52 protein-coding genes and 3 tRNA genes (2 of these 55 running past the window's edge) are annotated in these 56634 nt (G+C 70.0%); 20 read left to right on the plus strand and 35 right to left on the minus strand.

Annotation, left to right across the window (positions count from 1 at the left end):
* The 6 genes from ACFVS9_RS10240 to pdhA all read right to left on the minus strand — a co-directional run.
* Positions 1-750, minus strand: partial view of a potassium channel family protein gene (locus ACFVS9_RS10240; RefSeq protein WP_383112718.1) — the 5' portion only. 393 nt of this gene lie to the left of the window's left edge; the window shows 750 of its 1143 coding nt (coding positions 1-750); the start codon lies at positions 748-750; its stop codon lies off the left edge, out of view.
* Entirely contained in the window at positions 708-2297 is a 1590-nt protein-coding gene (locus ACFVS9_RS10245; RefSeq protein ID WP_389931486.1) for a molybdopterin-binding protein, read from the minus strand. Before ACFVS9_RS10245 ends, ACFVS9_RS10240 begins: the two co-directional genes overlap by 43 nt.
* Before the next feature lie 161 nt (positions 2298-2458).
* Entirely contained in the window at positions 2459-3334 is an 876-nt protein-coding gene (locus tag ACFVS9_RS10250; RefSeq protein WP_383112720.1) for an NTP transferase domain-containing protein, read from the minus strand.
* A gap of 983 nt (positions 3335-4317) precedes the next feature.
* Positions 4318-5889, minus strand: coding sequence for a dihydrolipoamide acetyltransferase family protein (locus ACFVS9_RS10255; RefSeq protein WP_389931335.1), 1572 nt, complete (start codon positions 5887-5889; stop codon positions 4318-4320).
* Complete coding sequence (locus ACFVS9_RS10260; protein WP_383112722.1) at positions 5889-6920, minus strand: alpha-ketoacid dehydrogenase subunit beta; 1032 nt, start codon at positions 6918-6920, stop codon at positions 5889-5891. The genes ACFVS9_RS10255 and ACFVS9_RS10260 overlap by 1 nt, the downstream gene beginning before the upstream one ends.
* Positions 6917-8080 carry a pyruvate dehydrogenase (acetyl-transferring) E1 component subunit alpha gene (gene pdhA, locus ACFVS9_RS10265; RefSeq protein ID WP_383112723.1) on the minus strand — a complete coding sequence of 388 codons (1164 nt, stop codon included), beginning with the start codon at positions 8078-8080 and terminating at the stop codon, positions 6917-6919. Before pdhA ends, ACFVS9_RS10260 begins: the two co-directional genes overlap by 4 nt.
* A gap of 208 nt (positions 8081-8288) precedes the next feature.
* Between pdhA and ACFVS9_RS10270 the strand changes: the two genes are divergently transcribed.
* The gene (locus ACFVS9_RS10270) at positions 8289-8810 is read left to right on the plus strand and encodes an Lrp/AsnC family transcriptional regulator (protein ID WP_389931337.1); all 522 of its coding nucleotides are present in this window, start codon (positions 8289-8291) and stop codon (positions 8808-8810) included.
* Between the two features lie 33 nt (positions 8811-8843).
* Here ACFVS9_RS10270 and ACFVS9_RS10275 read toward each other — a convergent pair whose 3' ends face one another.
* Positions 8844-9434: a TetR/AcrR family transcriptional regulator gene (locus tag ACFVS9_RS10275; RefSeq protein WP_383112725.1), complete on the minus strand. Its 591-nt coding sequence runs from the start codon at positions 9432-9434 to the stop codon at positions 8844-8846.
* Between the two features lie 123 nt (positions 9435-9557).
* Between ACFVS9_RS10275 and paaN the strand changes: the two genes are divergently transcribed.
* Positions 9558-11258, plus strand: a complete 1701-nt coding sequence (gene paaN / locus ACFVS9_RS10280) for a phenylacetic acid degradation protein PaaN (RefSeq protein WP_383112726.1) — start codon at positions 9558-9560, stop codon at positions 11256-11258.
* A 57-nt stretch (positions 11259-11315) separates the two neighbouring features.
* Here paaN and ACFVS9_RS10285 read toward each other — a convergent pair whose 3' ends face one another.
* The 3 genes from ACFVS9_RS10285 to ACFVS9_RS10295 are packed head-to-tail and all read right to left on the minus strand — an operon-like array spanning position 11316 to position 14172.
* The gene (locus tag ACFVS9_RS10285; RefSeq protein WP_383112727.1) at positions 11316-12026 is read right to left on the minus strand and encodes a TrmH family RNA methyltransferase; all 711 of its coding nucleotides are present in this window, start codon (positions 12024-12026) and stop codon (positions 11316-11318) included.
* Positions 12023-13294: an HTTM domain-containing protein gene (locus ACFVS9_RS10290; protein WP_389931340.1), complete on the minus strand. Its 1272-nt coding sequence runs from the start codon at positions 13292-13294 to the stop codon at positions 12023-12025. Before ACFVS9_RS10290 ends, ACFVS9_RS10285 begins: the two co-directional genes overlap by 4 nt.
* The gene (locus ACFVS9_RS10295; RefSeq protein ID WP_389931341.1) at positions 13291-14172 is read right to left on the minus strand and encodes a DUF5819 family protein; all 882 of its coding nucleotides are present in this window, start codon (positions 14170-14172) and stop codon (positions 13291-13293) included. Before ACFVS9_RS10295 ends, ACFVS9_RS10290 begins: the two co-directional genes overlap by 4 nt.
* 115 nt (positions 14173-14287) lie before the next feature.
* Here ACFVS9_RS10295 and paaA point away from each other — a divergent pair, with 115 nt between their 5' ends.
* The 5 genes from paaA to ACFVS9_RS10320 are packed head-to-tail and all read left to right on the plus strand — an operon-like array spanning position 14288 to position 17854.
* Positions 14288-15307, plus strand: coding sequence for a 1,2-phenylacetyl-CoA epoxidase subunit PaaA (gene paaA / locus ACFVS9_RS10300; protein ID WP_389931342.1), 1020 nt, complete (start codon positions 14288-14290; stop codon positions 15305-15307).
* Positions 15304-15594, plus strand: a complete 291-nt coding sequence (gene paaB / locus ACFVS9_RS10305) for a 1,2-phenylacetyl-CoA epoxidase subunit PaaB (protein WP_030790406.1) — start codon at positions 15304-15306, stop codon at positions 15592-15594. Before paaA ends, paaB begins: the two co-directional genes overlap by 4 nt.
* Complete coding sequence (paaC, locus tag ACFVS9_RS10310) at positions 15591-16292, plus strand: 1,2-phenylacetyl-CoA epoxidase subunit PaaC (protein WP_383112731.1); 702 nt, start codon at positions 15591-15593, stop codon at positions 16290-16292. Before paaB ends, paaC begins: the two co-directional genes overlap by 4 nt.
* Complete coding sequence (paaD, locus tag ACFVS9_RS10315; RefSeq protein WP_389931344.1) at positions 16289-16792, plus strand: 1,2-phenylacetyl-CoA epoxidase subunit PaaD; 504 nt, start codon at positions 16289-16291, stop codon at positions 16790-16792. The genes paaC and paaD overlap by 4 nt, the downstream gene beginning before the upstream one ends.
* A complete protein-coding gene (locus tag ACFVS9_RS10320; protein ID WP_389931346.1) occupies positions 16793-17854 on the plus strand; it encodes a 2Fe-2S iron-sulfur cluster-binding protein in 1062 nt (353 codons plus the stop codon).
* Between the two features lie 420 nt (positions 17855-18274).
* Here the strand turns inward: ACFVS9_RS10320 and ACFVS9_RS10325 are convergent, their stop codons facing one another.
* The 4 genes from ACFVS9_RS10325 to ACFVS9_RS10340 all read right to left on the minus strand — a co-directional run bounded on the left by ACFVS9_RS10325 (position 18275) and on the right by ACFVS9_RS10340 (position 22578).
* Positions 18275-18619, minus strand: a complete 345-nt coding sequence (locus ACFVS9_RS10325; RefSeq protein WP_383112734.1) for a rhodanese-like domain-containing protein — start codon at positions 18617-18619, stop codon at positions 18275-18277.
* 45 nt (positions 18620-18664) lie between these two features.
* Entirely contained in the window at positions 18665-19666 is a 1002-nt protein-coding gene (locus ACFVS9_RS10330; RefSeq protein ID WP_389931347.1) for a J domain-containing protein, read from the minus strand.
* A 59-nt stretch (positions 19667-19725) separates the two neighbouring features.
* Positions 19726-21201 carry a DUF2252 domain-containing protein gene (locus ACFVS9_RS10335; protein WP_389931349.1) on the minus strand — a complete coding sequence of 492 codons (1476 nt, stop codon included), beginning with the start codon at positions 21199-21201 and terminating at the stop codon, positions 19726-19728.
* A 282-nt stretch (positions 21202-21483) separates the two neighbouring features.
* Positions 21484-22578 (minus strand): hypothetical protein, encoded by a 1095-nt coding sequence (locus ACFVS9_RS10340; protein WP_389931350.1) that lies wholly within the window; start codon positions 22576-22578, stop codon positions 21484-21486.
* A gap of 80 nt (positions 22579-22658) precedes the next feature.
* Here ACFVS9_RS10340 and ACFVS9_RS10345 point away from each other — a divergent pair, with 80 nt between their 5' ends.
* Positions 22659-23111, plus strand: coding sequence for a MarR family winged helix-turn-helix transcriptional regulator (locus ACFVS9_RS10345; RefSeq protein ID WP_383112738.1), 453 nt, complete (start codon positions 22659-22661; stop codon positions 23109-23111).
* A gap of 175 nt (positions 23112-23286) precedes the next feature.
* Here the strand turns inward: ACFVS9_RS10345 and ACFVS9_RS10350 are convergent, their stop codons facing one another.
* Positions 23287-23631, minus strand: a complete 345-nt coding sequence (locus ACFVS9_RS10350; RefSeq protein WP_383112739.1) for a winged helix-turn-helix transcriptional regulator — start codon at positions 23629-23631, stop codon at positions 23287-23289.
* Between the two features lie 165 nt (positions 23632-23796).
* Here ACFVS9_RS10350 and ACFVS9_RS10355 point away from each other — a divergent pair, with 165 nt between their 5' ends.
* Entirely contained in the window at positions 23797-24408 is a 612-nt protein-coding gene (locus ACFVS9_RS10355; RefSeq protein ID WP_389931352.1) for an FMN-dependent NADH-azoreductase, read from the plus strand.
* Between the two features lie 434 nt (positions 24409-24842).
* Here the strand turns inward: ACFVS9_RS10355 and ACFVS9_RS10360 are convergent.
* A tRNA-Leu gene (locus tag ACFVS9_RS10360) sits at positions 24843-24925 on the minus strand.
* Between the two features lie 314 nt (positions 24926-25239).
* On the opposite strand from ACFVS9_RS10360, the gene ACFVS9_RS10365 reads away from it, so the two are divergent.
* From ACFVS9_RS10365 to pknB, 6 genes are all read left to right on the plus strand, one after another.
* Positions 25240-26100 carry an FhaA domain-containing protein gene (locus ACFVS9_RS10365; RefSeq protein ID WP_383112741.1) on the plus strand — a complete coding sequence of 287 codons (861 nt, stop codon included), beginning with the start codon at positions 25240-25242 and terminating at the stop codon, positions 26098-26100.
* Positions 26101-26110: 10 nt separating this feature from the next.
* Positions 26111-26626, plus strand: a complete 516-nt coding sequence (locus tag ACFVS9_RS10370) for an FHA domain-containing protein (RefSeq protein ID WP_383112742.1) — start codon at positions 26111-26113, stop codon at positions 26624-26626.
* Between the two features lie 129 nt (positions 26627-26755).
* Positions 26756-28243 carry a Stp1/IreP family PP2C-type Ser/Thr phosphatase gene (locus ACFVS9_RS10375; RefSeq protein WP_383112743.1) on the plus strand — a complete coding sequence of 496 codons (1488 nt, stop codon included), beginning with the start codon at positions 26756-26758 and terminating at the stop codon, positions 28241-28243.
* Positions 28244-28264: 21 nt separating this feature from the next.
* The gene (locus ACFVS9_RS10380; RefSeq protein ID WP_383112744.1) at positions 28265-29665 is read left to right on the plus strand and encodes an FtsW/RodA/SpoVE family cell cycle protein; all 1401 of its coding nucleotides are present in this window, start codon (positions 28265-28267) and stop codon (positions 29663-29665) included.
* Positions 29662-31116 carry a peptidoglycan D,D-transpeptidase FtsI family protein gene (locus tag ACFVS9_RS10385; RefSeq protein ID WP_389931354.1) on the plus strand — a complete coding sequence of 485 codons (1455 nt, stop codon included), beginning with the start codon at positions 29662-29664 and terminating at the stop codon, positions 31114-31116. The genes ACFVS9_RS10380 and ACFVS9_RS10385 overlap by 4 nt, the downstream gene beginning before the upstream one ends.
* A 171-nt stretch (positions 31117-31287) precedes the next feature.
* Complete coding sequence (pknB, locus tag ACFVS9_RS10390; protein WP_383112746.1) at positions 31288-33279, plus strand: Stk1 family PASTA domain-containing Ser/Thr kinase; 1992 nt, start codon at positions 31288-31290, stop codon at positions 33277-33279.
* An 85-nt stretch (positions 33280-33364) separates the two neighbouring features.
* Here pknB and ACFVS9_RS10395 read toward each other — a convergent pair whose 3' ends face one another.
* The 5 genes from ACFVS9_RS10395 to ACFVS9_RS10415 all read right to left on the minus strand — a co-directional run bounded on the left by ACFVS9_RS10395 (position 33365) and on the right by ACFVS9_RS10415 (position 37168).
* Entirely contained in the window at positions 33365-34093 is a 729-nt protein-coding gene (locus ACFVS9_RS10395) for a class E sortase (RefSeq protein WP_389931356.1), read from the minus strand.
* A 26-nt stretch (positions 34094-34119) separates the two neighbouring features.
* On the minus strand, positions 34120-35487 hold the full coding sequence (locus tag ACFVS9_RS10400) for a class E sortase (protein ID WP_389931357.1): 1368 nt from the start codon (positions 35485-35487) through the stop codon (positions 34120-34122).
* Positions 35484-36122 (minus strand): aminodeoxychorismate/anthranilate synthase component II, encoded by a 639-nt coding sequence (locus ACFVS9_RS10405; RefSeq protein WP_383112749.1) that lies wholly within the window; start codon positions 36120-36122, stop codon positions 35484-35486. The genes ACFVS9_RS10400 and ACFVS9_RS10405 overlap by 4 nt, the downstream gene beginning before the upstream one ends.
* The gene (locus ACFVS9_RS10410) at positions 36119-36301 is read right to left on the minus strand and encodes a hypothetical protein (RefSeq protein ID WP_383112750.1); all 183 of its coding nucleotides are present in this window, start codon (positions 36299-36301) and stop codon (positions 36119-36121) included. The genes ACFVS9_RS10405 and ACFVS9_RS10410 overlap by 4 nt, the downstream gene beginning before the upstream one ends.
* A 141-nt stretch (positions 36302-36442) precedes the next feature.
* Positions 36443-37168, minus strand: coding sequence for a DUF881 domain-containing protein (locus tag ACFVS9_RS10415; RefSeq protein ID WP_389931359.1), 726 nt, complete (start codon positions 37166-37168; stop codon positions 36443-36445).
* A 178-nt stretch (positions 37169-37346) separates the two neighbouring features.
* On the opposite strand from ACFVS9_RS10415, the gene crgA reads away from it, so the two are divergent.
* Positions 37347-37601 (plus strand): cell division protein CrgA, encoded by a 255-nt coding sequence (crgA, locus tag ACFVS9_RS10420; RefSeq protein WP_031090433.1) that lies wholly within the window; start codon positions 37347-37349, stop codon positions 37599-37601.
* Positions 37602-37845: 244 nt separating this feature from the next.
* Here crgA and ACFVS9_RS10425 read toward each other — a convergent pair whose 3' ends face one another.
* Both ACFVS9_RS10425 and ACFVS9_RS10430 read right to left on the minus strand, forming a co-directional pair.
* A complete protein-coding gene (locus tag ACFVS9_RS10425) occupies positions 37846-38760 on the minus strand; it encodes a rhomboid family intramembrane serine protease (protein ID WP_383112752.1) in 915 nt (304 codons plus the stop codon).
* A gap of 139 nt (positions 38761-38899) precedes the next feature.
* Positions 38900-39427, minus strand: coding sequence for a peptidylprolyl isomerase (locus ACFVS9_RS10430; RefSeq protein WP_383112753.1), 528 nt, complete (start codon positions 39425-39427; stop codon positions 38900-38902).
* 347 nt (positions 39428-39774) lie between these two features.
* Here ACFVS9_RS10430 and ACFVS9_RS10435 point away from each other — a divergent pair, with 347 nt between their 5' ends.
* Complete coding sequence (locus ACFVS9_RS10435; RefSeq protein WP_389931361.1) at positions 39775-40500, plus strand: DUF5324 family protein; 726 nt, start codon at positions 39775-39777, stop codon at positions 40498-40500.
* Between the two features lie 242 nt (positions 40501-40742).
* Here ACFVS9_RS10435 and ACFVS9_RS10440 read toward each other — a convergent pair.
* Positions 40743-40815: transfer RNA gene (locus ACFVS9_RS10440), tRNA-Ala, on the minus strand.
* A 170-nt stretch (positions 40816-40985) separates the two neighbouring features.
* On the opposite strand from ACFVS9_RS10440, the gene ACFVS9_RS10445 reads away from it, so the two are divergent.
* Both ACFVS9_RS10445 and ACFVS9_RS10450 read left to right on the plus strand, forming a co-directional pair.
* Complete coding sequence (locus tag ACFVS9_RS10445) at positions 40986-41534, plus strand: helix-turn-helix domain-containing protein (protein WP_389931362.1); 549 nt, start codon at positions 40986-40988, stop codon at positions 41532-41534.
* Positions 41535-41638: 104 nt separating this feature from the next.
* Positions 41639-43006, plus strand: a complete 1368-nt coding sequence (locus tag ACFVS9_RS10450) for a serine/threonine protein kinase (protein ID WP_389931364.1) — start codon at positions 41639-41641, stop codon at positions 43004-43006.
* Positions 43007-43021: 15 nt separating this feature from the next.
* On the opposite strand, the gene ACFVS9_RS10455 is transcribed toward ACFVS9_RS10450, so the two are convergent.
* The 3 genes from ACFVS9_RS10455 to ACFVS9_RS10465 all read right to left on the minus strand — a co-directional run bounded on the left by ACFVS9_RS10455 (position 43022) and on the right by ACFVS9_RS10465 (position 46606).
* Positions 43022-44359: a hypothetical protein gene (locus ACFVS9_RS10455; RefSeq protein WP_389931365.1), complete on the minus strand. Its 1338-nt coding sequence runs from the start codon at positions 44357-44359 to the stop codon at positions 43022-43024.
* On the minus strand, positions 44356-46251 hold the full coding sequence (locus tag ACFVS9_RS10460) for a VWA domain-containing protein (RefSeq protein WP_389931366.1): 1896 nt from the start codon (positions 46249-46251) through the stop codon (positions 44356-44358). Before ACFVS9_RS10460 ends, ACFVS9_RS10455 begins: the two co-directional genes overlap by 4 nt.
* A 220-nt stretch (positions 46252-46471) precedes the next feature.
* Positions 46472-46606 (minus strand): DLW-39 family protein, encoded by a 135-nt coding sequence (locus tag ACFVS9_RS10465; protein WP_003958712.1) that lies wholly within the window; start codon positions 46604-46606, stop codon positions 46472-46474.
* A gap of 282 nt (positions 46607-46888) precedes the next feature.
* On the opposite strand from ACFVS9_RS10465, the gene ACFVS9_RS10470 reads away from it, so the two are divergent.
* On the plus strand, positions 46889-47248 hold the full coding sequence (locus ACFVS9_RS10470) for a DUF6344 domain-containing protein (RefSeq protein ID WP_389931368.1): 360 nt from the start codon (positions 46889-46891) through the stop codon (positions 47246-47248).
* 224 nt (positions 47249-47472) lie between these two features.
* Here ACFVS9_RS10470 and ACFVS9_RS10475 read toward each other — a convergent pair whose 3' ends face one another.
* From ACFVS9_RS10475 to gnd, 8 genes are all read right to left on the minus strand, one after another.
* Positions 47473-48453 (minus strand): hypothetical protein, encoded by a 981-nt coding sequence (locus tag ACFVS9_RS10475; RefSeq protein WP_389931369.1) that lies wholly within the window; start codon positions 48451-48453, stop codon positions 47473-47475.
* Between the two features lie 248 nt (positions 48454-48701).
* A tRNA-Ile gene (locus ACFVS9_RS10480) sits at positions 48702-48775 on the minus strand.
* Positions 48776-48846: 71 nt separating this feature from the next.
* Complete coding sequence (locus tag ACFVS9_RS10485) at positions 48847-49431, minus strand: DUF3566 domain-containing protein (protein ID WP_383112761.1); 585 nt, start codon at positions 49429-49431, stop codon at positions 48847-48849.
* A 93-nt stretch (positions 49432-49524) separates the two neighbouring features.
* Complete coding sequence (gyrA, locus tag ACFVS9_RS10490; protein WP_383112762.1) at positions 49525-52152, minus strand: DNA gyrase subunit A; 2628 nt, start codon at positions 52150-52152, stop codon at positions 49525-49527.
* A gap of 46 nt (positions 52153-52198) precedes the next feature.
* Entirely contained in the window at positions 52199-54268 is a 2070-nt protein-coding gene (gyrB, locus tag ACFVS9_RS10495; protein WP_383112763.1) for a DNA topoisomerase (ATP-hydrolyzing) subunit B, read from the minus strand.
* Positions 54269-54669: 401 nt separating this feature from the next.
* Positions 54670-55230 (minus strand): DUF721 domain-containing protein, encoded by a 561-nt coding sequence (locus tag ACFVS9_RS10500; RefSeq protein ID WP_389931371.1) that lies wholly within the window; start codon positions 55228-55230, stop codon positions 54670-54672.
* Positions 55227-56357 (minus strand): DNA replication/repair protein RecF, encoded by a 1131-nt coding sequence (recF, locus tag ACFVS9_RS10505; protein WP_383112765.1) that lies wholly within the window; start codon positions 56355-56357, stop codon positions 55227-55229. Before recF ends, ACFVS9_RS10500 begins: the two co-directional genes overlap by 4 nt.
* Positions 56358-56444: 87 nt before the next feature.
* Positions 56445-56634, minus strand: partial view of a phosphogluconate dehydrogenase (NAD(+)-dependent, decarboxylating) gene (gnd, locus tag ACFVS9_RS10510; RefSeq protein ID WP_383112766.1) — the end only. 689 nt of this gene lie beyond the right edge of the window; only the last 190 of its 879 coding nucleotides appear in the window; its start codon lies off the right edge, out of view; its stop codon occupies positions 56445-56447.

The following is a 56634-nucleotide window of genomic DNA, read 5'->3' on the forward strand; positions in this document are numbered from 1 at the left end:
CGCGCCCCGGTTGAGCTGGCGGGCGGTCAGGGCGACCAGTACGGCGGTGTCGTCTCGCTGGGTGGCGATGATGATCTGGCGGGCCTTCTGGACCTCGGCCCGCAACAGCACATCACTGCGCGTCGCATCGCCCAGTACGCCCACGAAGCCTTCGGCGTTGGCCGCTTCGATCACCTTGCCGGCCGGGTCGACGACGACGATCTGTTCCTTCTTCAGACCGGTCGCACAGAGCGTCTGGATCGCCGAACGGCCCTTCGTGCCGAACCCGACGACCACGGTGTGTTCACGCAAGTTGCTTCTCCAACGGTTCAGCCGGAAGTCCTCCCGGGTCCGCTCCGTCAGGACCTCGAGGGTGGTGCCGACCAGGATGATCAGGAAGAGCACGCGCAGCGGCGTCACCAGCACCACGTTGACGAGCCGGGCGGGGTCGCTGTACGGCACGATGTCGCCGTACCCGGTCGTCGACAGGGTCACCGTCGCGTAGTAGACGGCATCGAGAAAGTCGACCTTGTTGTCGGCGTTGTCGTGGTAGCCGCCCCGGTCGGCCCAGACGATGAAGACCGTGATCGCCAGCACCGTGAGAGCCATCGCCAGCCGCTTGGCGACCTGCCGCAGCGGCCGGTCGACAACGCGCCGAGGCAGCAGCACCCGGGTCGGGACGACATGTTCGTCTGCGCGCCTGGCCATCGCGTCGTGGCCGGGAAGTTTCACGTGAAACACCCTTCCGTCCACGGCGACGCCGAGGCCCACGGTAGATCGAGGATCTCCACCTCGGTGCCGGACCGTACCCCGCCGGGCGGCACCACGGCCAGCCCGTCCGCAGCGGCGATCCCGCGAAGCATGGCGGGGCCGTCGTAATGGAGAGGAACGACGCTGTCGTCGCGGTGGACCACAGGGATCAACCGGGTGTCCCGCGGGTGCCCGCGCACTTCTTCCCGCACGGGCGCACGGTACGGATCCTGGTCGGCCCGTCCGGCGATCCCCCGGAGCAGGGGCTCGGCCAGGGTCAGCAGTCCGGACACCGCGGCGAGAGGGTTACCGGGCAGGCCCACCAGGCAAGGACGGCCCTCGGGCAGTCGCGCCAGGAGCATCGGATGGCCGGGACGTACGGACACCCCGTCGACGAGCAGATCAGCTCCGATCTCGGCCAGGACCGGATGGACGTGATCCACGGGGCCCGCTGCCGTCCCACCGGTGGTGAGGACCAGATCGGCATCGGAGGAGAGGAGCGCCTGCCGGAGAGCACCGGCGTCGTCTCCGAGGCGCCGTGGCTCGCAGACCTCCGCACCCAGAGCACGCAGCCAGGGGGCCAGCATGGGACCGAGCGCGTCCCGGATCATCCCCTCGCGTGGAAGCCCCGCCATGAGGAGCTCGTCACCGAGCACGAGAACGTCCACGCGGGGCCGGGGTACGGCGATGAGTGCGTCGTACCCAGCGGCAGCAGCCAGTCCGAGAACCGGCGGGGTGACCACGGTTCCCATGGGCAGGAGCTCGTCCCCGGACCGGCATTCCTGGCCTCGGGGCCGTACATCCTGGCCGGGAACGACCTCACGGGTGGCGTGCAGAAGCCCTCTGGCCTCGTCGCAGTGCGCGTGCTCGCTGCGGATCACGGCGGTGGCGTCCGCCGGAAGGCGTGCGCCGGTCGCGATCCTCATGGCCTGTCCGTCGGGGAGCGGCCCTGCGGATCGGCGCCCGGCGAGCAGTCCTTCCCCCTCTCGCACAGCCCAGGGCCCCGGCCCCGCGACGACCCAGCCGTCCATGGCCGAGGTGTCGAACGACGGCAGATCGGTGAGCGCGACGACCGACTCGGCCAGTGCATGGCCGAGGGCCTTGTCCAGGGGAAGCCGGTGAGCGGCCAGCGGAGCCGTCCGGCCGAGCCGCTCGGCCAGTGCACGCGCGGCGGCCCAGCTGGTGGCACCGGCTCGGTGAGCTTGCGGAGAGGGCGTGGAGCTGTCGTGCGACGAGGCGCCGTGAGCGTGGGAGGAGGCCGGGACACAACCCGGAGCCGGGACCGAACCCGAGGCGCTGGGGATTGAGGCGCTGGGCGGCGGTGCGCCGGGGGATGAGGCGTTGAGGGTTGAGGCGCCGGGGGGCGGTGCGCCAGGGGTGGAAGCTCCGGCAGCAGGTACACCGGAAACAGGTGCTCCGGTAGCAGGTGCACCAGGGGTATGAGAGCCCGGAGCAGCGGAACCCGGAGCGGGGAAACACGAGGAGGGGCAGTCCGAGGACGAGGTGGGGGAACCTGAGGACGGGGTCGGGGGACCTGAAGAGGGACCGGTGTGCGTGCCCGGTTCCACCGTCGCCGACGAGGAGGTCGGAGCCGTCGCGCCGGAGCGGCCCGGTGTGGACTGCGCCGCTCTCGGCCGACGCCCGACGAGGGCCAGTGCCTGCTCGACAGCCCGCTCTTCTTCGGCTGCCCGCTCTTCCTCGGCCGCCCGCGCCCTGCCTCCGTGCGCGGTCATGGCGTGCCGGGCCCGCCGCCCGCCTCCGATTCCTCCGCCCATCGGAGCGCGAGGGCGGCGGCCTTGCGGGAGGCGTCGGCAACCGCTTGAGCCGCAGCCTCCGGCCCCTTTCCGCTACTTGCCATCGCAGCCGCGTACCCCACGAGGAACGTGGTCAGCGGTGCGGCGGGCCGGGCGACACCGTGCGCGGCGTCACGGGCGAGGTCGAGCAGGTCGCCGGTGTCGACGTCGAGTTCGATGCCCAGTTCGTTCTTGACTGCGGTGATCCATTCGTCCAGCACGGTCCCATGCTCCCTGATCCTCGCCCTGGCGGCGGCAATGTCCTCCCAGGTGTCGCAGTCGAACGATGCCAGAGGGCCTGCCTGGACCCTGGCCAGATCCAGTTCGGCCGTCAGCAACCGCAGCGGAAGGCCGGAGAGGCTGCCGTGCTCGGTGGCGAGAAGGGCGAGTTCACGGCGCAGGGGCTCGGCCCGGTAGACCGCGACCAAGGGCTGATCCCGGCCGTCCTGGTCGGTGCACAGCGCTCCCTCGTGGGTTCCTGTCCCCGCAGCCGCCAGCAACGAACGGATGGTCGCGTCCTCCAGGAACGGCAGATCCGCGGAGAGCGCCAGGACGTACTCCGCACCCGTATGCCGTACGCCGGCACCCAGCGCGGCCAACGGCCCCCCGCCCTCGGGCACTTCACGTGTCCAGGTGACGGGACGCGATGTGGGCCTGCGCCCGCCCACCACCACGGTGGAACCAGCACCGGCACATACGGCCAGCACCCGGTCGAGCAGCGCACGGCCGCCCACCTGGAGCCCTGGTTTGTCGGCTCCCCCGAGGCGCTTCGCGGCACCCCCGGCGAGAACGATGACGTCATACGCGGTCATGCCCCCGAGTATGCGGGCCACCCGCCCGTGACGGTCCCTCCGGGGGCCGAACTCACACGGAGGCCGCCCCTGGGCCGCCCACTCCGCAAACCCCGACTCCCACGACTCCGGCTCCCCCGGTTCCGTATCCGGGACGCGATATCGGGGGCCCGGGAGCGTTCCGTATCCGTGACGCGATATCGGGGCCCCGGGAGCCTGGGGCCCGGTATCGGGCGCCCAACATCCGGGGCCAAGGCTCCGGATGCTCCCTCTTCAGCACATCGCGCTCGGTGGCCGGTCTCCGGGCCGGTCTCCGGGCCGGTCTCCGGGCCGGTCTCCGAAGCGGGTTTCAGACCAGGGTTTCAGCCCGGGCTCCAGCCCGGAGTTCCAGACCAGGGCTCTGGACCTGGGGTTCCAGACTGGGGCTCTGGGCTGAGGCTCGTCACCGCCTCGGCTCTCCGGAACTGGCGATCCGCGGCCGGTTCCACACGGCTGGAGCTCCGAGGCCGATTCTCGGTGGCCGGAGTACCGAGACCAGACCCCAGCCTCTTCGCCCCTCTGGACCTCCCGGCCGGGCTGTCCCTCGCTCCGTCTCTCCGCCTATCCGCAGCCGGAGATCCTGATTACCCCGGGTTCTCCAGGGCTGGCCGCCTGAGGCCGGTTTCTGTACAACCAGAGTTCCAAAGCCAGGCCGCAGCCACTTCAGCTCCCCGAGCCTCGCAGCCCGCACTTCAGCTCCCCGAGCCTCCCGGCCCGGCTACCTTGCTCTCCGCCCCTCCAGGCTGCGGCCCTTCTCCTCCCCGCCTGCTCAACCATCCGCCCCCGGCTCCCCTGCCCCAGGCCCGCGGGACCTCAGGCCCCCGAACCCCCAAGCCCTCGAACCCCCCGGGTCTCAGGACCTCAGACGCCCCGAACCCGGGCCTCCGGAGTCCCGGACTGCCTGACTCCCGGATCACCGGACCACCAGACCACCGTGCTCCCGGCTCCCGGCTCCCGGCTCCCGGCTAGAGCGTGCGCAGCAGCACCGCCGGCTGTTCCACGCAGTCGGCGACGTAGCGGAGGAACCCACCCGCCGTACCGCCGTCGCATACCCGGTGATCGAAGGTGAGCGAAAGCTGGACGACCTGGCGGACCGCCAGCTCACCGTTGTGCACCCAGGGCTTCGGCACGATCCGGCCGACACCGAGCATGGCTGCCTCAGGGTGGTTGATGATGGGCGTCGAGCCGTCGACTCCGAACACCCCGTAGTTGTTCAGCGTGAAGGTTCCCCCGGTGAGTTGTGCCGGGGTCAGCTTCCCGTCGCGGGCAGCCTCGGCCAGCCGGGCGATCTCCGCGCCGATCGACTCGGCGTTCCGCGTGTGGGCGTCGCGGACGACAGGAACGACCAGGCCTCGCTCCGTCTGGGCGGCGAAGCCGAGATGGACACCGGACAGCCGCACGATCTCCCGTGCGTCGACGTCCACTGTCGCGTTGAGCTCAGGGAACCGAGTCAGCGCCGCCGTGCAGATGCGGGCCAACAGCGCCAGAACCGAGACCTTCGGCCCTGCGGCAGGACCGCCGGCGGCGTTCATCACAGCTCGCGCCGCCATCAGTTCGGTGGCGTCGGCATCGACCCAGCACGTGGCGTCGGGAATCTCCCGCCGACTGCGGGACAACTTGTCGGCGACCGCACCCCTGACCCCGCGCAGCGCGGTCCGCTCGACCGACGTGTCCGGCTCCGACCGGTCCACCGGTGCCGCAGGTGCCGCGACTGCGGGCTTCTCCTCCCTCGCCCTGATCGCCGACTCCACATCGGTACGCAGGATCAGCCCGTCCCGTCCCGTACCGACGACCTGCCGGAGATCGAGACCGTGCTGTCGCGCCAGCTTCCGAACCAGAGGCGAGATGACCGCGACGGGTCCCTCGGAACCGGTCCCGCCGAGGGACGGGTCCAGAACCGTGGCCGAAGCTGCTTCGGTTCCCGCAGCCGTCGCCGTGCCCTGGGCCAGGGCCTGGGGCCGGCCCGTCGCACGGTCCTGGCCCGCCGTACGGGGCTTCACCGTGGACGGGACGCCGTCCGGGGCCTGGGACCTCCCCGAGCCCTCAGCCGCTTCCGGTGCCCCCCTGTTCGCCGAGTCCGTGGACGACCCGGTCGAGCCGTACACCGCGCCGTTCACGGAGCCGTTCGCCGGGGCGGAGGACACGGCCGAAACAGGAACGGGCCTGAGCCTGCGCCTTCGTGCGGCCGGCGCGCCCGTCCCGTAGCCGACCAGCACGTTGCCGGACCCGCTGTCCTCGGCATCGCTGCCCGAGGACGCGCCCTCAGCCTCGTGCCCCGTCACCGGCTCCACCGATCCGACGGCCACGGTCAGCAGCGGTGCGCCGACCGGGAGCTCCGCGCCCTCCTCACCGAATCGCGCCGTCACCACGCCTCCGTAGGGGCAGGGCACCTCGACCATGGCTTTCGCCGTCTCGACCTCGACGACCGGCTGATCGATGGTGACGACGTCGCCGACCTCCACCAGCCACCGCACGATCTCGGCCTCGGTCAGCCCCTCGCCCAGGTCCGGCAGCTTGAATTCCAGTACCCGCGCCATCAGCTCTCGGCCTCCCACTGAAGACGGGCGACCGCGTCGAGCACCCGGTCCACGCCCGGCAGATGGTGCCGCTCCTGCATCGGCGGCGGGTAGGGGATGTCGAAGCCGGCGACGCGCAGCACCGGCGCCTCCAGATGGTGGAAGCACCGCTCGGTCACCCGCGCCGCGATCTCGCCACCCGGACCACCGAAACCGGACGACTCGTGGACGACCACCGCCCGGCCCGTGCGGCGCACCGAGGCGGCGACGGTCTCGTCGTCGAAGGGGACCAGCGAGCGCAGGTCGACCACTTCGAGGTCCCAGCCCTCCGCCGTGGCGGCCTCGGCCGCCTCCAGGCACACAGGGAGAGACGGTCCGTAGGTGATCAGAGTCGCGCTGCGGCCGGTACGCCTGACCACGGCGCGGCCGATCGGCTCGACCGCGGCCGGTGCGTCCGGTGACCACTCCGCCTTGGACCAGTAGAGCCTCTTCGGTTCGAGGAAGACCACCGGGTCGTCGGAGGCGATCGACTCCCTCAACAGCCCGTAGGCGTCGTCGACGGTGGCCGGCATGACGACATGCAGACCGGGTGTCGCCATGTAGTACGCCTCCGAGGAGTCGCTGTGGTGCTCGACCCCTCCGATCCCGCCGCCGTAGGGAACCCGCACCGTGATCGGCAGTGGCATGGCGCCCGCGGTCCGGTTCCGCATCTTGGCGACGTGGCTGACCAGCTGCTCGAACGCCGGATAGGCGAAGGCGTCGAACTGCATCTCCACCACGGGTCGCAGTCCGTACATCGCCATGCCCACGGCCGCGCCGAGGATTCCCGCCTCGGCCAGTGGTGTGTCCGTGCAGCGGTCGTCGCCGAACTCCTTGGCCAGGCCGTCCGTGACGCGGAAGACACCGCCGAGCGTGCCGACGTCCTCACCGAGGACGTGCACCGTCGGGTCCTCCGCCATCGAGTCGCGCAGCGCCCTTCCGAGGGCCTGCGCCATGGTGGCAGGCTTGGCCGTGCCGGTACGAACCCCGGCCGTCGCGGCAGCGGTGCTCATCGCCTCTCCTCCGTGCCGCTCTCGTCCTGCGGGCCGTGCTCGGCGTCCAGTTCGCTCCGCAACCGGGCCGCCTGCTCCTGCAACTGGCCGGTCGGTTCCTCGTAGACGTGGGAGAACAGGTCCATCGGGTCGAGCTCCGGATCGGCGTTCATCTGCTCCCGGAGCGCTTCCGCCATCCGCTCCGCCGCCTCACGCACCGTCCTGACGCCGTCGTCGTCCAGCAGCCCGCGGCCGGTCAGCTCCCGTTCGAGAAGCACGATGGGGTCATGTGCGCGCCACGTCTCCACCTCACTGTCGACGCGGTAACGGGTGGCGTCGTCGGCGTTCGTATGGGCGTCCATGCGATACGTGACCGCCTCGACCAGCGTCGGTCCCTCACCCCGCCGGGCCCGTGCCACCGCCTCGCCCAGCACCTGGTGCATCGCGACCGCGTCGTTGCCGTCGACCAGGCGCCCGGGCATCCCATACCCCACGGCCTTGTGGGCGAGGGACGGTGCCGCGGTCTGCTTGGCCAGGGGGACGGAGATCGCGAAGCCGTTGTTCTGCACGAGGAACACCACCGGGGCCCGCCAGACGGCCGCGAAATTCAGCGCCTCGTGGAAATCGCCCTCACTCGTCCCGCCGTCACCCACCATCGCGAGTGCCACCACGTCGTCACCCTTGAGGCGCGCCGCGTGGGCCAGGCCGACCGCGTGCGGCAACTGGGTGGCCAGCGGAGTGCAGAGAGGGGCGATGCGGTGCTCGCGTGGGTCGTAACCGGTGTGACGGTCCCCCCGCAAGAGTGTCAGCGCCTCGACCGGGTCCAGGCCCCGCGCCACCGCTGCCAGGGTGTCGCGGTAGCTGGGAAAGAGCCAGTCCCGGTCCTCCAGCACGAGGGCCGCCGCGATCTCACAGGCCTCCTGACCGGTGCTCGACGGGTAGACCGCGAGTCTGCCCTGCTTGGTCAGCGCGGTGGCCTGCGCGTTGTACCGCCGGCCGCGCACCAGCTCGGCGTAGAGCCTCAGCAGCAGCTCGGGATCGGCACCGGCCGCCGCGTCCGTCCCGAGCACGCGGTACGGCTCGGGGTCCGGGAGCAGCGGCGCGGGATCCGTGAGCGGCTTCCAGGCCGGGGGCGGCGTGGGCCGGTAGGCGGCTGCGCCGGGCAGCTCCTGGACCGTCATGACAAGCACCTCCTGGCATCGATACGTCGAGGGTGTCGAAATCTGCGGAAATATCGCGGAGTGGGCAAGGCCACGGTGTGGTGCGCCTCACCTACCGATTGTTCGGTCGCGGGCGCAATTTGGCTACAGGCACCTCCAGCCTGTGGACAAACGGTTCTCCACAGCCTGGGATAGGGGCAGGTCGTCCACAACAGGGAGGCGCGAGCAGATGGCAGCTGAACAAATGGCCGACATGGGCCAGGACCCGGGCCGCACCCCGCCCGCACGGCCTCTGGACTCCACCGACCGCGCGATCCTGCGCATCCTCCGGACGGACGGGCGCGCCTCCGTGCGAGCCGTCGCCGAACGCGTCCACGTCTCACGGGCCAATGCGTACGCCCGGATCAACCGGCTCGTCGATGACGGCGTGATCCGTGGTTTCAGCGCCCGCGTGAACCACGAACGGGCAGGCCAGGCCGCCTCCGCCTACATCACGCTCAAGATCGTCCAGAATTCGTGGCGCACCGTGCGCGAACAGCTCCAGGCCCTTCCGGGCGCCACCCACATCGCGCTGGTCAGCGGTGACTTCGACGTCCTGCTCCTGGTGCACACCCCGGACAACCAGGCGCTGCGCGAGCTGGTCCTGACCAGGATCCAGGCCATACCCGAGGTGCTGTCCACCCGCACCCTGCTGGTCTTCGAGGAGACCGACCTGGATCCGCGCCCGGACCGACCGGCCGAGCTCGCGTAGCTCCGGCCGGTCCCGCCGCCCCGGGCGCCGGAATCAGCCGGCCCGCATCCCGTCGAAGGCCAGCCGGACGACCGTGTCGGCGAGCTGCTCCGCCTCCGGAGAACCACCCGGCTGCGGTCGGTACCACTCGACCAGCGAGTTCACCATGCCGAAGAGCAGCCGGGTAGCCAGGCGTATGTCCACGTCCGCACGCAGGTCTCCGTCCGCCACCGCGGCCCTGAGCAGCTCGGACACCCGCTGGTCGAACTCACGCCGCCGTTCCAGGGCCCAGCGCTCCGTCTGCGTGTTGCCACGCACGCGCAGCAGCAGCGTGACGTACGGAAGCTCCTCCATCAGCACCTCGACCGTGCGGCGGGTGACGTACTCGACCCGGGCGATCGGGCGCCCCTGTACCGCGCCCGGCTCGTCGAGGATGCCGAAGAGCCCGTCGAGTGCCCGGCTCACCGCCCGCCTCAGAAGCTCTTCCTTGCCTGCCACGTGGTGGTAGATGGACGACTTGGAGATCCCCGCCGCCTTGGAGAGGTGCTCCATGGACGTGCCGTCGTATCCGCGCTCGTTGAAGACACCGACGGCAACGGTCAGGAGTGTCTCCGGGGTGTACGTGTCCCGCTTGGCCGTGGTCATGACCGCGATCCTCCCCCATGAGTTGTCCACAGGTTGCCCGGGGCCCCTTGTCCCGACCGATCGTTCGGTTACTCTAACTCCGTCAGCATATCCCTGCCCGGCTCGACGAGGAGTTGGTCCGTCATGGCCGCCGAGCTTTCCCCTGAGAAGCTGTCCGAGATCCACCGCCCGACGCTCGACCAGGCCCTCGAAGCGATCCGCACGCGCGCCTACTGGTCCCCGCACCCCGAGCACCCCAAGGCCTACGGCCAGGAAGGACTTCCCGGCAGTCTCGGCGCGGCCGAGGGCAAGGCCGCGTTCGACGCGGTGCTCGACACCCGGCTGGACCTGGGCCAGCCCGGGACCGACGGCTGGACCGGCGGAGAGGTCTCGCCGTACGGCCCGGCGCTCGGCGTCGAGTATCCGCACGCCGACCCCGACGTCCTGCTCCCCGCCATGCGGGCCGCCATGGGCTCCTGGCGTGCGGCGGGGCCCGAGACCAGGGCTCTGGTCTGCCTCGAGATCCTCTCCCGGATCAGTGCGCGCACGCACGAGCTGGCCCACGCCGTGATGCACACCAGCGGACAGGCGTTCGTGATGGCCTTCCAGGCCGGCGGTCCGCACGCCCAGGACCGTGGCCTGGAGGCCGTGGCCTACGCGTACGAGGAACAGACACGTACGCCGCGCAGCGCCGACTGGTCGAAGCCGCAGGGGAAGCGCGATCCGCTCCAGCTGCACAAGTCGTACACGGCGGCCGGGCGCGGTGTCTCGCTGCTGATCGGCTGCAACACCTTCCCCACGTGGAACGGCTACCCGGGCCTCTTCGCCTCACTGGCGACCGGCAATCCCGTTCTGGTCAAGCCACATCCGCGCGCGGTCCTGCCGCTGGCGCTGACCGTTCAGCTCGCGCGCGAGGTGCTGCTGCAGGCCGGCTTCGATCCGAACCTCGTGGCCCTGGCGGCGGAGCGGCCCGGCGAGGGCGTCGCCAAGACCCTCGCGGTGCGTCCCGAGGTGAAGATCATCGACTACACCGGTTCCACCGCCTTCGGTGACTGGCTGGAGACCAACGCCCGCCAGGCCCAGGTCTACACGGAGAAGGCGGGCGTCAACACGATCGTCCTCGACTCCACCGACGACTACCGGGGCATGCTCTCCAACCTCGCGTTCTCGCTCTCCCTCTACAGCGGCCAGATGTGCACCACCCCGCAGAATCTGCTCATCCCGCGCGACGGCATCACGACGGACGCGGGGGCGAAGTCCTTCGAGGACGTGGTGGCCGACATCGCCGGTGCGGTGAACGGACTCCTCGGCGACGACGCCCGGGCCAACGGACTGCTCGGTGCCCTGGTGAACCCGGACGTCGAAGCCCGGCTGGAAGGGGCCTCGTCCCTGGGCGACGTAGCGCTCGCCTCGCGTGCGGTGGCCAACCCCGACTTCCCCGACGCCGTGGTCCGGACGCCGGTTCTCGTGAAACTCGACAGCGCCCGGCCCGACGAAGCAGCGGTCTGCCTCTCGGAGTGCTTCGGCCCGGTCTCGTTCGCGGTCGCCGTCGACTCGACCGCTGACGCGTTGGACCTGCTGCGCCGCACGATCCGTGAGAAGGGCGCCATGACCGTCGGCGCGTACACCACCTCGCCCGAGGTGGAGAGTGCGGTGGAGGAGGTCTGCTTCGACGAATCGGCCCAGCTCTCGCTGAACCTCACCGGCGGCGTGTACGTCAACCAGACGGCGGCCTTCTCCGACTTCCACGGCTCGGGCGGAAACCCGGCGGCCAACGCGGCTCTCTGCGACGGGGCGTTCGTGTCCAACCGCTTCCGTGTGGTGGAGGTCCGCCGGCAGGCCTGAGCACGGCCCGCCGACGGCCCGTCGGGGCTCCGGTGGAGCGGGATCCCGCTCCACCGGTCACCCGCCCCGCGGGTCCGGGATGTCCGCGTACTGCTGTACCCAGGCGTGCATGGCGATGGCGGCCGCCGCACCCGCGTTGATCGACCGCGTCGAGCCGAACTGCGCGATCGAGCACACCATCGACGCGTGCTCACGCGCTTCCTCCGTCAGCCCGGGTCCCTCCTGCCCGAAGAGCAGCACGCACCTGCGCGGCAGCTCGGTCCGCTCCAGCGGCACGGCTCCGGGAAGGTTGTCGATCCCGATGATCGGCAGCCCCTCGGCCTCCGCCCAGGCCGTCAGATCCGCCGTGTCAGGGTGGTGCCGCACATGCTGGTAGCGGTCCGTGACCATGGCACCCCGGCGGTTCCAGCGCCGCCGCCCCACGATGTGGATCTCCTTCGCGAGGAAGGCGTTGGCGGTGCGCACCACCGACCCGATGTTGAAGTCGTGGCCCCAGTTCTCCACCGCCACGTGGAAGTCGTGCCGCCGGGTGTCGAGATCGGCGACGATCGCTTCGCGCGTCCAGTAGCGGTAGGCGTCGCCCACGTTGCGCCGGTCACCCTGGGCGAGGAGTTCGGGATCGTACCGCTCGTCCTCGGGCCACGGCAGCGGATGCGGCCCGACTCCGATCACGGCGCCGTACCCGTCGTCGTACTGGACGGGCTCCGCCGACGGGTCGGACGCCGATGCCGCCCCGGGCTCTTCTGCACTGCCGTTCTCGCTGGTCACCCGACGAGCGTATGGCCACCGCCGTCGCCGCTGCGCGTGGCCTCCTCCTCGCCCCGCTCCACCCGCCGCTGCCCGGGAAGCCGTACCCTGCCCGCCTTGCGGGAGAACAGGCGCTGTCCGCCGGCCGACACCGTGCGCCCCAGCCACACCAGGAAGACGGTGGGCAGGAAGACGGCGTCCGCAGCGATCATGGCCATGGAGAAGAAGGGCAGCCCGAGCAGCACGGCGATACCGACGTGCTCTCCGATCATCAGGACCAGCAGGACGTTCTTGACCCGCCGGTTGAACAGGGTGAACGGGAAGGCGACCTGGACGATCACGGTGGCGTAGGTCAACAGCATGACCGCCAGGGCGCTGGACGCGACCAGGCCGGAGAGCCCGGGCCAGGGGGTGAAGTAGTCGAGCTTGAGCGGGTAGTAGATCGCGGTGCCGTCCTGCCAGCGTGAGCCCTGGATCTTGTACCAGCCGGCGGTGGCGTAGATCAGACAGACCTCGGCCATGATCACGAGGAGTGCGGCGTTGTGGGCGAGGTTGGCCAGGACGTCGAAGAGGGCACGTAGTTCATGGTCCGGCGCCCGCCGGTTCAGGGCCCACCACGCGGCGTTACCCAGCCACAGCACCCACAGGAGGGCAGGCAGCCACCAGGTACCGCCGAGTCCACCCGCCAAGGTGGCGGGCAGGAGGACGCAGCCGAGCACCACCCACAGGACGACACCCGGGAGATCACGGGCCGGCAGGCCCGTCTCCCCGTAACAAGCCGCGTCCCGCGAAGCGCGGCGCGCGTCCAGGGACCAGACCCGCGCGCAGCGGGTCAGCATGAGATAGGCCGCCATCAGGTGGATGACGTTGTCGCCGCCGTCGCCCATGAAGATGCTGCGGTTCTGCAGGGACAGCACCCCGGCCATGAACAGGACGGAGGTGGCGCGCGTCCGCCAGCCGGCCATCAGCAGCGCGGAGGACACCAGGGCGAGCGCGTACACGACCTCGAACCAGAGCGTGCTGTCGGACCACATCAGCACGGTGAAGGCGTCGTTGTTGGTGATGAGCCGGCGCGCCATGCCCCAGCTCCACGGGCCGTCGGGGCCGTACAGCTCATGGCGGTGGGGCAGCTCACGCAGCAGGAACAGCAGGAAGGTGGCGGAGACACCGATCCGGACGACGGCGCTCTGATAGGCGCCGAGGGGCGAAGCCGTGATGCGTTGGACGGCGCGGGCGAGCGCCTGACCGGCGGTCCCGCCGGCCGCCCGGAGCGGAGCGGGAGCGCTCATCCCTCCGCCTTCCCGGCCTGCGAGGACCCATCCTCCGGATCCGGCCCGGGGAGGTCGGACGGGTTGACCGTCCACCACGGCAGCTCCCTGTACTCGGGCTCGGTTCTGATCTTCTCGTCGCTCCACGGCGGGGCCGCGACAGAACTCGCCGCGGACCGGACCTGGATGCGCTCCACCTTGCCGCCGTAACCGAGCTCGGCCAGACGCAGCATGACGATGCGGCGTACGTAGAGCTCGGACAGTTCGCCACGCAGACCGGTGGGGCGGTTCTCGCTGTCGTGGGACCCGGTGTAGAAGTCCCAGGCCCGCCGAAGCTCGTTCTGGTCGACGTGGCTGGGGAGCAGGTTGCCGCGTATCGCCTCGCCGTCGTCGCGCGAGAGATTCATCCAGCCGGTGATCCTGGCGCCGTCGGCGCCGTCGTCGGCCACATCGGCCCTCACGTGCACCGAGATGTTCTGCTGGAGAGGATTGGGGGCGAACAGCTTCCAGTTCTGCTCGAACTCGGGATACACCCAGTCGTCGACCACTTCGCCGTGCTGCTTCGTCAGCGTGTTGGACGGCGCGACGTGCAGAAAGATCACGGCTATGTGTGCGCAGGCCAGCAGCCCCATGACGGACAGCGCGAGCGCCGCTGCGATCTGGTAGGGCAACGAGAGCGCGGCCATACCGCCGACGGCACGGCGCCCCACCGACCCGGTGACGGCAGCGGCGGCCGGCGAGTGGTCCGTGGAACCCGGGTCCGGAGGACCGTCAGCAACGGCCTCCCGCGTTTCCGCAGGTGCGGGCTCCGCGTCCTGGTCCGTGTACGGGCGGTTCGTCACACCGGGCCAGGGGACCTTCTTCCCGTCTCCGGTGCGCCCACCGTGGTCCGCATCCATCCCGCCCCGATCACCGTCGATCACCACTCAGTTATCCACAGGGTTGACACCCTACGGGCCTGCGACTCACCATTGAAGCCAAGGAACCGAACGATCGGTCGGTAGGGAGCCCGGGATGGCGGCAGTGACTGCGGACCAGAGGACGCAGGGGGCGGCTGGCGTGGAGGACGCGGAGCGTCAGGCCGCGTTCGACGCGACGGTGGCGGCCGACGAAAGGATCGAACCGCGGGACTGGATGCCCGAGGCGTACCGGGCGTCCCTGGTCCGCCAGATGGCCCAGCACGCCCATTCCGAGATCATCGGCATGCAGCCCGAAGCCAACTGGATCTCACGCGCACCCTCGCTGCGCCGCAAGGCGATCCTGATGGCGAAGGTCCAGGACGAGGCCGGGCACGGGCTCTACCTCTACAGCGCGGCGGAGACCCTGGGGACCAGCCGCGAGGAACTGCTCGACAAGCTGCACGCAGGCCGGCAGCGCTACTCCTCGATCTTCAATTACCCCACGCTGACCTGGGCGGACGTCGGCGCCATCGGCTGGCTGGTCGACGGAGCCGCCATCACCAACCAGGTGCCGCTCTGCCGCTGCTCCTACGGCCCGTACGCCCGCGCGATGGTCCGGATCTGCAAGGAGGAGTCCTTCCACCAGCGCCAGGGCTACGAGCTGCTGCTCGCACTCAGCCAGGGGACCCCCGCACAGCACGAGATGGCGCAGGACGCGGTCAACCGCTGGTGGTGGCCTTCCCTGATGATGTTCGGCCCGCCCGACGACTCGTCGTCCCACTCGGCGCAGTCGATGGCCTGGAAGATCAAACGGCACTCCAACGACGAGCTGCGCAGGCGCTTCGTCGACATCTGCGTCCCGCAGGCACAGGCGCTGGGGCTCACCCTCCCCGACCCCGACATCCGGTGGAACGAGGAGTTGGGACGCCACGACTACGGAGCGGTCGACTGGACGGAGTTCCAGGAGGTCCTCAAGGGCAACGGCCCCTGCAACGAACAACGACTCACCCAGCGGCGCACGGCCCACGAAGCGGGCGCCTGGGTCCGCGACGCGGCCGCGGCATACGCAGACAAGCACGCGGCACGGCCCGGCACAGCCGGTGCGGCCGCCCAGCCCGTGGAGGCGACCGCATGAGCAGCTCGACCGACTGGCCCCTGTGGGAGGTGTTCGTGCGGTCCCGGCGCGGCCTGTCCCACACCCACGCGGGCAGCCTGCACGCACCGGACGCCGAGATGGCCCTGCGCAACGCCCGCGACCTGTACACACGCCGCTCGGAAGGCGTCTCCCTCTGGGTGGTCCCCTCGACGGCCATCACCGCCTCCTCACCGGACGAGAAGGATTCCTTCTTCGAGCCCGCCGGGGACAAGCCCTACCGTCATCCCACGTTCTACGACATCCCGGAAGGGGTGAAGCACCTGTGACCGCGGCCCTCGCCCTCGGCGACGACGCGCTGGTGCTGTCGCACCGGCTGGGGGAGTGGGCGGGGCACGCCCCCGTGCTGGAGGAGGAGGTGGCACTGGCCAACATCGCGCTGGACCTGCTGGGACAGGCCAGGATGCTGCTCTCCTTCGTCGGTGACGAGGACGAGCTCGCCTACCTCCGCGAGGAGCGTGCCTTCCGCAATGTCCAGCTGGTGGAACAGCCCAACGGCGACTTCGCCCACACCATCGCCCGCCAGCTCTACTTCTCCGTCTACCAGCACCTCCTGTACGAGGCACTGGCCGCCGGTGAGAGCGAGTTCGCGGATCTCGCGGCCAAGGCCGTCAAGGAGGTCGCCTACCACCGGGACCACGCGGAGCAATGGGTCCTGCGACTGGGCGACGGCACCGCGGAGAGCCACGAGCGCATGCAGGTGGCGCTGGACGCCCTGTGGCGTTTCACGGGCGAGCTGTTCGAGCCCGTGGAAGGGGTCGCCGTCGACCGGCACACCCTGCGCGACGGCTGGCTGGCCGCCGTCACCTCCGTGGTGGAGCGTGCCACCCTGACCCTCCCCTCGGGTCCGCAGTCCGGAGCCTGGGCGGCCGGAGCGGGCCGGCAGGGCCTGCACACGGAGCCGTTCGGGCGGATGCTCGCCGAGATGCAGCACCTGCACCGCAGTCATCCGGGGGCATCGTGGTGACCACCGGGACAGAGACACCGCTGGAGGCGGAGCTCCACAGGCTGGCGGGCTCCGTGCCCGATCCCGAGCTTCCGGTGCTCACCCTCGACGAGCTCGGAGTGCTCCGCGGTGTGCGGGTGGACGGAGCGGACAAGGTCACCGTGCGGCTCACCCCGACGTACACCGGCTGCCCTGCCATCGAGGCCATGTCCGCCGACATCGAGCGCGTACTGCACGACCACGGCGTCGCGGAGGTGTCCGTGGTGACCGTCCTCGCCCCGGCCTGGTCGACGGACGACATCAGCGACGCGGGGCGCCGCAAGCTGGCGGAGTTCGGCATAGCACCCCCACGTCCGGGCGGCGGCCCGGGCGGGCCGGTGCCGTTGACCCTCTCGGTGCGCTGTCCGCACTGCGGTTCCACGGACACGGAACTGCTGAGCCGGTTCTCCTCCACCGCGTGCAAGGCACTGCGCCGTTGCGTGGCGTGCCGCGAACCGTTCGACCACTTCAAGGAGTTGTAGATGTTCCATCCGCTCCGGGTCAGCGCGATCGAACGGATCACGGACGACGCGGTGGCCGTCACCCTCGCCGTGCCGTCGGAACTGCGCGAGACCTTCCGCCACACACCCGGTCAGCATCTGAACGTGCGCTACCTGGTCGACGGCGAGGAGATCCGACGCTCGTACTCGATCTGCGCACCTGCCACCGAGCAGCCGGGACCTCCTCTGCTGCGCGTGGGGATCCGCATGGTCGACGGGGGAGCGTTCTCGACGTACGCCCTCAAGGAACTCGCGGTCGGGGATCCGGTGGAGGCGATGGCTCCGACCGGGCGTTTCGTCCTCGACCCGCGGCCGGGCCACTTCGCCGCGATCGTCGGGGGGAGCGGCATCACACCGGTGCTGTCGATGGCGGCGACACTGCTGGCGCGGGAGCCTCTGGCGCGCTTCTGTCTGATCCGCAGCGACAGGACGGCCGCGTCGACGATGTTCCTCGACGAGGTGGCGGATCTCAAGGACCGCTATCCGGACCGCTTCCAGCTGGTGACGGCGCTGTCCCGCGAGGAGCAGGCCGCAGGTCTTCCTTCGGGCAGGCTGGACCGTGAGCGGCTCACCGGTCTACTGCCGGCGCTGCTCACGGTGCCCGACGTGGACGGCTGGTTCCTGTGCGGGCCGCTGGGCCTGGTCCGTGGGGCGGAGGGTGCCCTGCGGGCGCTCGGCGCCGACCGGTCACGCATCCACCAGGAGATCTTCCACGTCGCCGACGAGGCGCCTTCTCTGTCCACGGCCGCCAGGGTGGCCTCGCCGTCGGAGAGCAGGCTCACGGCGACCCTCGACGGGCGGTCGGGCAGCTGGCCGGTCGAGAACGGCGAGTCGCTTCTGGACACGGTGTTGCGCAGCCGCTCCGACGCTCCGTATGCCTGCAAGGGAGGAGTCTGCGGGACCTGCAGGGCCTTCCTGGTCTCGGGCGAAGTGCGGATGGACCGCAATTTCGCGCTGGAGCCCGAGGAGACCGGTGCGGGCTTCGTGCTGGCCTGCCAGTCCCACCCCGTCACCCCGGAAGTCGAAATCGACTTCGACCGCTGACACCCCGCTTCCCGCACGCCGGGCGGCCGGCCACGGGCACCGGCACCCTTGCCCGCGCGTTCGGCCGACGGCTCACCGACGGCTCACCGACGGCTCACCGACGGCTCACCGACGGTCCAAGCAGCCCGCACCCTGCCCGCCCGACCCCGTGGCGGCCCGTACCGACGGAGCACGACCGCCTGCGGGGCGAGTGGACCGCTGGCCCACGGGACATCGGCTCCTGAGCCCAGGAGGGATGGCGCCCCCGGCCCCTGATCCGCAGGACCGTTGTCCACGGAACCATCGGGCCGGGGCTCCAGGCCCTGGTACGTCCACGGACCCCATCGGGACCTCACATCAGCGGGCCGTTTCGGGAACCACCGAAGGGGCGGTGTATCGGCGCCGTCTTCGGAATCTGGCGGGGTCTCGTACGGAGAAGCCTCAGAGAACGAAAGCCGAGCTGCCGGTGTCCGTGACCATCGGGCGTCCGGCACCGTCCCAGGCCAGCATGCCGCCATCGACGTTCACCGCGTCGATGCCCTGCTGCACCAGGTACTGGGTCACCTGGGCGGACCGGCCTCCGACGCGGCACATCACGTGCACCCGGCGACCGTCCTCGGCCGCTTCGGTCAGCTCGCCGAAGCGGCCCACGAAGTCACTCATGGGGATGTGCAGCGCGCCCTCGACATGCCCGGCCGCCCACTCGTCGTCCTCCCGGACGTCCAGCACGAAGCCGTCCGACGGAACCGCCACGACGTCCACCGAGGGCAGCGGAGCGAAATTCATGGGTATGCCTTCTTTCGTACGTACGCGCCACGGTCATTCGGAACGCTACTGCACGAGCCCCGCCAGCTCGTTCTCACGCTGGGACACTTCCGCGAGGAGCTTCTCACCGATGTCGTCCAGCAGTACGTCCGGATCATCGGGCGCCATCCGCAGCATCGAACCGATCGCGCTCTCCTCCAGCTCCTTGGCCAGAACCGTGAGCAGCTCCTTACGACGGCTCAGCCACTCCAGCCTCGCGTAGAGCTCCTCGCTCTCACTCAGCCGCAGCTCAGGCGTCACCGGGCCCGCCGCCCACTCGGCGGCCAGCTCCTTCAGCAACGCCACGTCGCCGCGTCCGTAGGCCGCGTTGACGCGGGCGATGAACTCGTCCCGCCGTGTCCGCTCCTTCTCGTCGGGCGCCAGATCCGGGTGGGCCTGGCGCGCCAGCTCGCGGTACAGCTTGCGCGCCTCCTCACCCGGCCTGACCCGCTTCGGCGGCCGGACGGGCTGCTCGGTGAGCATGGCCGAGGCCTCGGGCGAGAGACCGTCCGAGTCCATCCAGTCGTGGAAGAGCTCCTCGACGCCGGGCATCGGCATGACAATCGCGCGGGCCTCCTGGGCCTTGCGCACGTCCTCCGGGTCCCCGGTCTTCGCGGCCCGGGCCTCGGCGATCTGCGCGTCCAGCTCGTCCAGACGCGCGTACATCGGGCCGAGCTTCTGATGATGCAGCCGGGAGAAGTTCTCCACCTCGACCCGGAAGGTCTCCACAGCGATCTCGAACTCGATCAACGCCTGTTCGGCCACCCGGACGGCCTTGGCGAGCCGCTCCTCGGGCCGGGGGGCGGCGCTCTCACCGGCGGCAGCGTCACCACCCCTATCGGCGTCGGCATCAGCGGCGCCGGCAGCGGCGCCGTCTGCGGGGCCCGCCTGCGATGCGTCGTCCGGCTCCACTCGCAGGTCGTCGCCCAGCGACGCGTCCTGCGCGTACGGCGGCTCGCCCCGCTGGTGCTGGTTCGGCCGGTCTTCATCGTTCCGGGTGGTCGGCACCCCGGCGGCTTCGTGGGTCACCCGTCCAGCGTATGGCCACGGCCCACGCCGCGAAGCCACCTACCGGCCGCGCGAACCGCTCAGACGCCGAGCTCGGCCGCTATTCGGCCCGCTCGTACGCCCCGGACGAGCTCGGCGTGATCCGCTTCCGTCCGGTCCGCGTACGCCACGGCGAAATCGGCCACCGCCGCGTCCAGCTCGGTGTTCTTCCCGCAGTAACCGGCGAGCAGCCGGGGATCGGCACTGTGCGCGTGGGCCCGGGCCAGCAGCGCTCCGGTCATCCGCCCGTAGTCGTCCACCTGGTCGGCCGCGAGCGCCGCCGGATCGACGCTGCCCTTGCGATTCCTGAACTGACGTACCTGATAGGGCCTGCCGTCGACCTCGGCCCAGCCGAGCAGTATGTCGCTGACGACCTGCATCCGCTTCTGTCCGAGCACCACCCTGCGTCCCTCGTGCACCACGTCGGGTACCTCGAAGCCGGCCTGCGGGAGGTAGGGGGAGAGCGCCGAGGGCCGGGCCTCCTTCACCTGCAGCACCAGCGGCTCGCCCCGGTGGTCGAGCAGCAGCACCACATACGACCGGGTTCCCACACTTCCCGTGCCGACCACCCGGAACGCCACATCATGGATCGCATAACGTGCCAGCAGCGGAACCCGGTCTTCCGAGATCGTCCCGAGGTAGCCCTCGAGCCCTGCCGCCACGGCCGCAGCCTCCGCGTCGGGCACCCTGCGCAGCACAGGAGGTGCGTCCACGAACCGGCGACCGCCGTCCTCGCACTCCTCCGTGGATCTGGCGGCGAAGCGGGCACTCGTGTTGTTGCGCGCCTTGGCGGACACCCGCTCCAGGGTCCCCAGCAGATCCCGGGCGTCGGTGTGCGAGACGAGTTCCTCGTCCGCGATGGCGTTCCACGCGTCCAGGGCGGGCAGCCCGGCCAGCAGGCGCATCGTGCGCCGGTAGGCGCCCACCGTGTCGTACGCGCCCCGCATGCAGGTGTCCTCGTCCGCCCCCGCCTCCCGGCCCGCGAGGACCAGGGAGGTGGCGAGGCGCTTGAGGTCCCACTCCCACGGCCCGAACACGGTCTCGTCGAAGTCGTTGAGGTCGATGACCAGGTTGCCGCGCGCATCGCCGTAGAGCCCGAAGTTGGCCGCATGCGCGTCCCCGCAGAGCTGAGCTCCCACCCCCGTAACCGGCGTGCCCGTCAGGTCGTGCGCCATCAGGCCGGCCGAACCGCGCAGGAAGGCGAACGGCGTCGCGGCCATCCGCCCGACCCGTATGGGCGTCAGGGCCAGCACCCTGCCCTGATTCGACTGCTCGACCGCCTGTATCGCATCCGGCCTCCCGGTGGGCAGCACGAGGGAACTGTGGTCGGAACGGGGCACCTTGAGCCTCAACGCCTTGCCTGCCGCCTTCGGCGACGCGCTCCTTGATCCGGACGGGCGCGACCCTCCGGCCGCCCGACGCGCGAAACCGCGGACGACGGGGATGCGTCCGTCCCCTTCCCCCCGCTGCACCGGCACCGTCGCCTCGGACCCGCCGAATCCGCCGAACTCGCTCATGGAGCGCCGCCTCCCCCGCTCTTGTCCGGTCGTACGCCCGACCAACATCAACTGCGGCCGACGGTACAGCCGTTGCGCGACAGCCGTCTGCCCCTGTGGACAACTCGGGAACCCGCCTGTGGACAACCTCGCCCACGAGCCGGAAGCCCCACAGCCCGCCCCGGGCCGTCAGTCATCGCAGCAGCAGCGCCACCGAACCCTTCAGGCCGTCGCCCGCGACAGGACCGGACCGCATTCCTCCGCCCCAGGACGTCAGCACCCGCGACTCCTGACGTACGGCCGTCACACCCCGACGGCCTCCTCCATCTCCTCCTCGGCTCCAGCGGCCCCCCGGAGCGTCACCGCCTCGCGGGCCCTCTCCGCCGCCTCACGGGCCCTCTGCGCGGCCTCACGGCGCCTCCTCGCCTCGGCCAGGCCCGCCACCCCCATGACCACCAGCCCGGCGACGAACCAGAGAGCCAGCACCAGCACGTGCCCGCCGAGGGCGTGACCGCCGAAGTACACATGGCTGCGCACCCCTTCGACGAAGCCCGCACCGTTCCAGAAGGAGTGCAGGGATCCGAAGAAGCCCGGCTGGAGCTCGGGCCGGAAGATGCCGCCGGAACTCGTGAAGTTGAGCATGACGAAGAGCAGCATCACGCCGAGCGTGGTCCATCGCCTCAGGAAGGTGTGCAGCCCCACCCCGATCAGCAGGATGCCCGCCGAATAGAGCCACGCCAACGCCCACAGCCCGCCGAGCCCATGGTCGACGAGGCCGAACACGGGTCCCGCGAAGGCTGCGCCGATGGCACTCACCACGAGCGAGGTGGCGAGGGCCAGCACGCCCCGGATCCGCAGCGCCAGCACCGCGCCCGCACCGCCGATCACGGCGACCGACGCGTACGACCCGATACTGACCGCCACCAGCAGGAAGAAGATCCCCTGTCCGGTCGGATCACCGTCCGCCGTAGGCGCGACGTCCGTCACCTGAAGCGGGGCGCCCTGACCGGCGGCGACCTCGGTGAAGACCTTCTGGACCACCGTCGCGCTGGTGTCCGACGAGGCACTGGCCACGATGAGTTCGGGGCTGCTTCCCGGCACGTAGGCGCCATAGCTCTGCTGCGTTCTCAGATGGCTTTCCGCGATACCGCGGTCCGCCACCGTACGCACGCTCAGCGCCCCGTCCCCCTTGTCCTGCAAGGTCTGTGCGAGCACCTGGGCGCTCGCTCCCGACCCGACCACGTCCACTCTCAGATCGTGCGGTTCCGGGGCGTGGAAGGCCCCCAGATAGGCGAGGCCCATACCGACGCACATCAACAGCGGCGTTATGAGATGGCTGAGGACATGGCGCAGCGCTCCGGCCGGCGTGCCGGAGGCGGAGCTCGGACCTGCGGACATTCGGCGACTCCTCCATTAGTTGGCTTTTACAACCTCTATATTTGTTGTAGCATACAACTAAAGTCAGGAAGGTGGTTCACGTGACGGAAGCCCCCCGGGAGCGCGAGGAGTCGCTGGATGTCATTCAGCGCGAGCTGACGGCCTTCGCACGCCGCGCACGGGCGACCGCGGCACGGCTCCACCCGGACCTGCCCCTGGTCTCGTACACCCTGCTCGCCCACATCGACGACCGGCACGGCTGCCGCGCAACGGATCTGGCGGCGCACTACATGCTGGACAAGTCGACAGTCAGCCGCCAGGTCGCGGCCCTGGAGAAACTCGGCCTCGTCGAGCGGCATCCGGATCCGGACGACCAGCGGATCCAGGTGCTGCATCCCACCGCCGCCGGCACCAGGGCGCTCGCCTCGACGCAGGCCAGCCGGCAAGCGGCCTACCAGGAACGCCTCGGAGCGTGGACGTCGGACGATCTGGCGCGGTTCGCGGAGTACCTGCTGCGCTACAACTCGGCGGGCGAGGGCACCTCACCGCGCTAGTCCCGCTCCCCGGGCCCCACGACCCGCCCGAAGCGCGCTACACCGAGGCCCCCGGGGGCCGCGCCTCCGCCCGCCCGGGAGCCACGCCGGGACGGCGATCCACGGCACACGAGCCTCGCCCCGCACCCGACAGCACAGCACCCGGAACGCCCGCGGCGGACCTGACGGCCGGAAGTCAGCAGCCCCCCTGGTCCGCCAGATAGGAATCCGCCCACTGCCCGAGCTCCTTGAGCGCGGGCTCCATGGCGGCACCGGCCTCCGTGAGCCGGTAAGCGACCCGCAGCGGGGGCCCCTCGTCGACCTCGCGCACCACGAGACCTGCCGCCCCGAGCTCGGACAGCCGGTCCGAGAGCATCCGCTCACTGATGCCCGGAATCGCTCGCCGCAGATCCGCGAAGTGCACCGGCTGCCGCATCAGCACCGAGACGATCGGCCCCGTCCAGCGCTTCCCGAACAGCTCAAAGACGCGGGTGATGCTCGCGTCCACCCGCCGACAGGCCTGCTCGCTGTGCTCCGCCATGACCCCAGACTACTGCGTCACAGTGAGGGGCTTATTAAAAGTAAGGGGCTATGTTATTAATAGGTACGCACTGAAGGTTGGCCTCGGGCTCACCCACCCCGGCAGCTCCGCCCGAGAGCCCACGGAGAGCTTCACCTTCGAATTCCGACCCCTACGGAGATCCCCATGGCCACGCTCCTGCACCTCGACTCCGCCGTCTTCCCCCAGGGCTCCACGTCCCGGGAAGTCACCGCCGCCTTCGTCGCGGCCTGGCGTGAGCAGCACCCCGACGGCCAGGTCGTGTACCGGGATCTCGCCGCCGCCCCCCTGCCCCACCTGGACGCCTCGGCCGTGGCCGCCGGCGCCGAGGACGCCCTGCGCGCGGAGCTGTCCGCCGAGCTCGTCGCCGCGGACGCCGTACTCATCGGCGCACCGATGTACAACTTCTCCATCCCGTCCACCCTGAAGGCGTGGCTGGATCAGGTGATCATCGTCGGCCACAACGCGGGCCCCGAGGGCCCCGTCGCGGGCACGCCCGTCACCGTGGTGGCCAGCCGCGGCGGTTCGTACGCCCCCGGCACCCCGCGCGAGGACTTCGAGTTCGTCCAGAACTACCTGGAGAAGGTGCTCAGCGGCATGCTCGGGGCCGAAGTGGACTTCATCGTCCCGGAGTTGACCCTGGCCCATTCGAAGCCCGAGATGGCCGAGCTGACCCCCCTCGCCGACGCCTCCCGCACTCGGGCACTCGCAGACGCGGCGGAGAAGGCAAAGACCCTCGCCGCGCGCCTCGCCGCCTGACGCAGCCCTCCGCCGCGCGCGCACGAAACGTCTCTTTGGTGCGGACCCGACGTTTCACGTGAAACAGCCAACCCCCTGAACACGCCTTCGTACTCGATGCGTGGTTCATCACAGCGCCCACCACAAGATCCAGCTCGTCGCGACGCCCCCGGGGCGCTCTCCCGAAACCGGCAGCCCCGGAGGCAGGAGAGTGCCCCTCAGGTGCGCCTCACCCCGGAAAGCACACCGCATCAGGTCACCGAACCGGAACGATGGGGCCCGAGCGCACGGCGGTACCGAGCGCCGCCTGACCACACGGAGACATCAAGGCGGCCCGATCACGCCGAGCCCCGGGCAACCGGAACGATCCGCACAACGAAGAACCCCCGCACCGGATCTCTCCGGTGCGGGGGTTCTGTCGAACCAACCCGGCGGTCGCAAGCGACTACCTGTTGTGCGCGAGGGGGGATTTGAACCCCCACGTCCCTAAGGACACTGGCACCTGAAGCCAGCGCGTCTGCCGTTCCGCCACTCGCGCAAGAGTGGTGTTTTCAGACTCTCTCACCGTGTGGTGTGAGCGCCTGGCGACATCCGAAGATTAGCACGCTGGACAGGGTGGATTCACATCCGTTGTTTCGCCGGACTCACGACGGGAACCGGGAACGCGGAAAGCCCTCCCCCACTCCTCCTGAGTGCACCCGGAGTGCGGGACACTGTCAGGAGGCCACCTCTACGATCCGTGTGAGAGGTGACACTCATCCACTGTGCAGACAAGGGGAACCAGCCGATTTCCCGACGCGTGGATACGATCAGTAAGCAGTACAGGGATGACGACACCGGAGGAGGTGCCCCATGGGAGTCATGAAGCGTTTCGAGCAGCGTCTCGAAGGTCTGGTCAACGGCACCTTCGCCAAGGTCTTCAAGTCCGAGGTGCAGCCGGTCGAGATCGCGGGAGCCCTCCAGCGGGAGTGCGACAACAACGCGACGATCTGGAACCGCGAGCGGACGGTCGTACCCAACGACTTCATCGTCGAGCTGAGCACCCCTGACTTCGAGCGGCTCAGCCCGTACTCGGGTCAGCTGGGCGACGAGCTGTCCGGCCTCGTGCGCGACTACGCCAAGCAGCAGCGCTACACCTTCATGGGACCCATCAAGGTTCACCTGGAGAAGGCGGACGACCTCGACACGGGTCTCTACCGCGTACGCAGCCGGACCCTGGCATCGAGTTCGTCACAGCAGGGCCCGCAGAGCGGTCCCGCTCCTCAGGCCCAGCCGAGCAGGCCCTCCCCGCAGGGGCAGGGCGGTTACGGCTACCCGCCGGCATCCGCTCCGCCCATGCCCCCGTCCCCGCCTCAGAGCGCCCCCGGGCGCTCGGGCGGAGCCTCCGGCGACTGGCGCCCGCCCGCCTCGTCCGGCCCCATGCCGGACGCCCAGGTGCGGCGCTGGATCGAGATCAACGGCACCCGGCATCAGATCTCCCGTCCGACCTTGGTGATGGGACGAAGCACCGAAGCCGACGTGCGGATCGACGACCCCGGCGTATCGCGCCGGCACTGTGAGATCCGGACCGGAACGCCCTCGACGATCCAGGACCTCGGGTCTACCAACGGCATCGTGGTGGACGGGCAGCACACCACCCGCGCTACGCTCCGCGACGGCTCGCGGATCGTCGTGGGCAGCACCACCATCGTTTACCGGCAAGCCGAAGGGTGAAGCGGGGGCAATGTCAGAGCTGACCCTGACGGTCATGCGGCTAGGTTTCCTGGCTGTTCTGTGGCTATTCGTAATCGTGGCCGTCCAGGTCATTCGCAGCGACCTGTTCGGTACGCGTGTCACGCAGCGCGGCTCACGCCGCACTGCCGCTGAGACGCGCCCGCAGCAGACGCGCCAACAGCAGGCGGCGCCGCCTCAGCAGCGCCAGCAGTCCGGGCGCCAGCGCCGCGGTGCGCCCACCAAGCTGGTCGTCTCCGAAGGCACTCTCACCGGCACCACCGTCGCCCTCCAGGGCCAGACCATCACCCTGGGCCGGGCGCACGACTCAACGATCGTGCTGGATGACGACTACGCGTCCAGCAGGCATGCCAGGATCTACCCGGACCGTGACGGCCAGTGGATCGTCGAGGACCTCGGGTCCACCAACGGCACCTATCTCGACCGGACCCGGCTCACCACCCCGACACCTGTTCCGCTGGGCGCGCCGATCCGCATCGGCAAGACCGTCATCGAGCTGCGGAAGTAGTACGACAATGAGCGAGCGGAGCGAGCGAGCCGCGGCGGTCCTGACGATGGACCCGGCCCGGCTCCCGACCGGAGGGTGGGCAGTGTGGCTCGAGACCGGCTGTACCCCGAACCGACGGGCGAGGTGCGCATGAGCTTGTCCCTGCGCTTCGCCGCCGGATCGCACAAGGGCATGATCCGGGAAGGCAACGAGGACTCCGGCTACGCCGGCCCCCGCCTTCTCGCCATCGCCGACGGCATGGGCGGCCAGGCGGCCGGCGAGGTCGCCAGCTCCGAGGTGATCTCCACGCTCGTCCAGCTCGACGACGACGTCCCGGGATCCGACATCCTCACCTCGCTCGGTACGGCGGTGCAGCGGGCCAACGACCAGCTGCGCGTCATGGTCGAGGAGGACCCCCAGCTGGAGGGCATGGGCACGACGCTCACCGCCCTGCTCTGGACCGGTCAGCGCCTGGGCCTCGTCCACGTCGGCGACTCCCGGGCCTACCTCCTGCGTGACGGCGTCCTGACGCAGATCACCCAGGACCACACCTGGGTGCAGCGCCTCGTGGACGAGGGCCGGATCACCGAGGAGGAGGCCACCACCCACCCGCAGCGCTCCCTGCTGATGCGGGCCCTGGGCAGCGGCGACCACGTGGAGCCCGATCTCTCCGTTCGGGAGGTCCGCGCCGGTGACCGCTACCTGATCTGCTCGGACGGTCTCTCCGGCGTGGTCTCGCACCAGACGATGGAAGAGACGCTGGCCAGCTACCAGGGCCCGCAGGAGACCATCCAGGACCTCATCCAGCTCGCCCTGCGGGGCGGCGGTCCCGACAACATCACCTGCATCGTCGCCGACGTCCTGGACGTCGACAGCAACGACACCCTGGCCGGTCAGCTCAGCGACACCCCGGTCGTCGTCGGTGCCGTCGCCGAGAACCAGGCCGCGCAGGCGAACGACGGGCGGGGCATGGAGACGCCCGCGGGACGCGCGGCAGGCCTCGGCCGCCCCGTGCCGCCCCAGGCCGGAAGCTTCGGCCCTCCCGGCAGCGGCGACGACGCGGGCTACGGCTCCGGTCCCGACGGCGCCTTCAACGCGTACGCGGACGACGACTTCGTCAAGCCCCGCGGCGGACGCCGGTGGCTGAAACGGTCGTTCTACATCGTGCTCGCGCTGGCCGTCGTCGGCGGTGGCGTCTACGGCGGGTACCGCTGGACCCAGACCCAGTTCTACGTGGGCGCGAAGGACGACAACGTCGCGCTGTACCGCGGGATCAGCCAGGACCTGGCGTGGGTGTCCCTCTCGAAGGTCGAGGAGAACACCAAGATCGAGCTGAAATACCTCCCGCCCTACTGGCGCAAGCAGGTCGAGGCGACCATCTCCCAGGGCAACCTCACCGACGCCCGCAAGAAGATCAGCGAGCTCGACGCACAGGCCTCCGCCTGCAAGAAGGACGCACAGCGCCGCGCGGCCGAGGCGGACGCCAACGCCGCCAAGGACCAGGACAAGGCCGGCGACGCCGCCGACAGCACTTCCGCCACGTCTCCCTCCAAGGGAACCAACACCGCGACTCCCACTCCCGGCCCCAGCCTCTCGGAGGAAGAGAAGAAGCTGGCCCTGCAGTGCGGTAAGCAGTAAGCCGTAGGGGGCCTTCAGCACATGAGCGTTGTCACCAACACGACCACCATCGGCGCGATCGACGCACCGAGCCGCCGTAACACCGAGCTGGTACTGGTCGCCTTCGCCGTTCTGATCTCGGTGTTCGCGTACGCCAACGTGGGCCTCGCCCTCAACGGCGAGCTGCCCGCCGGCATGCTCGGATACGGCCTGGGCCTCGCGCTGCTCGGCGGTGTGGCACACCTCGCGGTGCGGAGATTCGCTCCGTACGCGGACCCGCTGCTGCTTCCGATGGCGACCCTGCTGAACGGGCTGGGCCTGGCCATCATCTGGCGGCTGGACCAGTCGGAGCGGTTCCAGGCACTCAAGACGTTCGCCCCCGCCGCCTCCAAGCAGCTGATGTTCTCGGCGGCGGGCGTGGCCCTGATGGTGGTCGTCCTGATCGCTCTCAAGGACCACCGCATCCTTCAGCGCTACACCTACATCTCCATGCTCGTGGCGCTGTTCCTGCTGATCCTCCCGATGTTCTTCCCCGCCGTGAACGGCGCCAAGATCTGGATCAAGATCCCTGGCGTCGGCACGATCCAGCCGGGAGAGTTCGCCAAGATCATCATCGCGGTGTTCTTCGCCGGCTACCTCATGGTCAAGCGGGATGCCCTGGCTCTCGCCAGCCGCCGCTTCATGGGGCTCTACCTGCCCCGCGGCCGTGACCTGGGCCCGATCCTCATGGTCTGGGCGTTCTCGATCCTGATCCTGGTCTTCGAGACCGACCTGGGATCCTCGCTGCTGTTCTTCGGCATGTTCGTCGTCATGCTGTACGTCGCCACCGAACGCACCAGCTGGATCGTCTTCGGCCTCCTGATGTCCGGGGCCGGAGCGGTCGGTGTGGCCACGTTCGAGCCGCACGTCCAGGACCGCGTCACCGCGTGGCTCGACCCGTTCGCGGGCTGGGGCAAGGAGGCGGCCAGTGAGCAGATGGCCAAGTCCCTCATGGCCTTCGGCTCGGGCGGCACCCTCGGCACCGGCCTCGGCCAGGGCAACTCCGACCTGATCGGCTTCGCCGCCAACTCCGACTTCATCCTCGCCACCGTCGGTGAGGAGCTCGGGCTGGCCGGGATGATGGCGGTCCTGCTCGTCTACGGCCTGATCGTCGAGCGCGGCGTCCGTACCGCGCTGGCCGCCCGGGACCCCTTCGGCAAGCTCCTCGCGATCGGCCTCTCCGGCTCCTTCGCCATCCAGGTCTTCGTCGTCGCCGGCGGTGTCATGGGACTCATCCCGCTGACCGGTATGACCATGCCGTTCATGGCGGCCGGCGGTTCGTCCGTCATCGCCAACTGGGCGCTCATCGGCATCCTGATCAGAATCAGCGACACGGCCCGGCGTCCCGCCCCGGCACCCGCACCGTCCCCGGACGCCGAGATGACCCAGGTGGTCCGACCGTGAACAAGCCGCTGCGCAGGATCGCGCTCTTCTGCGGGATCCTCGTCCTGGCCCTGCTCGTCCGCACCAACTACATCCAGTACGTCCGCGCCGACGAGCTCAACGCGAACGAGCACAACCGCCGGGTGCAGATCGAGCGTTACGCCCACGAGCGCGGCAACATCATCGTCGACGGCGAGCCCGTCACGGGCTCCGTCGAGACGACGGACAGCGACTTCACCTACAAGCGTGTCTGGAAGAACGGCCCCATGTGGGCGCCCGTCACCGGTTACTCCTCGCAGGCCTTCGACTCCTCGCAGCTGGAGAGCATCGAGGACGGCATCCTCACCGGCAACAGCGACCAGCTGTTCTTCGACCGCACCCTGTCGATGTTCACCGGTGAGAAGAAGACCGGCGGGAACATCGTCACCACCCTCGACGGCGCCGCCCAGAAGGCCGCCTTCGAGGGGCTGGGCGACAGGAAGGGCGCCGTCGCCGCGCTCGACCCGCAGACCGGCGCCATCCTGGCGCTGGCCAGCACACCCTCGTACGACCCCTCGGTCTTCGCGGGCAACTCCATGAAGGACTCCGACGCCCGGCAGAAGCTCCTTGACGACAAGGACAAGCCGATGCTGAACCGGGCGCTGCGCGAGACCTACCCGCCCGGCTCGACGTTCAAGGTCGTCACGGCGGCCGCGGCGCTGGAGAACGGCCTCTACACCGACATCGACGCCAAGACGGACTCCCCGCTGCCCTGGCGGCTCCCCCTGTCGACCAACCTGCTGCAGAACGAGGGCAACATCCCCTGCGAGGACGCCTCGCTCCGGGAAGCCCTGCGCTGGTCCTGCAACACCGTCTTCGGCAAGATGAGCGACGACCTCGGCAACGGGAAGATGATCGAGCAGGCCGACAAGTTCGGCTTCAACAAAGAGGTCTTCACCCCGGTCCGGGCCGACGCCAGCGTCTACCCCAAGGACAACCAGCCGCAGAACGCCATGGCGGGCATCGGCCAGGCGTCCAACCGCGCCACGCCCCTCCAGATGGCCATGGTGGCCTCCGCGATCGCCAACGACGGCAAGCTCATGCAGCCGTACATGGTCGCCCAGCGCCAGGCACCCAACCTGGACGTCATCTACACGCACGAGAAGGAGCAGCTCAGCCGGCCCCTCTCGGCGGAGAACGCCCAGAAGGTGCAGCAGATGATGGAGACCGTGGTCGCGGACGGCACGGGAACCAACGCGCAGATCGACGGCGTCACCGTCGGTGGCAAGACCGGCACCGCACAGCACGGCCTCAACAACAGCGAGAAGCCGTACGCCTGGTTCATCTCGTACGCCAAGACCGACAGCGGCTCCCCGGTCGCCGTCGCCGTGGTGGTCGAGGACGGCAACGCCAACCGGGACGACATCTCGGGTGGCGGTCTGGCCGCACCGATCGCCAAGAGCGTGATGAAGGCGGTACTCGACGGAAAGTAGTGACACCCGTCACAACTTCTGTCCACACCAGCACATTGGGATACCGGTCGGATATCAGCTGACGGGTGCGGGCCGATCACGCCGGGCGCGCCCGGTAGCGTAAGCGCGAACAGCGCACCGCCGGACCACACACGGGTGCGGTCGGGACTGACGGAGAGGGCTGGATCAGTTATGGAAGAGCCGCGTCGCCTCGGCGGCCGGTACGAGCTGGGCTCGGTGCTCGGCCGTGGTGGCATGGCCGAGGTCTACCTCGCGCACGACACCCGGCTCGGCCGCACCGTAGCTGTGAAGACGCTGCGGGCCGACCTCGCCCGCGACCCGTCCTTCCAGGCCCGGTTCCGCCGTGAGGCCCAGTCGGCCGCCTCGCTCAACCACCCCGCGATCGTCGCCGTCTACGACACCGGCGAGGACTACGTCGACGGGGTCTCCATCCCGTACATCGTGATGGAGTACGTCGACGGGTCGACGCTCAGGGAGCTCCTGCACTCCGGCCGTAAGCTGCTGCCGGAGCGGACGCTGGAGATGACCGTCGGGATCCTCCAGGCGCTGGAGTACTCGCACCGCGCCCAGATCGTCCACCGCGACATCAAGCCGGCGAACGTCATGCTGACGCGCACCGGCCAGGTCAAGGTCATGGACTTCGGCATCGCCCGCGCCATGGGCGACTCCGGCATGACGATGACCCAGACCGCCGCGGTCATCGGGACCGCCCAGTACCTCTCCCCGGAGCAGGCCAAGGGCGAGCAGGTCGACGCACGCTCCGACCTGTACTCCACGGGCTGCCTGCTCTACGAGCTGCTCGCGGTCCGGCCCCCGTTCGTCGGTGACTCGCCCGTCGCGGTCGCGTACCAGCACGTGCGCGAGGAACCGCAGCCTCCGAGCAACTTCGACCCCGAGATCACGCCCGAGATGGACGCCATCGTCCTGAAGGCGCTGACCAAGGACCCGGACTACCGCTACCAGTCGGCCGACGAGATGCGGGCGGACATCGAGGCCTGCCTCGACGGCCAGCCGGTCGCCGCCACCGCGGCCATGGGCGCGGCGGGCTACGGCGGGTACGACGGCTACGGGAACGACCAGCCGACGCAGGCCATGCGGCCCACGGACGCGGGCGCCCAGACGTCCATGCTGCCCCCGGTGAATCCGGACGACGGCGGCTACGGCTACGACGACCGCCCGGACCGCCGTCGGCAGAAGAAGAGCAACACCTCGACGATCCTCCTGGTCGTCGCCGGCGTACTGGTGCTGATCGGGGCGATCCTGATCGGCCGCACGGTCTTCAGCTCCGCCGACAACACCAACGACAAGGTCGACGTGCCGAACATGGTCGGTTCGACGGTCGAGCAGGCGGAGAAGCTCGCGCTCAACTCCGAGGTCGTCCTGAAGGTCGGTTCCAAGGAGCCCTGCGAAAAGCAGCAGAAGGACCAGATCTGCAGCCAGTCCCCGTCCTCGGACGAGCAGATGGCGAAGGGCGAGACCGTCACGGTCGTCGTCTCCACCGGCGCCCCCAAGGTCGAGGTCCCCGACGTCCTGGAGAAGTCCCAGGACAGCGCCCGCAAGGCCCTGGAGGCCAAGGGCTTCACGGTGAACGTCAAGACGGCCGAGTCCGACAAGACGCCGGACACGGTCATCGCCCAGGACCCGGAGGGCGGGTCCAAGGTCGAGAAGGACGGTGAGGTCACGATCACCGTGGCCAAGGAGTCCCTGCTCGACCTGCCGGCCGTCAACCGGTCCTACGCCGAGGCGGAGGCCCAGCTCAGGGGCATCGGCTTCACCAACATCGTCCGCCAGGACGTGGACTCGGACCAGCCGCAGGACATGGTCGTCGGCCAGACCCCGGAAGGCCCGAGCAAGCAGGCAAAGGACGTCCAGATCGTCCTCAAGGTCTCCAAGGGCCCCGCCCAGCCGGAGCAGGTCACCATCCCCGGTGACATCATCGGCAAGAGGTACCAGCAGGTGAAGTCCACGCTCGAAGGCATGGGCCTCGTGGTCGCACTCGCGCCCAACTCCTCGGACAAGCCGAACGCCCTGGTGATGAACGCCGACCCCGGGGCCAACGCACAGGTCCCCAAGGGCCAGACGGTCACCCTGACCACCATCGGCGGTTCGGACGGGGGCGGCGACGGGAACTTCTTCGGCGGCCAGTCCGGCCGGTCGAACTGACCCGCGCGGCACCACAGGAACGGAACAGGGCCCCGGTCACCTCAGCTGAGGTGGCCGGGGCCCTGTCGTACGTCGACGGTGCCGGCTAGCGCAGCTCCACGGGCTTCGTACGGTCGCGGTCCACCTTCTCGGTCCGCACCAGCTCGCCCCACACGATGTAGCGGTAGTTCGACGTGTAGACGGGGGTGCAGGTGGTCAGCGTGATGTAGTGGCCCGCCTTCTTCACGCCCGACTCCTTGGGCACGGGGGCGATGGCGTCCACGTTGAACTTCGACGTCTCGGGCAGCTCCGCGAAGACCTTGTAGACGTACCAGGTGTCCTTGGTCTCGAAGACGACCGCGTCGCCCTTCTTCACCTTGTCGATGTTGTGGAACTTGGCGCCGTGCCCGTCCCGGTGCGCCGCGAGCGCGAAGTTCCCCTCGCCCTCGGAGGGGAGGGCCGACTTCACGGGTTCGGTGTAGTAGCCGGCGATGCCGTTGTTCAGCGTCCCCGTGTCGGTGCCCTTCTTGACCAGCACCTCGCCGTTCTTCATGGCGGGTACGTGGAGGAAGCCGATCCCGTCCCTGGTGTCCAGCTCGCCCGGGCCGCCCGCCCAGCGGTCGCGGACGGTGTTGCCCTGCTTGTCGGCCTCACGGTCGGCGAGCACGTTGGTCCACCACAGCGAGTAGACGACGAACAGGCCCAGCACCAGCCCCGCGGTGATCAGCAGTTCGCCGAAGAGGCTCACCGCCGTCGCGACGGGATGGCGGCTCCTCCGCGGCACCGGGACCGCCTGTTCGTCGGTGCGCTCTTCGTCCTCGGTCCTCGCTGCCACCGCACCCGCCCCTGTCGTGATGATGTTCAGCCGACGAGCGCGTCGGGCTTCCCCTCGCTGCGCGGCCGTTCGTCGACCATTTTGCCCCACACGATCATTCGGTACGTACTCGTGAACTCCGGCGTGCAGGTCGTCAGCGTGATGTACCTGCCCGGCCCGGTGAACCCCGATCCCGGGGGCACTTCGTCGATCACGGCCACGTTGGAAGGAGACGTCTGCGGAAGGATGCTGGTCATCTCGTACGTGTAGTAGGCGTCCTGCGTCTCGACCACGATCGGATCGCCCGGCTTCAGCTTGTTGATGTAACGGAAGGGCTCACCGTGGGTGTTGCGGTGACCCGCCACGGCGAAGTTGCCCTGCTTCGCCGAGGGCATCGCGGTCTTCAGCGTGCCCTCGCCGTAGTGGCCGACCATGCCGCGGTCCAGGACCTTCTCCTTGCTGATGCCCTCGGCGATCGGCGCGACCACGTCCAGCTTGGGAATGTGCATGATGGCGAATCCCTTGCCGGGCTCGAAGACGCCCGGACTCCGCTCACCGCTCGCCCAGTCGTCCTGGATCTTGTTCGTCTCGCGGCCGGCGATCTGGTCGGCGCGGACGTTCGTCCACCACAGCTGGTAGGTGACGAACAGGAGCATCAGCACGCCGAAGGTGATGAACACCTCGCCTACGACCCTGCTGGCGACGACGGCGGGGCTGTCCTTGGCGGCACGGGCCGCGCGGCGGGCCTCCAGGCGTGACATGGGGACCGCGGGCGTCGCCGTCCCGGCCGCCGTCTCCGTGCCGCGCCGGGGCTCGGCCCGGCGTCTTCCGCGTCCCTTGGCCGCGCGCCTGCGCTCGGCCCGGCCGCCGGTCGGCAGCGGCTCGGGGTCGGCGTCCCGCGCGTCCTCCGGCCCGGCCGGCCGCGACGGGTCCGGCGTACCGGCGGTCCGCAGGGCGACCGTCTCGTCGTTCAGGACGGGACCGGCCTCACGTGCCGGGCGCACGGGGGCGGGGCCGGGCTCGGACGGCCCCGGAACGGGCGCCGGAGCGGACGGCACCGGGCCGGACGTTCCCGGCGGGGGACCGGGTATCACCGCGCTCCCCCGGACGGTGGCCGACGCGGGACCCGCCTCCGGCCCCTGCTGGCCGTACCAGTCCCTCTGATAGCCCTCCGGGTCGTACCACTCACCCTCGGGGTCCGCGGGCGCCTGAGCGGCCGTCCGGGGCGTCTGCGGCACCTCGCTGCCCGCCGGGCCGGCCTCCGCCCCGGTCCAGGGTGAAGCGTGCCGCGCCGGCAGGGGGTCGTTCAGCGGGTCCGCGAGCTGCTCCACCGCCGCCTCGAACGCCCCGTCGGGCTCGTACGCTCCCTGCTCGTACGGGCCTTCCTGGCCGGCGTGGGGGCGGAGTGAGGTCACGCGGCGGCCTTGCCCACCACCGGGGCCAGCCCCGCCGATCTCGCGACGGCGCCCGCGTCACCGCACTGCTCCAGCCAGTTGGCGAGCATGAGGTGGCCGTGCTCCGTGAGGACCGACTCGGGGTGGAACTGCACACCCTCCACCGCCTGTTCGCGGTGGCGCAGCCCCATGATGATGCCGTCGGCAGTGCGCGCGGTCACCTCCAGCTCGGGCGGCACCGTGTCCGGCTCAGCGGCGAGCGAGTGGTACCGCGTCGCGGTGAACGGCGAGGGCAGACCGGCGAACACGCCCTTGCCCTCGTGCAGTACGGGGGAGGTCTTGCCGTGCAGCAGCTCGGGAGCCCGGCCCACCACCCCGCCGTAGGCCACGGCCATCGACTGCATCCCCAGACAGACGCCGAAGACCGGAACGCCGCTCCGCGCGCAGTGGTGCACCATCTCGATGCAGACACCCGCCTGCTCGGGCGTGCCGGGTCCGGGCGACAGCAGGACCCCGTCGAATCCGTCGTCCGCGTGCGCCGTGGTCACCGCGTCGTTCCGCACCACCTCGCACTCGGCGCCGAGCTGGTAGAGGTACTGGACGAGGTTGAACACGAAGCTGTCGTAGTTGTCGACGACGAGAATGCGCGCGCTCACCGACCGGCTCCCGCTCCGCCTTGGCCGTCCACCGTCACATCACCGAACGGGAGCAGTGGCTCCGCCCAGGGGAAGACGTACTGGAAGAGCGCGTAGACAACGGCCAGGGCGAGCACGAGCGAGATGAAGCCCCGCACCCATACGTTGCCCGGCAGATGCCGCCAGATCCAGCCGTACATGCTGTTGCCTCCATTCGGTACGGCACCAGACTAAACGGCCGGGGCTCGGACGTGGGTCAGCTGTGGAAAGCCGCCCCGGCGGGCGAGCGTCACAGTCCCGCGCGCAGGGCGCGGCGCACCCCGGCCGGGGCTTCCCGCGGGTCAGTCCACAGGCTGTGCGTGGTGGAGGTCGACCGTGCCCGAATAGCCGGGAAGCGTGTGCTTGTCGTCCTCCTCGACCTTCCAGCCCAGCCCGTACGCCTTCACGTACAGCTGGTAGTTCTGGATCGCCGTGGAGTCGTCGAGCGCCTTCCTGAGCTTCCCGCGGTCGCCGACCGCGGTGACCTTGTAGGGAGGTGAGTAGACCCGCCCCTGGAGGATCAGGGTGTTGCCGACGCAGCGCACGGCGCTGGTGGAGATCAGCCGCTGGTCCATCACCTGGATCCCGCGGGCGCCGCCTTCCCAGAGGGCGTTGACGACGGCCTGAAGGTCCTGCTGGTGGATGACCAGGTCGTTGGGCTGCGGATCGGGGTATCCGGGATTGGCCGTGGCGTTGGGCGGGGCGTCGTTCAGCGTGACGGAGAGCGCGCCGCCGGTGACCTCCGTGGTGCCCGCCGCCTTCTCCAGGGCGTCGAGCTCGGCGTCCTCGGCACGGGTGCTCCCGTCGTCGCGCCGGGCGAGGGTGTCGATGTCCGCGCGCACGGAAGCGGTGGATTCGTCCAGCTCCGCGTTCTTCTCGCTGCGCTGCTGGATGAGGTCGGACAGCTTCAGCAGGGAGGAGTCGGTCCGGATATCGGTCCCCTTGGCCGTGTTGGCGCTGGTGACGAAGATCAGTCCGGCGAGCGCGAAAACGGCAGCGGTGAGGCCCTGGACCGGCCATCGGGGCATGCGCCGGGCCCGACCTCGAGGGGAGTCGGCAGAATTGCTCAACGTACCCTTATCTCCTTAGGCGCCACGGAAGCACTACGCTAACGGACGCCCCGGGGAGGCAGCATTCCCCCTCGCGCCCCGGCGCCAGCCACAGATCCCTGCGCGGTCACGCAGCGCATCGACAGGAGAGTCCCTCGTGCCGAAGTCACGTATCCGCAAGAAGGCAGACTTCACGCCTCCGCCGGCGAAGCAGTCGACGAGCATAAAGCTGACCAACCGGAGCTGGGTGGCGCCGGTGATGCTGGCGCTCTTCCTGATCGGCCTGGCCTGGATCGTGGTCTTCTACGTCACCGAGGGCGATCTGCCGATCGACGCCCTGGGCAACTGGAACATCGTCGTCGGCTTCGGCTTCATCGCCGGCGGCTTCGGCGTCTCCACCCAGTGGAAGTAGCTCTGCCCTGAAGTTACCCACAGAGTTATCCACAGGTGGGGGAAAAGGTCAGACGATCTGTGGATAACTTCCCTCGGGGTTGACGCCGGTGTGACTACACACTTACGCATCGCGAGACGGTATGCCCCTTGTCCTGACTGGGAAGACCCGGTTCAGCGACAAGGGGCACACCTGTTCCCCACGTCATGCACAAGATCCGGCACGCTCTGTGGACAACCGCCACCCCTGGAGCAACGAATTCCGCTCAGGTGAGCGCGGCCGTCCTGATGAGGACCGCCGCCACGACCACGACCAGTACCAGCGCGCAGGTGCCGAACTGCACGAGAGCACGGCGCTCACGCGGTGCGTGGACCATGGCGATCGCGATCAGGGTGCCGGCCACCAGTCCCCCCACGTGCGCCTGCCAGGCGATCCCGCCCCACGGGTTGAAGGTGAAGATCAGGTTCACCACGAGGAGCGCGATGACCGGCCGCATGTCGTAGTTCATGCGGCGCATCAGCACCGCCGTGGCGCCCAGCAGGCCGAAGACGGCGCCCGACGCACCCAGCGATCCCTGCGTGGGGTTCGCGATCCAGTAGGTGAGCGCGCTGCCCGCGAGCCCGGAGAGCATGTAGAGCGCGAGGTAGCGGGCACGGCCCAGGGCCGCCTCCAGCGGGCCGCCGAGCCACCACAGGCCCAGCATGTTGAAGGCGATGTGCCAGACCTCCTGGTGCAGGAACATCGAGGTCACCAGGCGGTACCACTGGCCCTCCGCCACGCCCTGGAGGCCCGTCGACGGGTCGCCCGAGTAGGCGCGGCCGAAGAGCAGCAGATCGTCGAGCAGCGGGTGCCCCTGCCGCTCGGCGATCAGGACCGCGGCGAAGACGGCGAGATTGATGCCGATGAGGATCTTCGTGACCAGCCTGGGATCGGCCGCGACACTGCCGCCGGCCAGGGTCCGCGGCCGGCTCGCCGCGGGGCGGTGGCCCGTACCCGCCCCTTCGCGGACGCATTCAGGGCAGTGGAAGCCCACCGAGGCTTCGACCATGCAGTCCGTGCAGATCGGCCGCTCGCACCGCGTGCAGCGGATTCCCGTCTCCCTGCCCGGATGCCGGTAGCACGTGAGCGGACCGCCCGCGGCCGCGGGCCCGTCCTGCTCTTCCGGCGACTGCTGGTCCATCGCTCACGGCCCCTTCGGTCCTCGTCCGTGGAGGGGGCACACATGCGATCGCCCCGCTCGCCCGTTATGTAGCAGTACGGACGAGCGGGGCCGTTGGTTCCCCACAGGAGCGGCGGCCCGCCGGGCCCGGCGGGCCGGGTCAGCGGGTCTCGATGACGACCGACTCGATCACCACGTCCTGGAGCGGGCGGTCGGTGCGCGGGTTGGTCGGGACCGCGGCGATGGCGTCCACGACCTTCCTGCCCGCCTCGTCGGCCACCTCGCCGAAGATCGTGTGCTTGCCGGTCAGCCAGGCGGTGGGCGAGACGGTCAGGAAGAACTGCGAACCGTTGGTTCCCGGCCCGGCATTGGCCATGGCCAGCAGGTACGGCTTGGTGAAGGCGAGGTCGGGGTGGAACTCATCGCCGAACTCGTACCCGGGGCCGCCCGTACCGTTGCCCAGCGGGTCGCCGCCCTGGATCATGAAACCGCTGATGACCCGGTGGAAGACAGTCCCGTCGTACAGCTTCTCGGTGGACTTCCCGCCGGTCCCGGGGTTGGTCCACTCGCGCTCGCCGGTGGCGAGCTCGACGAAGTTCTTGACCGTCTTGGGGGCGTGGTTCGGCAGGAGCCGGATCGCGATGTCGCCCTGGTTGGTCTTCAAAGTGGCGTAAAGCTGCTCGGCCACGGTCTGCCTTCCGTAAGTCTTCGCTGATGACCACCGATCCTCGCACGGGGCGCCCTTCCCGCTGTGCGGCCGAGGCCCGGAACGGGCGCCACTCACCTTGTTGCGCGCTTTCCTGCACTTTTCCCACACTTCCTACGGGATACGTGCCGCCAGGTGCCCGGTGGAACGGAGCGGCCCGACACGAATCGTGGCATCGTCGGCGACACGCTCCCCTTGCACCGTATTGCCCGACAATGACGTTCATGACCCGGATGCCCGTCCCGCATGGCGCCCGACGCCTCAGCGGGCATGATTTCGAATTGGGTGGATAGGCGGAGTACCAACCCGCCACCAAGGAGGAGGATCCCGTGACCCGCATCGACAGCGTGCGCGCCGCAACCTACTCGGCGAAGGACAGCGCGCAGCACGCCGCGGACGTGGTGGCGCCCTACGCCGACACGGCCAAGGAACAGGCCGCGTACTACGCGCAAGAGGCTCGCGCACGGCTCGCGCCCAAGGTGTCGAAGGCAGCCGCGCAGGCCCGCGTGCAGTACGGCGCACATCTCGCACCACGCCTCGAACAGGCACTGACGCATGTGCCGCCCAAGGTCGACGAGGCCGCACACAAGGCCGCCGTCCGGACGCGCAGCGCCGCTCGCACCGCCGCGGAGTACACCGTGCCGCGCGTCGAGTCAGCGGTGGCGGCGAGCCGGCCCGTGGCCGAGGAGGCCACCGCACGCAGCGCCGCCGCACTGGCCGCTCTCCGGGGCCACGTCACGGCCAAGGAGATCCAGAAGCTCGTCAGGAAGCATGAGCGCCGGGCCAGGGCAGGACGGGCCGCCAAGGGAGTGCTCGTGCTCGGCGCCCTGGCCGGCGGGGCCTTCGCCGCCTGGAAGTGGTGGGACAAGCAGGCCAACCCGGACTGGCTGGTCGAGCCGCCCGCCCCCACCGACGTGGCCGACGACCGCGCCCCGCTCACGTCGGTCGACGGCAGCAGCCGGGCCGACCTCGATCCGGAGGTCCGTGCCAAGCAGGACGAGGCCGAGGCCGGATCCGACGCGGCGGACGACACCGACGGCGACGAGCGCCGCTGACCCGGCCGGTCCGGGAACGACGCCTGCGAGAGGCGCCGGAAGACCTCATGGTCTCCGGCGCCCTCGCCGTTTCACGGGCGTCGTTTCACGTGACCTGTTTCACGTGAAACCGAAGCCCCCGGGAGCCTGGCCCGGTGACGCCCCGGACACGGCACCCCCCTCATGCCGGATCCGTGTTCGGGGCCGTCATGAAAAAAGACCCCTCCGGCTGCGTTCCCGCAGTTCGGAGGGGTCTGATCCGGTGGAGCCTAGGAGATTCGAACTCCTGACATCTGCCTTGCAAAGGCAGCGCTCTACCAACTGAGCTAAGGCCCCGGAAAACGGACATCACAGGACACGTCCATGCCATGACGTCCGACGCAGAACAGAGTACCGGGTGACCCCCCGAATCCTGCAAAAGGATTGGGGCTCCCAGCTCGCAACGCCTCTCCGTAAGATGCACGACGAGGTTCGCAGCAGCGAAGCCGCAGCGAAGGGGAGACGCAATGGACACCGCGCAGCAAGAGGCCACGGCCAGAGCCAGGGAGCTTCAGCGCAGCTGGTACGGAGAGCCGCTGGGGGCGCTCTTCCGCAGGCTGATCGATGACCTCGGCCTGAACCAGGCACGCCTCGCCGCTGTTCTGGGGCTCTCCGCCCCGATGCTCTCCCAGCTGATGAGCGGGCAGCGGGCCAAGATCGGGAATCCCGCGGTCGTCCAGCGGGTCCAGGCACTCCAGGAGCTCGCCAGCCAGGTGGCGGACGGCAGCGTCAGCGCCGGAGAGGCCACGGACCGGATGGAAGAGATCAAGAAGTCCCAGGGCGGCTCGGTCCTGACCAACACCGGCCAGACCCCGACCACCGGTGGCGCCCCCACCGTGCGGCGCGTGGTCCGCGAGATCCAGTCGCTGCTGCGGTCGGTCGCGGCGGCCGGCGACATCATCGATGCGGCGGACTCCCTCGCCCCGGCCCACCCCGAACTGGCAGAGTTCCTCAGGGTGTACGGAGCGGGACGCACCGCTGACGCGGTCGCGCACTACGAGGGTCACCAGAGCTAGACGGATCCCAGGGTCCGCGGGCCGCCGCCGGGCGGCCCGGCCGTGGCAGTATCCCGACAGCCGGAGCACGAACCGAAACGGGAACGGGGAGCGGGCGCAGCGCAATGGGTGAGGTCTTCGCTGGTCGGTACGAGCTGGTCGATCCGGTCGGACGGGGTGGGGTCGGCGCCGTCTGGCGCGCGTGGGACCACCGGCGCCGCCGGTATGTGGCGGCCAAGGTCCTCCAGCAGAGCGACGCGCACACGCTGCTGCGCTTCGTCCGTGAGCAGGCGCTGCGGATCGAGCATCCGCACGTGCTCGCCCCGGCCAGCTGGGCCGCCGACGACGACAAGGTCCTGTTCACGATGGACCTGGTGAGCGGCGGCTCACTGGCTCATGTCATCGGTGACTACGGCCCGTTGCCCCCTCGGTTCGTCTGCCTCCTGCTCGATCAGCTGCTGTCCGGGCTGTCCACGGTGCACGCCGAGGGGGTCGTGCACCGTGACATCAAACCGGCCAACATCCTGATGGAGGCGACCGGTACGGGCCGGCCCCACCTGCGGCTCTCCGACTTCGGCATCTCGATGCGCAAGGGTGAGCCGCGGCTGACGGAGACCAACTACGTGGTGGGAACGCCCGGTTACTTCGCGCCCGAGCAGATGATGGGGGCGGAGCCCGACTTCCCGGCGGACCTGTTCGCCGTCGGACTCGTCGCCCTCTACCTGCTCCAGGGGCAGAAGCCGGACGCCAAGGCGTTGATCGAGTACTTCGCGGAGCACGGCACCCCGGGTGCTCCCCAGGGTGTGCCGGAGCCCTTGTGGCAGGTCCTCGCGGGCCTGCTGCAGCCGGACCCGCACGCCCGTTTCCGCACGGCCACAGGTGCGCGCAAGGCTCTGACGGCCGCGGTGGAGATGCTTCCGGACGCCGGGCCGGAGGACGATCCGGTCGAGGTGTTCGACCAGATCGGTCCCCTGCCCCCGGGTTTCGGCCCCGACGGCCCCGAAACGCCCGCCGAAGGCCCGCAGACGCCCTCGCGGGAGGTGGACGGCCCGCCGCCCCCACCTCTCCCGTCGCAGCAGCCCTACGCGCCGCAGGGGCCCCACACGCCGCCTCAGGAGAATCCGGGTCAACAGCCCCACGCGCCAACGCCGTCGATGTCGGAGACGGGCAGCTTCCACCTCGCACCGCCCCCGCAGCGCCCCGCTCCCGAATCGCACGCGGCCCCGCCCCAGGCCGTCTCCGGCCCGCTCCCGTCCCAGGCCGCGTCCCCCTACGCCGCGCCGGACCCCTCCCGGGCCGCCACGTCCGCCGTGCCGTACGGGACCCCGCCCACCCGCGCCTACACGGCCCAGCACCCACAGGCTCCCCTGAACACCGACCCGCCCGCGGTCCCCGCGAAGCGGCCGGGACCGTCCCCGAAGGTGGCGGTCCCGGTGCTGGTGGTGGCGCTGATCTGCTTCGCGGTGGGCATCTGGGCACTCACCCGGATCTGACGGTCCTCGGCGGGCCTACCAGGCCTGCGGAGGCCCGCCGAGCGGCGATGGCCCGCCCGCGCCGGGCGGCACAGGAGCGGGGACGGCCCGGCGCCGGGCCAGCAGCACCCACACGCCGAGCCCCAGGACCAGTACGGACCCCGCGCCGATGCCCGCGGCGGCCACCCTCCTCATCGTGGCGCTCTCACCGTCCTCGGGAGCGCTCCGGCCGCTCCTGGCCGAGTCCCTGTCGTCGTCGGTGACACCGAAGATCCCGGCATCCCCCTGGTACGGCGACGGCTTGCTGTCGTTGACGACCTTCACCTTCAGGGTCAGCCCGATGGCCTTGTCCCCGTAGTGCTCGGCGACCCGGGGCGAGAGTGCGACCGAGAGGTAGTACCAGCCCGCGAAGCGCATGGCGCTGACGTCCGCCCCCGCGTCGTAGCGGTTCTCGTACGCCACCGGGGGAAGCGGGTCCAGGGCGACCGAGTTGGGAGTGCCGGAGTACGCGAGGGTCGCGTCGTCCACGTGGCCGCGGGCCGGGTTGTCGAGCGTGAGCGCCAGGGCGTTGCCGATGTACTCCGTCGACGTGCCGCTGTTGCTCAGCGCCGCCGTGGCGAAGATCTGCTGGCCCCAGTCGACGGGCACCCGGTAGAAGCGGGTCTGCCCCGGCGCGATGCGGTCCACCCATTCGCCGGACTCCAGGCCGGTGGCGTCGTGGAAACCGCTTCCACCGGACCGCTCCCGCTTTCCGGAGGGCGGCACCGGCGAGGCGGAGGACCAGTTCTCCGGCGCCTCGGTCGGCAGTGACCCGCCGTCCTTCAGCGCCGGCTCGGTCTCGTACCTCAGCTCCAGGTCCCAGGCCTCGGGGGACGAAGTCGCCTTGCTCTTCCGCTCGATCAGCACGTTGTACGTACCCCCCGCCGCACAGGTGGTGCTGCCCTTCTCCACGGTCCGGTGCGCGTAGGCGGCGATCGGGCGCGGGAACTCCGCCGACCTGAAGATCGCGTCCTCGGAACTGCACCGGGTGTCGTCGAGATCCCTGATGCTGATGGTGACGCCGTCCCCGTAGGCGACCTTCCCGCCCGCCTTCGGCACGGCCACGGCGGAGACGTACGCGTCGGTCGTGTCGTCGAGCTCCAGTCGGTAGTAGAGCTTCTGACCGGGCTCGATGGAGCTCCGGTAGGCGGATCCGGCCTTCAGCTCCGCGGCGTCGGCGTTGGTCTCCGCGCCCTGGACCGATGTCGCGGCGGGGTCGAAGGTGTACGCCTCTGGGCCGTCGGCCGCGTACGCCTGCCCCGGCAGCGCCGCCACCGCGCACACCGCCGCGATGGTCGCGAGCGTCGCCCGGCCCCTGTTGCGCTGCCTGTTCACGCGCTTCCCCCCGTCGTCTGCGTGGCTGCCCTGCGCCGACCGCGTACGAGCAGGAATCCGGCGACCGGAACGGCCGCGGCACCCGCTCCGGCGGCAGCCGCGATGCCGGTCCATCCTGCCCCGCCCGTACCACCGCTGTCTGCGGCCTCCGTCGTATCTCCACCGTGCCCGGCCCCGGTACCGCCCGGCGCGCCCGCCCGCACGGGAGCTCCGTGCTGGGGCCCGGCCAGCTCCTTCCCGAGGACGTCCACCCTCAGCACCACGGCGACGCGCGGATTCTCGGCGATTCCGGCCGCCTTCGCACCGAGGGTCACCGCGAGGTAGAAGTCGCCTCCGGCGTGCACCGGACGGACCGTGGAGCGGGACTCGTAGCGGTTGGTCCACGCGACCGGGACGGATCCCATGCGCAGCACCGCGGGCTTCCCGCTGTACATCGCCTTCGGCCGGAACTCACCACCGGCGCCGACCGGTACACGGGCCGGGGTGTACAGCTGCGTCCCGCCGTACGAGGAGGTGACGGGGCCCTCCACCGTGGGCTCGTTGGCGAACTCCACGTCGTAGCGCACCTGCTGGCCCCAGCCGGCCGGCACCTTGTACCAGAGGGTCTGCGACGGCAGGATCCCGTCCCGCCACACCCCCCGCCCGATCTCGACGGCGTCGTTGAAGCCGGTACCGCCGCGCACGTCACGCGGATCCCCCTGGGGCAGCACGGCGTCCTTACCGCCCGCCCCGTACTCCGGCCTGGACCGTGCGGGGGTGACACCACCGCCCAGCGGCGCCTCGACCCCGTACACCAGCTCCAGCGGCCAACGGGCCCTGTCGGAGCCCTTCCTGCTCTGCCGTTCGACCACCAGCCGGTAGCCGCCGGCCTCGTCACAGCTGCGGTTCCCCTCCTCCGACGGGATCCGCGACACGGCGGACGTCAGAGGAGTGGCGCCCTCCTGCTGAAGGAAGCGCGCGGTATCCGATGCGCAGGTGGTGCCGCCGTCGTCGCGCACCAGGCCGGTGCTCAGGGCGTCGAGGACGTCGACGGCCGCACCGGGCTGAGGCACCGCGGTGGCCGCGAGGCCGGCCGTGGAGACCCCGTCGAGGCTCACGGCGTAGTACCGCTTCTCGCCGGGCCCGATGGTGTCCAGATACTGTCCGGGGGCCATGGAGGGGGCACCGGCCGTCGTCGCTCCTCCGGTGATCCGATCGCCCCGCAACCGGTAGCCGTCCGTGGAGAGTTGGGCGGACCGCTGGAGCTGCCGTGCGAGGGCGTCCGCGTCGGGTGCGTCGTAGTAGCGCCCGTTGCCCGCCTCCGCGACGCACTCCAGCTGTTCGCGGGCCGCGCCCTCGACCTGGAAGCCCACGGTGTCGATCCGCAGTCCGACGCTCGCCCTGCCGAGCTGTTCGGCGACCTCGCAGGGCCGCGGCGTACCGCAGGTGTCCTCGCCGTCGGAGACGAGAAGGATCGTGCGCGTCCCGACGGCGCCGTCCGAGGACGCGGGAAGGTCCTCGGCGGCCTTCCGCAGGGACAGCCCGATCGGGGTGTCCCCACGGGGCAGGACCCCGGCGACGGCCTTCTTCATGGCCTCCCGGTCGAGCGCGCTCACCGGGCGTACGAGCCGGGTGTCCGCGCAGCCCCGGGGCCGGTCGGCGCCGTACACCCGCAGCCCGGCGGGATATCCGTCGGGCAGCGCGTCGACCACCGTCCCCACGGCTGTGCGGGCGCTCTCCATCCTGGTCCGGCCCGTGCCGTCGTCCTCGCCCATGGAGCCCGAGGAGTCGAGCACCATGACCAGGCCGCCCCCTCCGGAGCTGTCCTGTCCGGTCACGCCCCGCGCCGCCGGCACCGCCGCCACGGCGGGCAGCGCCCCCGCCACCAGAGCGAGCAGCGCCCCACCGGCCATGACCGCAGCCCTCACCCCGCGGCGGCCCGTCCCTGCCCTCGTCCGTGCGTTCACCGAATCCCCCTCGGCCACCCGTACCCACGATTACTTTGCTCGTGCAAGCTATCGATTTGCTCGGGTGAACTCAAGGGCGGGGCCGTCACGGTCCCGCAACAGCGGCCCGGGGCAGCAGAAAGCCCCGGCCGCTCGGCGACCGGGGCTTGTAGCAGACTGTTGCGTCTCACACACCTGAACCTGCGGGCACGGAGTCGGTCGCCTCCGTCCACAGATCCTGCTCGGCGCGATCCGCCTGGATCTGGCGGTACACGAGGAGCCCGCCGATGGCGGCCAGTGCGACCAGGAGAAGCTTCTTCACCGCGCGACCTCGTCTTTCCTTGACGTAAGGGACTTCTGCCGCCCGACTATACACACCGGCCGATACCGTTCGGTGACCTCCCCGGGACCCGGCCGCGGGCCCTTCCGGACCCCCCTCGGGACCTCCCGGCACCCCTCGGACCACCTTTTCCGAGCCGGTTGAACCATACGAGTGGTGTTCATCGGAAGATCGGCGCACCGGGGGCGTCGGTCCCGGATTCCGCGGGCCGGATCCACATCATCGGAAAGGTAAGCAAACCGGACCACCTGAAAGCGAGGGGCCATGAGCACCTTCAGGGTCAAGAGCATCTGGACCGCCTTCATCACCGCCTTCTTCGCACTTCTCGCGTCGCTGGGCCTCGCCACCGCCCAGGCCACGGCCGCGGAGCCGACGGTCACGAGCCACGAGCACACGGGTGCGACGCCGGCAACCGCGACCACCCCGTCGGTCCGATGGACCCTTCCGCGTGACAGGGCGCTGCCGCCCACGATGAAGCAGCGCATCCGCGCCGAGGCGCACGGCTCCTCGCCCGCCACCCGCCAGCTGTCCGCCGACTCCACGGACGCCCCGCACGCCACCGACAGCACCCGCTCCGCCCACAGCGCCTCACCTGCCGGGGACTCGGCCCCGCTGCCACCCTGAGAACGCCGCGTACGCCACCCAGGGCCCCTGGACCGGTTCACACCGGCGGGGGCCTTTTCCGTGTGCCCGTACGTGCCCGCCGAGCGGGCCGGACAGCGCTCGGCAACTCCCAAGTGGCCCCGTGAGGGCGCCGGGTGGCCACCACGCCCTCCACCGGCCCGTCCCGCCCGTACGCCCCGGTGAGCGGCCGGGGCACGTCGGGCAGTTCCCCGCACCGGGCCCGTTCACCGGGGCCTGTACCTGTCCAGCACCAGATTCTCGTCCCACCCCTCGTCCCCGGTGAACAGGCTGTACGGATGCTCGCCCCCGTACAGGGGCCCGGTTCCCGTGTACTCGGGGTAGAAGGCCGCCGGCGAGACCTCCAGGTCCACCTCCTCCGGGAAGGGCTCCTTCAGCATCCCCAGCTCCTCCACGTCCAGGTGGAGGTCACATGCGGGGCAGTCGAAGACGACCGGGTTCATGAGAACCGTGTCGGCCTTCCCGGAGACGAACGTCTCGCCACCGAGCCATCCCCGCGACGAGCAGGCCGGGCAGTCCGCCGGCTCGTCGTGCTCGATGTACCCGGGCGAGGAGACGTTCGCGACCGCCGCCAGCACGAGGCCGCGGTCCTCCTCGCCGAAGTGCGCGTAGCGCTCCGAGAAGATCTGCCGGGCCCTCGCGAGCCTCCCCTCCAGCTGCACGCGCGCCTCCACGACCCGGGCGTCGAGCAGCTTGTCGTGAAGCCCCTGGTACCGGCCCCAGTAGTCACCGAGAGGCAGGAGCTCGGGAAGTATCCGGTCGGCCATGCGCAGGCAGGTGGTGAAGACCGCGTTGACCTGCGCCGAGTCGTGGAGAGCGGCGTGGGCGACCCCGTTGCGGGCCTCGGCCAACGGCAGGAGCTCCTGGCGGGAGACGGGCATGCTCCCCTTCAGGATCCCCGCGACGCGGACGTACGCCTCCACGAGGCCGATCGTCCTGGTCTGGCTCCGAGGCGCGGAAGCGTGGGCTCCGTGGCCCGTCGCGTGAAGTAACGAGTTGAAGTCCTTGCCTTCCACGATCAGCGCCGGGTGGAGGCCGGCCAGGTAGGCCTTGAGGAGATGCTCGGCCGCCACACCCGCGTGATGCACCGCCATGTCCTTCAGTACCGGGCCGTCGGAGAATGCCGTGAATGCAGCGGCCATCCACTTCTGCGACGAGTACCAGAGCCGCTGGGCGTCCTTGTTCATGGGCTGGACTGTAAGGTCCGGTGCCCGCATCACGGGCCGAGATTCCGCGGGCCCCCGCGACCGGGAGGAACGGCGTCCTCCCCAACGCCGCCGGCACCCGGCCCGGACGGTCGGTCGTGGATCCCCGAGGGGCCCGGCAGCGCGCGGAAAAGGCTACGGACCAGTAGCGGACTCGCAGCGTCAGGAAATGGAGAAGGCCGGCAGATCCTGGGGATCTACCGGCCTTCTGACCAGGCGTTACGCCTCGGTGGGGCTAACAGGATTTGAACCTGTGGCCTCATCCTTATCAGGGATGCGCTCTAACCAACTGAGCTATAGCCCCGCCGCGCTGTTGCGCTGACTTCTGAAGATTAGCGCACGTCGGGGCCAGTCCCAAAATCGATACCCGGCGTCCTACTCGTCCTCGGCGAGCGTGAGCTCCACGCCACCCACGAAGCCGGCCGACAGGTTGTAGATGAACGCGCCCAGCGTCGCCAGCGCGGTGGCCAGCACCACATCGATCACCGCGATGACCGAGGTGAAGATGAGGACGCGCGGCAGCGACAGGAACGACTGCAGATCGAAGCCGTTGCTCTCGTTCGAGCCGGTGGCCTCGCTGATCGTGCCGCCCACGGTGGAGAAGACGCCCATCGCGTCCATCACCATCCACAGGACGGCGGCCGCGACCACCGTGCAGATGCCGAGGGCGATGGAGAGCAGGAAGCTGACCTTCATCACCGACCACGGGTCGGCCTTCGCGACCCGCAGACGCGCCTTACGGGTGCGCGGAGTGGTCCGCGCGCCTGTCCGGGGCAGCCGGGTCGCCTGCGTGCCCCCACCGCCCTGTGTCCCTACGCCCTGCGTACCGCCCGCGGGCGACTGGTACGCCTGCGGCGGGTGGTAGGGCCCCGCCTGTCCCGGTGCGGCCTCGCGCTCGCCGGGCAACGGCCCGGTCGCGTATCCCTCGTACTGCGGCTGCGGTCCCCGAGTGTCCGTCACAGTGCCCCCTTGGGAGTCCGTGGCAGGGCCACGGACGCCGTTCGCTCCTGCTCCGGAAGCGGCCGAACCGGCGCCCGTGGCTCCACTCACGCTCTACTCCTCGTGCTCCCCGGCCGAAGGCGCCGTGCCTTCGACTGTGCCCTCGACCACGCTCTCGGCATGGGCCTCGACCGTGGCGCCTTCGGCCTCATCGGTCCCGTCGACCTCTTCGGCCTCGCGACCGGCCTCGGCGTTGCGCGCGATACCGACGACGGCATCACGCTTGCCCAGATTGATCAGTTGGACGCCCATGGTGTCACGGCCCGTCTCCCTGACTTCATTGACTCGCGTGCGGATCACACCACCGCCGAGCGTGATGGCGAGAATCTCGTCCGCTTCCTCCACCACCAGCGCTCCGACGAGCGACCCGCGGTCCTCGACGATCTTGGCAGCCTTGATGCCCAGACCGCCACGACCCTGGACCCGGTACTCGTCGACCGCGGTCCGCTTCGCGTACCCGCCGTCGGTGGCAGTGAACACGAACGTACCGGGCCGGACAACATTCATCGAGAGCAGCTCGTCGCCCTCGCGGAAGCTCATGCCCTTCACGCCCGAGGTCGCGCGGCCCATCGGGCGCAGCGCGTCGTCCGTCGCGGTGAACCTGATCGACTGGGCCTTCCTGCTGATGAGCAGCAGGTCGTCCTCGGAGGACACCAGCTCCGCGCCGATCAGCTCGTCGTCCGCGCCGCTCTCCGTCTCACGGAGGTTGATCGCGATGACGCCGCCGGAACGCGGTGAGTCGTAGTCCTTGAGCGAGGTCTTCTTCACCAGACCGCCCTTGGTCGCCAGGACCAGGTAGGGCGCTGCCTCGTAGTCGCGGATCGCCAGGATCTGCGCGATCTGCTCGTCCGGCTGGAAGGCCAGCAGGTTCGCGACGTGCTGGCCGCGCGCGTCCCGGCCGGCGTCCGGCAGCTCGTACGCCTTGGCCCGGTAGACCCGGCCCTTGTTGGTGAAGAACAGCAGCCAGTGGTGCGTCGTCGACACGAAGAAGTGGTCGACGATGTCGTCTTCCCTGAGCTTCGTGCCCCGCACACCCTTGCCGCCGCGCTTCTGCGAGCGGTAGTCGTCCGTCTTGGTGCGCTTGACGTAGCCGCCGCGCGAGATGGTGACGACGATGTCTTCCTCGGCGATGAGGTCCTCGATCGACATGTCGCCGTCGAAGGGCACCAGCTTCGAGCGCCGGTCGTCACCGAACTTGTCGACGATCGCCGCCAGTTCCTCGCTGACGATCTGGCGCTGGCGGGCCGGCGAGGCCAGGATCTCGTTGTACTCGTTGATCTTCGCCTGGAGCTCGTCGTGCTCGGCGGTGATCTTCTGGTGCTCCAGCGCGGCCAGGCGGCGCAGCTGCATCTCCAGGATCGCGTTCGCCTGGATCTCGTCGATCTCCAGGAGGCCCATCAGGCCCTCACGCGCGATCTCGACGGTGTTGCTGCGGCGGATGAGCGCGATGACCTCCTCGATCGCGTTCAGCGCCTTGAGCAGGCCGCGCAGGATGTGCGCCCGCTCCTCGGCCTTGCGCAGCCGGAACCTCGTGCGCCGGACGATGACCTCGATCTGGTGGGTCACCCAGTGCCGGATGAACGCGTCGATCGACAGCGTGCGCGGCACCCCGTCGACGAGCGCCAGCATGTTCGCGCCGAAGTTCGACTGCAGGTCGGTGTGCTTGTAGAGGTTGTTCAGCACGACCTTGGCGACCGCGTCCCGCTTCAGCACGACGACCAGGCGCTGGCCCGTCCGCGAGGACGTCTCGTCCCGGACGTCCGCGATCCCGCCGACCTTGCCGTCCTTCACCAGGTCGGCGATCTTCTGCGCGAGGTTGTCGGGGTTGGTCTGGTACGGGAGCTCCGTGACGACCAGGCACTGCCGGTTCTGGATCTCCTCGACCGCGACGACCGCCCGCATCGTGATCGAGCCGCGGCCCGTGCGGTACGCCTCCTCGATGCCCTTGCGCCCCACGACCAGCGCGCCGGTCGGGAAGTCCGGGCCCTTGATCCGCTCGATCAGGGCGTCCAGGAGCTCCTCGTGGGAGGCCTCCGGGTGCTCCAGGTACCACTGGGCGCCGGCGGCGACCTCACGCAGGTTGTGCGGCGGGATGTTGGTCGCCATACCGACCGCGATGCCCGCGGAGCCGTTCACCAGGAGGTTCGGGAAGCGCGCCGGCAGAACCGTCGGCTCCTGGTTGCGGCCGTCGTAGTTGTCCTGGAAGTCGACGGTCTCCTCGTCGATGTCCCGGACCATCTCCATGGACAGCGGCATCATCTTGCACTCGGTGTACCGCATGGCGGCGGCCGGGTCGTTGCCCGGGGAACCGAAGTTGCCGTTGGAGTCCACGAGCGGCATGCGCATCGACCAGTGCTGTGCCAGTCGCACGAGCGCGTCGTAGATCGAGGAGTCGCCGTGCGGGTGGTACGTACCCATGACGTCACCGACGACACGGGCGCACTTGTAGAAGCCCTTCTCGGGCCGGTAGCCACCGTCGTACATCGCGTACAGCACCCGGCGGTGGACGGGCTTCAGACCGTCCCGTACGTCGGGCAGCGCACGCGACACGATGACGGACATCGCGTAGTCGAGGTAGGAGCGCTGCATCTCCGTCTCGAGCCCGACGGGCTCGACACGCATGCCCACACCCGGAACGGCGGGTTCCTCTTCGGGCATCACAGGGGTGTTCTCGTCGGCCATTGCTGGTCAAAGTCCTTTCGCGCTGCGGCTTGCTTGTACGGCCGACTCAGATGTCGAGGAAGCGGACGTCCTTGGCGTTGCGCTGGATGAACGAGCGCCGCGCCTCGACGTCCTCGCCCATCAGGACCGAGAACAGGTCGTCGGCCTGCGCCGCGTCGTCCAGCGTGACCTGGCCCAGCACGCGGTGGTCGACGTCCATCGTGGTGACGCGGAGCTCCTCGGCGTTCATCTCGCCGAGACCCTTGAAGCGCTGGATCGAGTCTTCCTTGATCCGCTTGCCGTTCTGCTTGCCGAGCGCCACCAGGGCGTCGCGCTCGCGGTCCGAGTACGCGTACTCGAAGTCGTCGCGGCCCCACTTGATCTTGTAGAGCGGCGGACGTGAGAGATAGACGTGCCCGGACTCGACCAGCGGCCGCATGAAGCGGAACAGGAAGGTCAGCAGCAGGGTGTTGATGTGCTGGCCGTCGACGTCGGCGTCCGCCATCAGGATGATCTTGTGATAGCGGAGCTTCTCGATGTCGAAGTCCTCGTGGACCCCGGTGCCGAAGGCCGAGATCAGGGCCTGGACCTCGGTGTTCTGGAGGATCTTGTCGATCCTGGCCTTCTCGACGTTCAGGATCTTGCCCCGGATCGGCAGGATGGCCTGGTACATCGGGTTACGGCCGGACTTCGCCGAACCGCCGGCGGAGTCACCCTCGACGATGAAGATCTCGCACTTCGTCGGGTCGTTGGACTGGCAGTCGCTCAGCTTGCCGGGCAGCGAGGCGCTCTCCAGGAGCCCCTTGCGCCGGGTGAGGTCGCGGGCCTTGCGGGCCGCCACACGGGCCGTGGACGCCGCGATGCCCTTGCGGATGATGTCGGCGGCCTCGTTGGGGTTCCGGTCGAACCAGTCCGTCAGCTGCTCGTGGACGACCTTCTGGACGAAGGTCTTCGCCTCGGTGTTGCCCAGCTTCGTCTTGGTCTGGCCCTCGAACTGCGGCTCGCCCAGCTTCACCGAGATGATCGCCGTCAGGCCCTCGCGGACGTCCTCACCGGTGAGGTTGTCGTCCTTCTCGCGCAGCAGCTTCTTGTCGCGCGCGTACCGGTTGACCAGCGAGGTCAGCGCCGCGCGGAAGCCCTCCTCGTGCGTACCGCCCTCATGCGTGTGGATCGCGTTGGCGAAGGAGTAGACCCCCTCGGTGTACTGCGTGTTCCACTGCATGGCGATCTCGGCCGACAGGAGCCTGTCCTTGTCCTCGGCCTCGATGTCGATCACCGACTGGTGGATGAGGTCGCCCTTGCGGGAGTTCAGGTACTTGACGAAGTCGACGATGCCGTTCTCGTAGTGGTACGTGACCGTCCGGTTCGGCTCCTCCTCGGGGACGTCGACCGCCTCGGCGCTGTCGGCGCCCGCCGTGGCCTTCGCCGCCTCGCGCTCGTCGGTGAGCTTGAGGGTGAGTCCCTTGTTGAGGAACGCCATCTCCTGGAAGCGGCGCGACAGGGTCTCGAAGGAGTAGTCGGTGGTCTCGAAGACGTCGCCGTCGGCCCAGAAGGTGACGGTCGTCCCCGACTCCTCGGTGGCCTCGTGACGGGCCAGCGGGGCGGTGGGGACACCGAGCTTGTAGTCCTGGGTCCAGCGGTAGCCGTCGGTCTTGACCTCCACGGCCACCCGCGTGGACAGGGCGTTGACGACGGAGACACCGACGCCGTGCAGACCGCCGGAGACGGCGTAGCCGCCGCCGCCGAACTTGCCGCCGGCGTGCAGCACGGTGAGGACGACCTCGACGGCCGGCTTGCCCTCGGACGGCACGATGCCGACGGGGATACCGCGGCCGTTGTCGACCACGCGCACGCCGCCGTCGGCGAGGATCGTGACGTCGATGGTGTCCGCGTGCCCGGCCATCGCCTCGTCGACCGAGTTGTCGACAACCTCTTGCACGAGGTGGTGGAGACCGCGCTCACCGGTCGACCCGATGTACATACCGGGTCGTTTGCGGACCGCGTCCAGGCCTTCGAGCACGGTGATCGCGCTGGCGTCGTACGAGGCGGATACCTCGCCGGGCCCACCGGCCGTGGACGGGATGTTCTCGTTGGGGTTGCCGGAATCGGCCACGAAGCGCCCTTTCTGGCACAGCACAGGCCGTTCTCCGGCAGGCGGGAGCGGCTGCGTCGTTCGGCTTGTATCGACGACTCCCGCGAGGAAGCGGGATTGTCCACCAGTCTACCGGTAGCGCTGACATGAATGGGGGTTTGCCGGTGCCTGAGTACGCATGTGCCGCCCTGAATGAGCGGCTGACGACTCCCCATATTCAGGAAGGGGCCTCGGGGGGCTCACGAGGGCTTTGCGCGCTTCGGGCTGTCAACCTCCCGCTACGGTGAGGGACGCTTCCCGCTCCCCGTGCAAACCAAATCCGCACATAGCTCCACAGAACGGAAACACCGGACTGTCGGCGAATCAGGACAGAAGCGGATGAGCCTTCCGCCGGACCGTCCCGGCGCGGGCCGGCGCCCGGAAGCCCGGCCGACGGAAGGACCTGCTCAGCCGTAGGTGTCGCCGGGCCCCTTGCTCCCCGGCGTGCGGAGAGGGCCGAATCTGCGCTGGGGACCACCCGGACCCAGCACTCTGATCATCCGCACGGTGCCGTGCCCCAGATCCGTGTTCAGCCGGGCCACGAGCTGCGGTGCCAGCAGCCGGAGCTGCGTGGCCCACGCCGTCGAGTCGCACTGCACGGTCAGGACCCGCTCGGCCGGATCCTCGTCGTACCGCACCGGCACGCAGTGATTGGCCAGATCTCCACCCACGATCTGCGGCCACCGGCCCATCACACCGCCGACAGCAGCCGGGGTCTCCCAGCCGCGTTCGGTGATCAGCCGGTTGATCGCCGAGCCCAGGGGCAGCGGATCCCGGCCGTCGGACCGGGCGCCCGACCGCAGTCCGCCGCCCCGCCTCGCCTGGTTCTTCTGCTGCGCCGCGGCGCCCCGGGCGCGGGCCTGCTCCTTCGCCGCGCGCAGGGCCACCCGCGCGAGATCGACGCCCGAGACCTCGGGCTGCTTGCCCGGGCCCGGTGCGGGTCCGCCCTGCTCGTCCGGGCCGCTCACAGCCGCTCCACCGACCCGGCGGACACCGCGTAGCGCGCCCCGGACAGCACGCCGGGGACGTCGTCGTCCACAGCCGCCGTCACCAGGACCTGCTCGCCCGGGGCCACCAGCTCCGCCAGCCGCTCACGGCGGCGCGCGTCCAGCTCGGCGAACACGTCGTCGAGCACCAGCACCGGCTCGTTGCCCTCGGAACGGAGCAGGTCGTACGAGGCCAGCCGGAGCGCCAGGGCGTACGACCAGGACTCGCCGTGGCTCGCGTACCCCTTCGCCGGCATCCCGCGCAGGCCGAGCACCAGGTCGTCGCGGTGCGGGCCGACCAGGGTCACCCCCCGCTCGATCTCCTGCTTGCGCGCCTCGACCAGGGCGGCCATCACCCGCTCGTACAGTTCCTCACGGGTGTGCGCGCCTTCCACCCCGGCGCCGACCGAGCTGCGGTACTCCAGCGTCACGGGCCCGCCGCCCGGCGCGACGTCCGCGTAGGCCTTGTCCGCCAGCGGCTGCAGGGTCGCGATCAGATCCAGCCGCTGTGCCAGCAGCTCGGCCCCGACCCTGCCCAGGTGCTGGTCCCACACGTCCAGCGTGGAGAGGTCCAGCGACCTGCCGCCGTGCCTGCGGGCCATGGCGGCCGACTTGAGCAGGGTGTTCCGCTGCTTCAGGACCCGCTCGTAGTCGGAGCGGACCCCGGCCATGCGGGGGGAGCGTGCCGTGACCAGCTCGTCCAGGAAGCGCCGCCGCTCGCCCGGATCGCCCTTCACCAGGGCCAGGTCCTCGGGCGCGAAGAGCACCGTCCGCACTATGCCCAGCACGTCACGCGGTCTGACCTGCGACGATCTGTTGATGCGGGCCCGGTTGGCGCGGCCCGGATTGAGTTCGAGCTCGATCAGCTGCGAGCGCTCGCCCTGGGTGACCGCGGCGCGTACGACGGCCCGCTCCGCGCCCATCCGCACCAGGGGGGCGTCGGACGAGACCCGGTGGCTGCCGAGCGTGGCGAGATAGCCGACCGCCTCCACCAGGTTGGTCTTGCCCTGGCCGTTGGCCCCCACGAACACGGTGACGCCCGGGTCGAGAGGCACCTCGACCCGGGCGTACGAGCGGAAGTCGGCCAGCGAGAGATGCGTGACGTGCATGGTCGCCGACCCTTCCGACTGCGTGCTGTGCTGGTTACCGCCGCACCGTGGGCTTCCCGCCGCCCACGGCCCGTTCCCGCCGCGGTCCTACTTCTTGTTCTCGACCGCGTGGCCGCCGAACTGGTTGCGCAGCGCGGCGATCATCTTCATCTGCGGGGAGTCGTCCTGGCGCGAGGCGAAGCGCGCGAACAGGGACGCGGTGATCGCCGGAAGCGGCACCGCGTTGTCGATGGCGGCCTCGACCGTCCACCGGCCCTCGCCGGAGTCCGCGGCGAAG

It is taken from the genome of Streptomyces sp. NPDC058008 (assembly GCF_042886395.1).
Taxonomy (GTDB): Bacteria; Actinomycetota; Actinomycetes; order Streptomycetales; family Streptomycetaceae; genus Streptomyces.

Bases quoted from the DNA above. Each gene is read 5' to 3' on its own strand.
- ACFVS9_RS10250 (WP_383112720.1), bottom strand. From the start codon at position 3,334: ATGACCGCGTATGACGTCATCGTTCTCGCCGGGGGTGCCGCGAAGCGC.
- ACFVS9_RS10255 (WP_389931335.1), bottom strand. From the start codon at position 5,889: ATGGCGCGGGTACTGGAATTCAAGCTGCCGGACCTGGGCGAGGGGCTG.
- ACFVS9_RS10260 (WP_383112722.1), bottom strand. From the start codon at position 6,920: ATGAGCACCGCTGCCGCGACGGCCGGGGTTCGTACCGGCACGGCCAAG.
- pdhA (WP_383112723.1), bottom strand. From the start codon at position 8,080: ATGACGGTCCAGGAGCTGCCCGGCGCAGCCGCCTACCGGCCCACGCCG.
- ACFVS9_RS10270 (WP_389931337.1), top strand. From the start codon at position 8,289: ATGGCAGCTGAACAAATGGCCGACATGGGCCAGGACCCGGGCCGCACC.
- ACFVS9_RS10275 (WP_383112725.1), bottom strand. From the start codon at position 9,434: ATGACCACGGCCAAGCGGGACACGTACACCCCGGAGACACTCCTGACC.
- paaN (WP_383112726.1), top strand. From the start codon at position 9,558: ATGGCCGCCGAGCTTTCCCCTGAGAAGCTGTCCGAGATCCACCGCCCG.
- ACFVS9_RS10290 (WP_389931340.1), bottom strand. From the start codon at position 13,294: ATGAGCGCTCCCGCTCCGCTCCGGGCGGCCGGCGGGACCGCCGGTCAG.
- ACFVS9_RS10295 (WP_389931341.1), bottom strand. From the start codon at position 14,172: ATGGATGCGGACCACGGTGGGCGCACCGGAGACGGGAAGAAGGTCCCC.
- paaA (WP_389931342.1), top strand. From the start codon at position 14,288: ATGGCGGCAGTGACTGCGGACCAGAGGACGCAGGGGGCGGCTGGCGTG.
- paaB (WP_030790406.1), top strand. From the start codon at position 15,304: ATGAGCAGCTCGACCGACTGGCCCCTGTGGGAGGTGTTCGTGCGGTCC.
- ACFVS9_RS10320 (WP_389931346.1), top strand. From the start codon at position 16,793: ATGTTCCATCCGCTCCGGGTCAGCGCGATCGAACGGATCACGGACGAC.
- ACFVS9_RS10325 (WP_383112734.1), bottom strand. From the start codon at position 18,619: ATGAATTTCGCTCCGCTGCCCTCGGTGGACGTCGTGGCGGTTCCGTCG.
- ACFVS9_RS10335 (WP_389931349.1), bottom strand. From the start codon at position 21,201: ATGAGCGAGTTCGGCGGATTCGGCGGGTCCGAGGCGACGGTGCCGGTG.
- ACFVS9_RS10340 (WP_389931350.1), bottom strand. From the start codon at position 22,578: ATGTCCGCAGGTCCGAGCTCCGCCTCCGGCACGCCGGCCGGAGCGCTG.
- ACFVS9_RS10350 (WP_383112739.1), bottom strand. From the start codon at position 23,631: ATGGCGGAGCACAGCGAGCAGGCCTGTCGGCGGGTGGACGCGAGCATC.
- ACFVS9_RS10355 (WP_389931352.1), top strand. From the start codon at position 23,797: ATGGCCACGCTCCTGCACCTCGACTCCGCCGTCTTCCCCCAGGGCTCC.
- ACFVS9_RS10365 (WP_383112741.1), top strand. From the start codon at position 25,240: ATGGGAGTCATGAAGCGTTTCGAGCAGCGTCTCGAAGGTCTGGTCAAC.
- ACFVS9_RS10370 (WP_383112742.1), top strand. From the start codon at position 26,111: ATGTCAGAGCTGACCCTGACGGTCATGCGGCTAGGTTTCCTGGCTGTT.
- ACFVS9_RS10375 (WP_383112743.1), top strand. From the start codon at position 26,756: ATGAGCTTGTCCCTGCGCTTCGCCGCCGGATCGCACAAGGGCATGATC.
- ACFVS9_RS10380 (WP_383112744.1), top strand. From the start codon at position 28,265: ATGAGCGTTGTCACCAACACGACCACCATCGGCGCGATCGACGCACCG.
- pknB (WP_383112746.1), top strand. From the start codon at position 31,288: ATGGAAGAGCCGCGTCGCCTCGGCGGCCGGTACGAGCTGGGCTCGGTG.
- ACFVS9_RS10410 (WP_383112750.1), bottom strand. From the start codon at position 36,301: ATGTACGGCTGGATCTGGCGGCATCTGCCGGGCAACGTATGGGTGCGG.
- ACFVS9_RS10415 (WP_389931359.1), bottom strand. From the start codon at position 37,168: ATGCCCCGATGGCCGGTCCAGGGCCTCACCGCTGCCGTTTTCGCGCTC.
- ACFVS9_RS10425 (WP_383112752.1), bottom strand. From the start codon at position 38,760: ATGGACCAGCAGTCGCCGGAAGAGCAGGACGGGCCCGCGGCCGCGGGC.
- ACFVS9_RS10445 (WP_389931362.1), top strand. From the start codon at position 40,986: ATGGACACCGCGCAGCAAGAGGCCACGGCCAGAGCCAGGGAGCTTCAG.
- ACFVS9_RS10450 (WP_389931364.1), top strand. From the start codon at position 41,639: ATGGGTGAGGTCTTCGCTGGTCGGTACGAGCTGGTCGATCCGGTCGGA.
- ACFVS9_RS10460 (WP_389931366.1), bottom strand. From the start codon at position 46,251: ATGGCCGGTGGGGCGCTGCTCGCTCTGGTGGCGGGGGCGCTGCCCGCC.
- ACFVS9_RS10470 (WP_389931368.1), top strand. From the start codon at position 46,889: ATGAGCACCTTCAGGGTCAAGAGCATCTGGACCGCCTTCATCACCGCC.
- ACFVS9_RS10475 (WP_389931369.1), bottom strand. From the start codon at position 48,453: ATGAACAAGGACGCCCAGCGGCTCTGGTACTCGTCGCAGAAGTGGATG.
- gyrA (WP_383112762.1), bottom strand. From the start codon at position 52,152: ATGGCCGACGAGAACACCCCTGTGATGCCCGAAGAGGAACCCGCCGTT.
- recF (WP_383112765.1), bottom strand. From the start codon at position 56,357: ATGCACGTCACGCATCTCTCGCTGGCCGACTTCCGCTCGTACGCCCGG.